56 protein-coding genes (1 of these 56 only partly in view) are annotated in these 55,674 nt (G+C 63.9%); 40 read left to right on the forward strand and 16 right to left on the reverse strand.

The features are described from left to right. The 5 genes from hpf to lptC form a co-directional block, all read right to left on the reverse strand. Positions 1-499 (reverse strand): ribosome hibernation-promoting factor, HPF/YfiA family (hpf, locus tag ACOZK4_RS12810; protein ID WP_421592202.1); only part of this gene is annotated, 499 nt, incomplete at its 3' end. A 250-nt stretch (positions 500-749) separates the two neighbouring features. Then, positions 750-2,309, reverse strand: a complete 1,560-nt coding sequence (gene rpoN, locus ACOZK4_RS12815; RefSeq protein WP_421592203.1) for an RNA polymerase factor sigma-54 — start codon at positions 2,307-2,309, stop codon at positions 750-752. 130 nt (positions 2,310-2,439) lie between these two features. Continuing rightward, entirely contained in the window at positions 2,440-3,225 is a 786-nt protein-coding gene (gene lptB, locus ACOZK4_RS12820) for an LPS export ABC transporter ATP-binding protein (RefSeq protein ID WP_409530390.1), read from the reverse strand. Positions 3,226-3,259: 34 nt separating this feature from the next. Beyond that, positions 3,260-3,820: an LptA/OstA family protein gene (locus ACOZK4_RS12825; RefSeq protein ID WP_313529824.1), complete on the reverse strand. Its 561-nt coding sequence runs from the start codon at positions 3,818-3,820 to the stop codon at positions 3,260-3,262. Between the two features lie 7 nt (positions 3,821-3,827). Continuing rightward, positions 3,828-4,496, reverse strand: a complete 669-nt coding sequence (gene lptC, locus ACOZK4_RS12830) for an LPS export ABC transporter periplasmic protein LptC (RefSeq protein WP_421592204.1) — start codon at positions 4,494-4,496, stop codon at positions 3,828-3,830. A gap of 221 nt (positions 4,497-4,717) precedes the next feature. Here lptC and sppA point away from each other — a divergent pair, with 221 nt between their 5' ends. From sppA to ACOZK4_RS12845, 3 genes are read left to right on the forward strand one after another with little or no spacing between them, the layout of a single operon-like run. After that, complete coding sequence (sppA, locus tag ACOZK4_RS12835; RefSeq protein WP_421592205.1) at positions 4,718-5,668, forward strand: signal peptide peptidase SppA; 951 nt, start codon at positions 4,718-4,720, stop codon at positions 5,666-5,668. A 27-nt stretch (positions 5,669-5,695) separates the two neighbouring features. Beyond that, positions 5,696-5,995 carry an integration host factor subunit beta gene (locus tag ACOZK4_RS12840; protein WP_023513227.1) on the forward strand — a complete coding sequence of 100 codons (300 nt, stop codon included), beginning with the start codon at positions 5,696-5,698 and terminating at the stop codon, positions 5,993-5,995. A 26-nt stretch (positions 5,996-6,021) separates the two neighbouring features. After that, the gene (locus tag ACOZK4_RS12845) at positions 6,022-6,360 is read left to right on the forward strand and encodes a DUF1049 domain-containing protein (protein WP_313529832.1); all 339 of its coding nucleotides are present in this window, start codon (positions 6,022-6,024) and stop codon (positions 6,358-6,360) included. 1 nt (position 6,361) lies between these two features. Here the strand turns inward: ACOZK4_RS12845 and ACOZK4_RS12850 are convergent, their stop codons facing one another. Further along, a complete protein-coding gene (locus ACOZK4_RS12850) occupies positions 6,362-6,808 on the reverse strand; it encodes an SRPBCC family protein (protein ID WP_117367689.1) in 447 nt (148 codons plus the stop codon). Positions 6,809-6,940: 132 nt separating this feature from the next. On the opposite strand from ACOZK4_RS12850, the gene ACOZK4_RS12855 reads away from it, so the two are divergent. The 5 genes from ACOZK4_RS12855 to ACOZK4_RS12875 all read left to right on the forward strand — a co-directional run bounded on the left by ACOZK4_RS12855 (position 6,941) and on the right by ACOZK4_RS12875 (position 12,673). Continuing rightward, the gene (locus ACOZK4_RS12855; protein WP_421592206.1) at positions 6,941-8,038 is read left to right on the forward strand and encodes a class I SAM-dependent methyltransferase; all 1,098 of its coding nucleotides are present in this window, start codon (positions 6,941-6,943) and stop codon (positions 8,036-8,038) included. Then, entirely contained in the window at positions 8,035-8,889 is an 855-nt protein-coding gene (locus ACOZK4_RS12860; protein WP_421592207.1) for a TrmH family RNA methyltransferase, read from the forward strand. The genes ACOZK4_RS12855 and ACOZK4_RS12860 overlap by 4 nt, the downstream gene beginning before the upstream one ends. Continuing rightward, positions 8,886-9,377: a signal peptidase II gene (gene lspA / locus ACOZK4_RS12865; protein ID WP_298100556.1), complete on the forward strand. Its 492-nt coding sequence runs from the start codon at positions 8,886-8,888 to the stop codon at positions 9,375-9,377. Before ACOZK4_RS12860 ends, lspA begins: the two co-directional genes overlap by 4 nt. 56 nt (positions 9,378-9,433) lie before the next feature. Continuing rightward, entirely contained in the window at positions 9,434-11,710 is a 2,277-nt protein-coding gene (locus ACOZK4_RS12870; protein WP_421592208.1) for an ATP-binding protein, read from the forward strand. A gap of 84 nt (positions 11,711-11,794) precedes the next feature. After that, positions 11,795-12,673, forward strand: coding sequence for a GNAT family N-acetyltransferase (locus tag ACOZK4_RS12875; protein WP_117367695.1), 879 nt, complete (start codon positions 11,795-11,797; stop codon positions 12,671-12,673). Between the two features lie 143 nt (positions 12,674-12,816). On the opposite strand, the gene ACOZK4_RS12880 is transcribed toward ACOZK4_RS12875, so the two are convergent. After that, entirely contained in the window at positions 12,817-15,102 is a 2,286-nt protein-coding gene (locus tag ACOZK4_RS12880; RefSeq protein ID WP_421592209.1) for an NADP-dependent malic enzyme, read from the reverse strand. A 137-nt stretch (positions 15,103-15,239) separates the two neighbouring features. Here ACOZK4_RS12880 and mutS point away from each other — a divergent pair, with 137 nt between their 5' ends. From mutS to trmB, 19 genes are all read left to right on the forward strand, one after another. Beyond that, positions 15,240-17,978: a DNA mismatch repair protein MutS gene (gene mutS, locus ACOZK4_RS12885; protein ID WP_421592210.1), complete on the forward strand. Its 2,739-nt coding sequence runs from the start codon at positions 15,240-15,242 to the stop codon at positions 17,976-17,978. An 87-nt stretch (positions 17,979-18,065) separates the two neighbouring features. Continuing rightward, on the forward strand, positions 18,066-20,909 hold the full coding sequence (locus ACOZK4_RS12890) for a [protein-PII] uridylyltransferase (protein WP_421592211.1): 2,844 nt from the start codon (positions 18,066-18,068) through the stop codon (positions 20,907-20,909). Beyond that, on the forward strand, positions 20,906-22,495 hold the full coding sequence (gene murJ / locus ACOZK4_RS12895) for a murein biosynthesis integral membrane protein MurJ (protein WP_421592212.1): 1,590 nt from the start codon (positions 20,906-20,908) through the stop codon (positions 22,493-22,495). The genes ACOZK4_RS12890 and murJ overlap by 4 nt, the downstream gene beginning before the upstream one ends. Further along, complete coding sequence (locus ACOZK4_RS12900; protein WP_421592213.1) at positions 22,492-22,884, forward strand: VOC family protein; 393 nt, start codon at positions 22,492-22,494, stop codon at positions 22,882-22,884. Before murJ ends, ACOZK4_RS12900 begins: the two co-directional genes overlap by 4 nt. Positions 22,885-22,974: 90 nt before the next feature. Further along, positions 22,975-24,042 carry a tryptophan--tRNA ligase gene (trpS, locus tag ACOZK4_RS12905; protein WP_298100541.1) on the forward strand — a complete coding sequence of 356 codons (1,068 nt, stop codon included), beginning with the start codon at positions 22,975-22,977 and terminating at the stop codon, positions 24,040-24,042. 36 nt (positions 24,043-24,078) lie between these two features. Further along, positions 24,079-24,570, forward strand: coding sequence for a universal stress protein (locus tag ACOZK4_RS12910; RefSeq protein ID WP_313529862.1), 492 nt, complete (start codon positions 24,079-24,081; stop codon positions 24,568-24,570). Positions 24,571-24,667: 97 nt separating this feature from the next. Further along, positions 24,668-25,237, forward strand: a complete 570-nt coding sequence (locus ACOZK4_RS12915; protein WP_421592214.1) for a NifU family protein — start codon at positions 24,668-24,670, stop codon at positions 25,235-25,237. 30 nt (positions 25,238-25,267) lie between these two features. After that, positions 25,268-25,909: a tRNA (adenosine(37)-N6)-threonylcarbamoyltransferase complex dimerization subunit type 1 TsaB gene (gene tsaB, locus ACOZK4_RS12920; RefSeq protein WP_421592215.1), complete on the forward strand. Its 642-nt coding sequence runs from the start codon at positions 25,268-25,270 to the stop codon at positions 25,907-25,909. A gap of 4 nt (positions 25,910-25,913) precedes the next feature. Continuing rightward, positions 25,914-26,408, forward strand: a complete 495-nt coding sequence (locus tag ACOZK4_RS12925) for a GNAT family N-acetyltransferase (protein WP_421592216.1) — start codon at positions 25,914-25,916, stop codon at positions 26,406-26,408. Between the two features lie 37 nt (positions 26,409-26,445). Beyond that, positions 26,446-26,871 carry a Fur family transcriptional regulator gene (locus tag ACOZK4_RS12930; protein ID WP_117367711.1) on the forward strand — a complete coding sequence of 142 codons (426 nt, stop codon included), beginning with the start codon at positions 26,446-26,448 and terminating at the stop codon, positions 26,869-26,871. 40 nt (positions 26,872-26,911) lie between these two features. Further along, positions 26,912-27,700, forward strand: coding sequence for a lysophospholipid acyltransferase family protein (locus ACOZK4_RS12935; RefSeq protein WP_421592217.1), 789 nt, complete (start codon positions 26,912-26,914; stop codon positions 27,698-27,700). 39 nt (positions 27,701-27,739) lie between these two features. Beyond that, the gene (gene miaB, locus ACOZK4_RS12940) at positions 27,740-29,131 is read left to right on the forward strand and encodes a tRNA (N6-isopentenyl adenosine(37)-C2)-methylthiotransferase MiaB (RefSeq protein WP_421592218.1); all 1,392 of its coding nucleotides are present in this window, start codon (positions 27,740-27,742) and stop codon (positions 29,129-29,131) included. Between the two features lie 27 nt (positions 29,132-29,158). Next, positions 29,159-30,211 carry a PhoH family protein gene (locus ACOZK4_RS12945; protein ID WP_313531225.1) on the forward strand — a complete coding sequence of 351 codons (1,053 nt, stop codon included), beginning with the start codon at positions 29,159-29,161 and terminating at the stop codon, positions 30,209-30,211. Positions 30,212-30,282: 71 nt separating this feature from the next. After that, a complete protein-coding gene (gene ybeY / locus ACOZK4_RS12950) occupies positions 30,283-30,789 on the forward strand; it encodes an rRNA maturation RNase YbeY (protein ID WP_421592219.1) in 507 nt (168 codons plus the stop codon). Positions 30,790-30,802: 13 nt separating this feature from the next. Continuing rightward, positions 30,803-31,954 (forward strand): hemolysin family protein, encoded by a 1,152-nt coding sequence (locus ACOZK4_RS12955; RefSeq protein WP_421592220.1) that lies wholly within the window; start codon positions 30,803-30,805, stop codon positions 31,952-31,954. A gap of 118 nt (positions 31,955-32,072) precedes the next feature. After that, complete coding sequence (gene lnt, locus ACOZK4_RS12960; RefSeq protein ID WP_421592221.1) at positions 32,073-33,659, forward strand: apolipoprotein N-acyltransferase; 1,587 nt, start codon at positions 32,073-32,075, stop codon at positions 33,657-33,659. 147 nt (positions 33,660-33,806) lie between these two features. Then, positions 33,807-34,226: a helix-turn-helix domain-containing protein gene (locus ACOZK4_RS12965; RefSeq protein ID WP_117367725.1), complete on the forward strand. Its 420-nt coding sequence runs from the start codon at positions 33,807-33,809 to the stop codon at positions 34,224-34,226. Between the two features lie 194 nt (positions 34,227-34,420). After that, positions 34,421-35,659 carry a methionine adenosyltransferase gene (gene metK, locus ACOZK4_RS12970; RefSeq protein ID WP_421592222.1) on the forward strand — a complete coding sequence of 413 codons (1,239 nt, stop codon included), beginning with the start codon at positions 34,421-34,423 and terminating at the stop codon, positions 35,657-35,659. An 8-nt stretch (positions 35,660-35,667) separates the two neighbouring features. After that, positions 35,668-36,369 carry a tRNA (guanosine(46)-N7)-methyltransferase TrmB gene (gene trmB / locus ACOZK4_RS12975; protein ID WP_421592223.1) on the forward strand — a complete coding sequence of 234 codons (702 nt, stop codon included), beginning with the start codon at positions 35,668-35,670 and terminating at the stop codon, positions 36,367-36,369. Between the two features lie 21 nt (positions 36,370-36,390). On the opposite strand, the gene ACOZK4_RS12980 is transcribed toward trmB, so the two are convergent. Together ACOZK4_RS12980 and ACOZK4_RS12985 are read right to left on the reverse strand one after the other, a co-directional pair. Further along, complete coding sequence (locus ACOZK4_RS12980) at positions 36,391-36,651, reverse strand: DUF1150 family protein (protein WP_314090372.1); 261 nt, start codon at positions 36,649-36,651, stop codon at positions 36,391-36,393. Positions 36,652-36,782: 131 nt separating this feature from the next. Then, positions 36,783-37,214 carry an Hsp20 family protein gene (locus ACOZK4_RS12985; RefSeq protein WP_117367731.1) on the reverse strand — a complete coding sequence of 144 codons (432 nt, stop codon included), beginning with the start codon at positions 37,212-37,214 and terminating at the stop codon, positions 36,783-36,785. A gap of 183 nt (positions 37,215-37,397) precedes the next feature. On the opposite strand from ACOZK4_RS12985, the gene ACOZK4_RS12990 reads away from it, so the two are divergent. Together ACOZK4_RS12990 and ACOZK4_RS12995 are read left to right on the forward strand one after the other, a co-directional pair. Next, positions 37,398-38,339 carry a nucleoside hydrolase gene (locus ACOZK4_RS12990; protein ID WP_421592224.1) on the forward strand — a complete coding sequence of 314 codons (942 nt, stop codon included), beginning with the start codon at positions 37,398-37,400 and terminating at the stop codon, positions 38,337-38,339. Further along, complete coding sequence (locus tag ACOZK4_RS12995; RefSeq protein ID WP_421592225.1) at positions 38,339-38,698, forward strand: hypothetical protein; 360 nt, start codon at positions 38,339-38,341, stop codon at positions 38,696-38,698. The genes ACOZK4_RS12990 and ACOZK4_RS12995 overlap by 1 nt, the downstream gene beginning before the upstream one ends. 17 nt (positions 38,699-38,715) lie before the next feature. On the opposite strand, the gene ACOZK4_RS13000 is transcribed toward ACOZK4_RS12995, so the two are convergent. After that, positions 38,716-39,603, reverse strand: coding sequence for an LOG family protein (locus ACOZK4_RS13000; RefSeq protein WP_421592226.1), 888 nt, complete (start codon positions 39,601-39,603; stop codon positions 38,716-38,718). A gap of 174 nt (positions 39,604-39,777) precedes the next feature. On the opposite strand from ACOZK4_RS13000, the gene dapD reads away from it, so the two are divergent. From dapD to ACOZK4_RS13020, 4 genes are all read left to right on the forward strand, one after another. Further along, positions 39,778-40,635: a 2,3,4,5-tetrahydropyridine-2,6-dicarboxylate N-succinyltransferase gene (gene dapD, locus ACOZK4_RS13005; protein WP_421592227.1), complete on the forward strand. Its 858-nt coding sequence runs from the start codon at positions 39,778-39,780 to the stop codon at positions 40,633-40,635. 3 nt (positions 40,636-40,638) lie between these two features. Then, entirely contained in the window at positions 40,639-41,025 is a 387-nt protein-coding gene (locus ACOZK4_RS13010) for a DUF805 domain-containing protein (RefSeq protein ID WP_421592228.1), read from the forward strand. A gap of 89 nt (positions 41,026-41,114) precedes the next feature. Beyond that, complete coding sequence (dapE, locus tag ACOZK4_RS13015; protein WP_421592229.1) at positions 41,115-42,308, forward strand: succinyl-diaminopimelate desuccinylase; 1,194 nt, start codon at positions 41,115-41,117, stop codon at positions 42,306-42,308. Further along, complete coding sequence (locus ACOZK4_RS13020) at positions 42,295-42,891, forward strand: hypothetical protein (protein ID WP_421592230.1); 597 nt, start codon at positions 42,295-42,297, stop codon at positions 42,889-42,891. The genes dapE and ACOZK4_RS13020 overlap by 14 nt, the downstream gene beginning before the upstream one ends. Here the strand turns inward: ACOZK4_RS13020 and truA are convergent. From truA to def, 3 genes are all read right to left on the reverse strand, one after another. Then, the gene (truA, locus tag ACOZK4_RS13025) at positions 42,888-43,631 is read right to left on the reverse strand and encodes a tRNA pseudouridine(38-40) synthase TruA (RefSeq protein WP_421592231.1); all 744 of its coding nucleotides are present in this window, start codon (positions 43,629-43,631) and stop codon (positions 42,888-42,890) included. The genes ACOZK4_RS13020 and truA overlap by 4 nt on opposite strands. Next, positions 43,631-44,575, reverse strand: a complete 945-nt coding sequence (fmt, locus tag ACOZK4_RS13030) for a methionyl-tRNA formyltransferase (RefSeq protein ID WP_421592232.1) — start codon at positions 44,573-44,575, stop codon at positions 43,631-43,633. Before fmt ends, truA begins: the two co-directional genes overlap by 1 nt. A 93-nt stretch (positions 44,576-44,668) precedes the next feature. Then, entirely contained in the window at positions 44,669-45,193 is a 525-nt protein-coding gene (gene def, locus ACOZK4_RS13035) for a peptide deformylase (RefSeq protein WP_421592233.1), read from the reverse strand. 123 nt (positions 45,194-45,316) lie between these two features. Between def and ACOZK4_RS13040 the strand changes: the two genes are divergently transcribed. The 3 genes from ACOZK4_RS13040 (at position 45,317) to ACOZK4_RS13050 (ending at position 50,079) form a co-directional block, all read left to right on the forward strand. Beyond that, positions 45,317-46,510 (forward strand): DNA recombination protein RmuC, encoded by a 1,194-nt coding sequence (locus tag ACOZK4_RS13040; protein WP_421592234.1) that lies wholly within the window; start codon positions 45,317-45,319, stop codon positions 46,508-46,510. Positions 46,511-46,553: 43 nt separating this feature from the next. Continuing rightward, positions 46,554-47,456: a ribokinase gene (locus ACOZK4_RS13045; RefSeq protein ID WP_421592235.1), complete on the forward strand. Its 903-nt coding sequence runs from the start codon at positions 46,554-46,556 to the stop codon at positions 47,454-47,456. 286 nt (positions 47,457-47,742) lie between these two features. Then, positions 47,743-50,079, forward strand: a complete 2,337-nt coding sequence (locus ACOZK4_RS13050; RefSeq protein WP_421592236.1) for a methyl-accepting chemotaxis protein — start codon at positions 47,743-47,745, stop codon at positions 50,077-50,079. A 128-nt stretch (positions 50,080-50,207) separates the two neighbouring features. Here the strand turns inward: ACOZK4_RS13050 and ACOZK4_RS13055 are convergent, their stop codons facing one another. Continuing rightward, a complete protein-coding gene (locus ACOZK4_RS13055; protein WP_421592237.1) occupies positions 50,208-51,176 on the reverse strand; it encodes an EF-hand domain-containing protein in 969 nt (322 codons plus the stop codon). A gap of 132 nt (positions 51,177-51,308) precedes the next feature. Continuing rightward, positions 51,309-52,004: a pyrimidine 5'-nucleotidase gene (locus ACOZK4_RS13060; protein ID WP_421592238.1), complete on the reverse strand. Its 696-nt coding sequence runs from the start codon at positions 52,002-52,004 to the stop codon at positions 51,309-51,311. Positions 52,005-52,106: 102 nt separating this feature from the next. On the opposite strand from ACOZK4_RS13060, the gene ACOZK4_RS13065 reads away from it, so the two are divergent. After that, positions 52,107-53,009 (forward strand): EamA family transporter, encoded by a 903-nt coding sequence (locus tag ACOZK4_RS13065; RefSeq protein WP_421592239.1) that lies wholly within the window; start codon positions 52,107-52,109, stop codon positions 53,007-53,009. Positions 53,010-53,043: 34 nt separating this feature from the next. Here the strand turns inward: ACOZK4_RS13065 and argB are convergent, their stop codons facing one another. Beyond that, positions 53,044-53,931 (reverse strand): acetylglutamate kinase, encoded by an 888-nt coding sequence (argB, locus tag ACOZK4_RS13070; RefSeq protein ID WP_421592240.1) that lies wholly within the window; start codon positions 53,929-53,931, stop codon positions 53,044-53,046. A gap of 121 nt (positions 53,932-54,052) precedes the next feature. On the opposite strand from argB, the gene ACOZK4_RS13075 reads away from it, so the two are divergent. From ACOZK4_RS13075 to ACOZK4_RS13085, 3 genes are all read left to right on the forward strand, one after another. After that, the gene (locus tag ACOZK4_RS13075) at positions 54,053-54,592 is read left to right on the forward strand and encodes a sigma-70 family RNA polymerase sigma factor (RefSeq protein ID WP_421592241.1); all 540 of its coding nucleotides are present in this window, start codon (positions 54,053-54,055) and stop codon (positions 54,590-54,592) included. Then, positions 54,589-55,323 (forward strand): anti-sigma factor, encoded by a 735-nt coding sequence (locus ACOZK4_RS13080; RefSeq protein WP_421592242.1) that lies wholly within the window; start codon positions 54,589-54,591, stop codon positions 55,321-55,323. The genes ACOZK4_RS13075 and ACOZK4_RS13080 overlap by 4 nt, the downstream gene beginning before the upstream one ends. Before the next feature lie 186 nt (positions 55,324-55,509). After that, a protein-coding gene (locus ACOZK4_RS13085; RefSeq protein ID WP_313526459.1) for a fasciclin domain-containing protein crosses the window boundary here: on the forward strand, positions 55,510-55,674 show its 5' portion. Its footprint extends 393 nt past the window's final position; only the first 165 of its 558 coding nucleotides appear in the window; the start codon lies at positions 55,510-55,512; its stop codon lies off the right edge, out of view.

Here is a 55,674-nt window from a genome sequence, read left to right on the forward strand (position 1 = left end):
ACCCGGCGCTGCGGAACAGAAGAACCGGATCGTCCGTCATGTCGAGCGCCATGACGGCGCCTGCGACGGACATGGTCCGCAGTTTCTTCGTGCTTTCCGCAACGATGGTCGGTGCATAGTCCTCGGGAAGCTCGTCGTCTTCGTCGGGGACCGAATCCATCACCGTGTAGGCCACTTCTGCAAAGGCGTCGTGACCGTTGCCATTGTGGTGGGCCTTGAGTTTGCGCTTGTACCGACGCAGGCGCTTCTCGATCCGTTCCGAGGCCGATTGGAAGGCCACGAGGGGATCATTTGCTTCGCCATTGGCTTGCAACGCCATCCCTGTATCGAGATGGACCTTGCAGTCGGCACTATACCGCGATCCCGCTTTTTCCACGGTGACCTGGCTCGAATATCCTCCGTCAAAATATTTGGTTACGGCCTCTTCCACCTGCTCTTCAATGCGTTGGCGGAAGCTGTCACCGATTTCCATATGTTTACCGGACACACGCACACTCATGGAGGCTACCTCTCTTTCATGATTTGCGCGCACCAGTCTATTCCAACCTCATCTGTGTTCCAAGCTTTTCACGCATGCGCTCTATGCTGCACCGCACGCTAGAGAAAACCGGGGATATGTTTGGAAGTCCGGTATTTCTTCCCTTCGGAATTGGGGCGCGCATTAGCCCTTCCCGTTTGCGAAGTCAATTGGCGGATTCAGCCATTGTTAACGTCCGTCAACCGGAAGTGCCGGTTTTCCAGCGTTTTCGTCAGGACGCGGCGGCCCTGGCAAGCGCCCGCTTTTCGCGCCGGCGCTGCACGGAGGAGGGAATGTTCATCGCCTCGCGATATTTTGCGACCGTGCGGCGGGCAAGCTCCACACCGCCCTTGCGGAGGATGTCGACGATGTCGTCGTCGGAGAGAACCGCGTCCGGCAATTCCTGCGTTATCATTGTGCGGATGCGGTGGCGTACGCTCTCGGCGGAATGGGAATCACCGCCCTCCGCCGAGCCGATCGAGACGGTGAAGAAATATTTGAGTTCGAACAGGCCGCGCGGCGTCAGCATGTATTTGTTCGAGGTGACGCGGCTCACCGTCGATTCATGCATCTTGATCGCCTCGGCGACCGTTTTCAGGTTCAGCGGCCGCAGGTGATCGACGCCATGCATCAGGAAAGCATCCTGCTGGCGCACGATCTCGCTCGCCACCTTCATGATGGTGCGGGCGCGCTGGTCGAGGCTGCGCGTCAGCCAGTTGGCTGTTTGCAGGCATTCGTTGAGGAATGTGTAATCCTGGCTGTTGCGGCCCGTGTGGCGCGAGACGCTGGCATGGTAGTCGCGATTGACCAGGACGCGTGGCAGCGTGTCGGGATTGAGCTCCACCTGCCAGCTGCCGTCGGGCGCCGCACGCACCACGATATCGGGCATCACAGCTTCCGAAGCGCTCGTCTCGTAGCGCGTGCCGGGCTTGGGGTCGAGCTTGCGGATTTCCGCGAGCATGTCGAGAAGATCCTCCTCGCCGACGCCGCAGAGCTTCTTCAGTGTGGCGAAATCGCGCCGGGCGAGCAGTTCGAGATTGTCGACGAGCATGGCCATGGCCGGGTCGAGCCGATCGCGCGCCTTCAGCTGGATGGCGAGGCATTCGCTGAGCGAGCGGGCAAAGACGCCGGGCGGGTCGAGTTCCTGCAGGCGGGCCAGCACGCGCTCGATCTCGGCCACGGGCTTGCCGAGCCTCAGCGCCGTCTCGGCGGTGCTGCCCTGGAGGTAGCCGGCCTCGTCGAGCTGGTCGACGAGATGCTGGGCGATCAGCCGGTCGATCGGGGCGGGGAGCACGAAGGGGATCTGCTCGTTGAGCACGTCGGCGAGCGTCTTGCGGCTCGCCACGAAGTCGTCGAGGTCGTAGGCCTCCCCATCCTCGCCGCCGCCGGGCATGGATTTCCACTGGCCGAGCAGTTCCGGCGCATCCGCACCGCGCGGGCCGGCATCGTCGGGGAAGACATTGTCGAGGCCACCGTCGAAGGCCTCCGGCGCGCTGTCGGCGCCTCCCGCCGTGGCGCTGTCATAGAGATCAGGCTGGAAGCCTTCGTCGCTGCCTAGGTTTTCGGCATGAGGATGCTCGTCGCTGCCGCCGGAATAATCGTCGGCGCCGCGCTCGCGCACGCCGTCCTCGCTTGAGGCGATCTCGAGCAGCGGGTTTTTCTCGAGTTCCTGCTCGATGAACTGGGTAAGCTCGACATGCGTCATCTGGAGCAGCTGAATCGACTGCATCAGCTGCGGTGTCATCACCAGCGACTGGCTTTGGCGCAGAAAAAGGCTTGCGGCGAGGGCCATGCGGACGCGCTACTCCTGGAAAAGTCCGCGCAAAACCATCACGGCCGGCGGCTGAAATCCAACTGGCCCAAAAATTGCTTTTTTGAGAGGTTTGGTCAAGCGCCGGCTGCGCGGATGGTGAAGATCGGCCTCAGAGGCTGAAATTGTCGCCGAGATAGAGGCGGCGCACATCGGCATTGCTGACGATGTCGTTCGCCCTGCCATGCGTCAGCACTTCGCCGGCATGGATGATATAGGCGCGGTCGATCAGGCCGAGCGTTTCGCGCACATTGTGGTCGGTGATCAGCACGCCGATGCCGCGCGAGGTGAGATGGCGCACCAACGCCTGGATATCGGCGACCGAGATCGGATCGACGCCGGCAAAGGGTTCGTCGAGCAGCATGAAGGTCGGGTCGGTCGCCAGCGCGCGGGCGATTTCGAGACGGCGGCGCTCGCCGCCCGAAAGCGCGATGGCTGCCGACTTGCGCAGATGCGAGATCGAGAATTCGGCCAGCAGGCTGTCGAGCTTCTGCTCGCGCCGCGCCTTGTCCTTGTCGTGCACTTCCAGCACGGCGCGGATGTTGTCCTCGACCGTCAGGCCGCGAAAGATCGAGGCTTCCTGCGGCAGGTAACCGACGCCGAGACGGGCGCGCCGATACATCGGCATCGTCGTCACGTCATTGCCGTTGATCTCGATCGAACCCTCGTCGACCGGCACAAGGCCGGTGATCATGTAGAAACAGGTCGTCTTGCCGGCACCGTTCGGGCCGAGCAGGCCGACGGCCTCGCCCCGGCGCACCACGAGCGACACGCCGTTGACGACGCGGCGGTCGCGATAGGTCTTGGTCAGGCCGCGCGCGATGAGCGTTCCCTCGTAGCGCGAGAGATCAGCGGTGTGGTGGGCGTCCTGCGCGGCCTTTTTCGGGCGGCGCGTCAGCCGGGAGAGGAGGGGCAAAGACACGGGATGGCTATCAGTTCGTCGTCTTGCGCGACTTCGGGTCGAGCTGGATCATGACGCGGCCGCCGCAGGCGTCGAGCTTGGCCTCGCCGGTGCGCATGGTCACGGCAAGCTGGCAGCCGACGAAGACGTTCTTGCCTTCCGACAGCACCACCTTGTCGCCCTTCAAGAGCAGCGTCTCGTTGACGAGGTTGAAGGTGCCGGTATCGGCGGTCGCTTCCTGCGTGCCGGACTTGAGGTAGACCTTGCCGGACACGTCGATCTTTTCGATGTCCGCATCGCCGCTGGCCACCGAGCCGCCGCCCGACTTGTAGAAGACGATCATCTTGCCGGCCTGCAGCGTCGTCGTGCCCTGCACGACCTTCACATTGCCGGTGAATTCCGCCTTGTTCTGCTGGTCCTGAATCTCGAGCTTGTCGCTCTGGATCTGGATCGGCTGATCGTTCGAAAGCTGCATGCCCTTCATGCGGCTCGTGGTCTGCTGCGCACCGGCAGGAACCGAGACGAGCGCGAGGCCGGCGGCAAGAACGAAAAGGCTGGCTGCCCGGACAGGGGCGGAGAGACTGGCGAACATGGCGCTCTTACTTTTCTCGGTTGCGGATGGCGGCGGGATCGACGTCGACGACGACCTTACCTTCAAAGACGACGGTCCGGCCTTTATCCGTCATTCGCAGCGACTGCGCAACAATGGATGCTTCCGGCGAACGAATGGAAACCGGCTCGGTCGTCTGCATGCTGCCGCCGTTGATATCGAGATGGGCGGAGCGGAAGGCGGCTTCGAGACCGGTGTTGAGATTGATGGTGAAGGGCGCGACCATGTCGAGCAGGTTTTTGCCGCGGTCGTAGATGCCTGTTGCGGCCACCACTTCGGCAACCGTCGTCTCGTTGACCGGCATTTTCGCCTTGATGTTTTCAAGCGTGATGACGTCGGGCTGCTTCATGTCCTGCAGCGCCCGTTCGGCCTTCATGGAATAGCTGATGCCCGCATCGTTGCGGCCCGAGATGGCCGGATTGAGCATGACGATCTTGCCGTCCTCGATGGAGGCGCTTTCGACTTGCAGGTCGGCGGGAATCCAGGTGCGCACGATCGAGACGGCGACGAAGATGGCACCGATGACAAGGGCTGCGACCGGCAGGGCCACCTTCAACAGGCGCACGCGCGAAGAATGCCGCTTGGCGAGACGATACGCCTCGGCGGAAACATTCATGCCCTGTGCACCTGTCGGTGCCTCTGCCACGCTGTTGAGCATTCTGCCTGCTTGGTTCGAGCCGTCCGGCCTTCACTCGCGGAAGCGACGGGCCCAATGCATAACGGGGCCCATATGGCGATTATTCCTGAACAAACAATGGATGTGCAAGAAACTTCAGCGACGAATTGCCATTTGCGCCGGGAATGCCATATCGATAGGGCTTTCGGCAAGCCACGTTTCGCGGCCCAGCTGACATCAAGCCAGCATATTGAGGACAGGGAATGGATCACGCCACCATCGCCGACCGCCGGCAATTGCGCCGCAAGCTGACCTTCTGGCGCATTGCGGCTGTTGTCATCGCGCTTGCCGGCATCTTTATTGCGGTAAGCTGGGGCCGCAAGGACACGGGCGCGGTCGATCACATCGCCCGCGTCAAGATTTCCGGCATCATCCAGGACGATGCCGAGCTTCTCGAACGGCTCGACGGCATCGCCAGGAACGACCGCGTGAAGGCGCTCGTCGTGACGATCTCCTCGCCCGGCGGCACGACCTATGGCGGCGAGGTCATCTACAAGGCGCTGCGCAAGGTGGCGGAAAAGAAGCCTGTCGTCTCCGATGTGCGCACGCTCGCCGCCTCCGCAGGCTACATGATCGCGACGGCCGGCGACACGATCATTGCCGGTGAAAGCTCGATCACCGGTTCGATCGGCGTGCTCTTCCAGTATCCGCAGATGAAGGACCTGATGGACAAGATCGGGGTATCCCTCGAAGAGATCAAATCCGCGCCGCTGAAGGCCGAGCCCTCGCCCTTCCACCCGGCAAGCGAGGACGCCAAGGCGATGATCCGCGCCATGGTGATGGACAGCTACGACTGGTTCGTCGATCTCGTCGCCGAACGCCGTAAGCTGCCGCGCGCCGAGGTGGTGCGGCTGGCCGACGGCAGTATCTTTACCGGCCGGCAGGCGCTGAAAAACAAGCTGGTCGACACGCTCGGCGGGCCGGAGGCGATCCGCGCCTATCTCGACGGACGCAAGGTGGCCGCCGACCTTCCCTTCGTCGACTACGACGCGCCGAGCCGGTCGGGCTTCCCCTTCCTGTCCGGCAGCATTCACGAATTTGCTCGCTCCATCCTCGGCCTGCCGCTCGACCTTCAACCGACGATCGAAAAGCTGACCGGCGAAAAGTTGTTTCTTGACGGTCTGGTCTCGGTTTGGCAGGTTGATCGTGATTGAAAAACAAGAATTTTTGAGGGGGATAAAGTGATCAAGTCGGAACTGGTTCAGATTGTCGCCGCGCGCAATCCCCACCTCTATCACCGCGATGTCGAGAACATCGTCAACGCGGTGCTCGACGAGATCACCGATGCGCTGGCGGGTGGAAACCGCGTCGAGCTGCGCGGCTTCGGCGCCTTCTCCGTCAAGAACCGCCCATCGCGCTCCGGCCGCAACCCGCGCACGGGCGATGCGGTCTTCGTCGAGGAGAAGTGGGTTCCCTTCTTCAAGACCGGTAAGGAACTGCGCGAGCGCCTCAATCCGGGTCAGGCCGACCAGGACGACTGAGGGCTTCGCGCCAGACAGGTGACGCCATGATCAAGAGAATAGTCAACGTCCTCGTGCTTCTGCCGATCGCCATCGTGCTGATCGTGCTGTCGGTGGCGAACCGCCAGGCCGTGACTCTGGCGCTCAATCCCTTCCGGCCGGAAGACAGCGTGCTGTCGGTGACCGCACCGTTCTTCGTCTATCTCTTCCTCGCCGTGATCTTCGGCCTTGTCGTCGGCTCGCTCGCCACCTGGTTCGCCCAGGGCAAGCACCGCAAGCGTGCCCGTGTCGAGGCGGTCGAAGCCATGAAGTGGCACACGGAGGCCGAAAAGCACCGCACCCGCGCCGAGGCGATCGCCTCGCAGGCCGTACTCCCGGCGAAATAGGTCAGGGCGCGCCGTTCAGCCGCGCGCCAAAATCGGCGAAAAACTGGGTGGCGAGTTTCTTCGACGAGGAATCGATGAGGCGCGAGCCGAGCTGGGCGAGCTTGCCGCCGATCTGCGCCTTCACGTCATAGGCGAGGATCGTGCCGTCACCATCTTCGGTGAGCCGCACATCCGCGCCGCCCTTGGCAAAACCGGCAATGCCGCCCTTGCCCTCGCCTGAAATCGTGTAGCTCTCGGGCGGGTTGAGGTTGGAAAGCGTCACTTCGCCGCTGAAGCTTGCCGAAACAGGGCCGATCTTGATCTTCACGGTCGCTTCCAGCTCCGTCGGCGATTTCATCGTCAGCGACTGACAGCCCGGAATACAGGCTTTCAGGATCTCCGGGTCGTTGAGTGCTGCCCATACGGCGTCGCGCGGTGCGGCAATACGTTCTTCGCCGGTCATGTCCATGATCGATCCTCCCTCAGAGGTTCAATTTATCGCAATCGGAAAGCGCTTTGCCAAGTGGGGGAGGGATGGTATGGGAGCCGCTTGTTTTCCGGCGCTGCCGGCACCCCATCCAACCGACGACGGACGACCATCGTGAAGGACAGACCCCGCCGGCCGAAGAGCGGCCCCGCCGCGCCCGTGAAAGCCCGTACGCCTGCCAATGCGCAGGCCTACAGACCGCCGGCCGCCAAAACGCCCGCCTCGAAGCCCGCTCCCAGCAAGGAGACACGCCCGGCCCCTGAGCTGCCAGCCCGTCCTTTGATGCGCCGCGAGGGCGCAAAGCCAGCCGAACGCCTGCCCGTCATCCTGGAGACCGCCGGCTCCGACCAGTATCGTCTGATCGACAGCGGTGCCGGCGAGAAGCTGGAGCAATACGGTCCCTATCGCATCGTGCGCCCCGAGGCCCAGGCGCTTTGGCAGCGCAGCCTGCCGGACAGCATCTGGGACAAGGCCGATGCACTCTTCACCGGCGACACGGACGAGGACGGCATGGGGCGCTGGAAGTTCCCGAGGGCCGCCCTTGGCGAGACCTGGCCGATGCAGCTGCTCGGCGTCGATTTCCACGGCCGCTTCACCGCCTTCCGCCATGTCGGCGTCTTCCCCGAACAGCTCGCCCACTGGAGCTGGATGAAGGAGAAGGTCGAGACGGCGGGGCGGCCGGTCAAGGTGCTGAACCTCTTCGGCTATACCGGCGTCGCCTCGCTCGTCGCCGCTTCCGCCGGTGCGGAAGTCACCCATGTCGATGCCTCGAAAAAGGCGATCGGCTGGGCCCGCGAAAACCAGACGCTGGGCCGCATGGACAAGCTGCCGATCCGCTGGATCTGCGAGGATGCGATGAAATTCATCCAGCGCGAGGAGCGCCGCGGCAGCAAATACGACATCATCCTCACCGACCCGCCGAAATTCGGCCGCGGACCGAACGGCGAGGTCTGGCATCTCTTTGATCACCTGCCGCTGATGCTCGACATCTGCCGCGAGATCCTGTCGCCCAAGGCGATCGGCCTCGTGCTGACGGCCTATTCGATCCGCGCGAGCTTCTATTCCATCCATGAATTGATGCGCGAGACGATGCGCGGCGCCGGCGGCACGGTGGAATCGGGCGAGCTCGTCATCCGCGAGAGCGGCACGGACGGCAAGGAAGCCGGCCGCGCGCTTTCCACCTCCCTCTTCAGCCGATGGATCAGCGCATGAGCCAGGAACACCACGGGAGCCGCCGCGTCGGTCAGGTGAAGGAGGTCACGAGCCTTTCGAACCCCATCGTCAAGGACATCAAGGCGCTCGCCAACAAGAAGGACCGCGACGAGACCAGGAGCTTCATGGCCGAAGGCCTGAAGCTCGTCATCGACGCACTGGAACTCGGCTTCGAGATCAAGACGCTGGTCTATGCCAAGAACGTCAAGGACAAGCCGCAGGTCGTGCAATGCGCGACGAAGACGGTGGCGCGCGGCGGTCTGGTGCTGGAGGTGAGCGAGAAGGTGCTCGCCTCGATCACAAGGCGCGACAATCCGCAGATGGTCGTCGGCATCTTTTCGCAGCGCTGGACGAGCCTGCGCGACCTCAAGCCTCAGAACGGCGAGACCTATGTGGCGCTCGACCGCGTGCGCGATCCCGGCAATCTCGGCACGATCATCCGCACGGCCGATGCGGCGGGCGCGAGCGGCGTCATCCTCGTCGGCGAAAGCACCGATCCCTTCTCGATGGAAACCGTGCGCGCCACCATGGGCTCGGTCTTCGCCGTGCCGCTGGTGAAGACCAGCGTGGCGGATTTCCTCTCATGGAAGAAGGGTGCAGGCGTCTCCGTCGTCGCGACGCATCTCGCCGGCGCCGTCGATTACCGCACTATCGACTACAGGAAGAAACCCGTCGTGCTCCTGATGGGCAACGAGCAGTCCGGCCTGCCGGAAGAGCTCGCCCGCGAGGCCGATGCGCTCGCCCGCATCCCGCAGGTGGGGCTGGCGGATTCGCTCAATCTCGCGATCGCCACGGGCGTCATGCTCTTCGAGGCGCGCCGCCATCTGCTAACGCTGGACGCGCGCGCATGAACGACCGCATTCCCCTGATGTCGCGGCCGCTGCCGGTCGTCGTCTTCATCCTGCTCGCGCTTCTTCTCGACCAGGCCGTGAAGTTTGCCGTCGAGATGTGGCTGCCCTTCCAGGAAGCGGTGCATGTCGTGCCGATGCTGGCGCTCTACCGCACCTACAATTACGGCGTCGCCTTTTCCATGCTGTCGGGCATGGAGGGCTGGTTCATCGTAACGCTCCGGCTCTTCGTCGTCGGCTTCGTCATCTGGCTCTGGCGCCAGACGCCGAAGCAGCGCGGCCTTGCGCATGCGGGCTATGCCTTCATCATCGCCGGTGCCTTCGGCAACCTGATCGACCGCGCGCTGTTCGGCTATGTCATCGACTATGTGCTGTTCTACACCGAGACCTGGTCGTTTGCCGTTTTCAATCTCGCCGACAGCTTCATCACCATCGGCGCCGGCCTCGTCATCCTCGACGAGCTGCTTCTGCTGCGCCGCCGGGATCGCTAAGATTTTAACGACTTGCTGAAGCCGATTTGAACGGTCCGCGTGATAAGCGGATCGTTATGAGCGAACCCGTCAAGCTACAGAACCGGCTCCAGGCCGAATTTGCCGAAGCGCCGCGCCGTTCCACCCGCGCCCGTTCCGCGGAGGACGCGCCCGTCTCCCTCGACGTCGAGGCCGATATCGTCGTGCCGCGTCCGGAGCCGGAAAGCCACGCGACGATCCGCAGCGTGATTGCCGGCGTCGGCCTGCTTTCGGCGGCCCTCGTTCTGGCGACCGGCATGGTGACGGGCTTCTATATCGCTGCCATCGCACTCGGCCTTTCCGGCATCGCGGGGGCCGTTTTCCTTTATCGCACCCGCCGCCCGGCCGCTGCCGAGACGGACCATGACCAGTCCTGGGAGCGCAGCGAGACCTCGCAAATCCTTTCGGCCATTCATGACGTGCTCGGCGACATCGTCGTGATGCGCGCGCTCGACGGCCGTATCCTTCGTGCCAATGCCGTGCTGTCCGACCTCACCGGCCTCACCGATATCGAAGGAAAGACCTGCGAGGCCATCGGTCTTTCCTTCCGCTCGCAGGCGATCGCCCATCGCTATGATGTCGATGTGAACGGCCCCGCCGGAAAGCGCATCTATTCCTGGCACGACGTCACCGTGCGCGATCCCGCCTCCGGCGATCTGGTCGTGCATTCCATCGCCCGCGATGTGACGGAAGAGCGCCGTGCGGAAGGCGAGCGCGAACGCGCCCGCCAGCGCGCCGAGGAGGCGAGTGCCGCCAAGTCGCGCCTGCTCGCCACCGTCAGCCACGAAATCCGTACGCCTCTGTCCGGCATTCTCGGCATGTCGCACCTGATCGGCCAGACCCGCCTGACGGCCGAGCAGAAGAACTATCTGGCCGGCATCCGCCAGTCCGGCCATGCGCTGGTGCAGCTCGTCGACGACCTGCTGGATTTCTCGACCATCGAGGCGGGCCGCTTCCAGCTGCGCCCGTCGGAAGAACCGGTGCGGCCGATGCTGGAAAGCGTCGTTGAAATGCTGTCGCACCGCGCCCATGACAAGGGCATCGAGATCGGCTCGTTCGTCTCGCCCGATGTGCCGGGCCTCCTGACCTATGATGCGGCCCGCCTGCGCCAAGTGCTCTACAATGTCGTCGGCAATGCCGTGAAATTCACCCATACCGGCGGCGTTTCGCTGGAAACCACGCTGGAGCACGGTGCGGTCGTCATCCGCGTCACCGATACCGGCCCCGGCATGAATGCCGAGGAACAGGCGCGTATTTTCGAGGAGTTCGAGCAGACCGGAAGTGCGGCCCAGCGCAGCGGCGGCACCGGTCTTGGCCTTGCCATCTCGGCCCGCATCCTCAACGAGGCCAGCGGTGCGCTGACGCTCGAAAGCACGCCCGGCAAGGGCTCCACCTTCACCATCCGCATGCCCGTCGATGCGAAGAAGATGCCCGGTGTCTCGCGCAAGGGCGTGCTGAAGGGCAGCCTCGTCTTCCTGTTCGCTCCCGCCGGCCCGGCATCCAAGGCATTGGTGCGCACCATCGATGCGCTCGGCGGCACCTGCCATCTCGCCAGTTCCATCGACGAAGCCTTCGATCTCTTGCAGGGTCTTGCCGGCCGCAATGCGGCGCTGACCGACATCATCGTCGACAACAGGCTTGCCGGCGCCTTCCGCCGCGAGCTCGCCGACCTCAACGTCATCAAAGACAGCCGCGCCCGCCGCATCTATCTCGTCAATCCGGAAGAGCGCACCGGCCGCGCCATCGGCAATGGCGAGGGCTACGATTCCTGGCTGATCCGGCCGTTGCGCGAGCGTTCGCTCGTCGAGGTACTGCGCGGCCGCATGAAGGGCATCGAGGTGCGCGACGCGATCAACGATAACAGGCCGATCCTCAAGGACCTGCCGCTTGAGGCCGATCCGACACCGGCGCCTATGACCGGCGCGCGCATCCTGCTTGCGGAAGACGATCCGGTGAATGCCATGCTGGTGCGCTCGGTGCTGGAGCGGGCGGGTCATCAGGTGCGCCACGTCCCGGATTATCCGGCCCTCGTCTCCGCCCTTGCCGGCGCCACCGATGCCGGGCCGTTCGCGGCCGATCTCATCGTCACCGATCTCGGCATGCCCGGCGGTGACGGCAAGGAGATGATCGCCCGCATCGTGCAGCGCGACTATGGCAATGCCCGCCTGCCGGTGATCGTGCTCACCGCCGACAGCCGCGCGGGGCTGGCCGAGGAACTGCTGGCCGTCGGCGCTGAAGCCGTGCTGGCAAAGCCCGCCGATCCGATGCGGCTGATTGCCGAAATCGCCCGTCTTAGCCGTTCTGTGACAGTCTGATCTTCTCAAGCCGGACTTGCGTCATTATCTTGTTGCAGAATCGTGGTTAAACCCCACGAAGTTCCTGACAACGGGTATACTGCCATGACGCTCGACCTTGCCCAGACCATCGCCCCGGTGGAGATCGCCCAGAAGACCGCCCCGGTCGCGGGACGTTCGGGAACGGACGTGCTCGGCCGCATCGGCAATCTGGAAACCCGCATCGCCCGCTCGGTCTCCGAGATCGACGCCGCCCAGGCCGTGCGCTACCGCGTGTTCGCCGAGGAAATGAATGCCCGCCTGTCCTCCGATGCCGTGCGCCGCAAGCGCGACATCGACGCCTGGGACATGGTCTGCGATCACCTGCTGGTGCTCGACACCTCCATCGAGGGCGACGCGGAAGAGCAGATCGTCGGCACCTACCGCCTGCTGCGCCAGGATGTTGCGGCGGTCTCCGGCGGCTTCTATTCCCAGTCGGAATTCGATGTCGACGCGCTGATCGCCCAGCATCCGGAAAAGCGCTTCATGGAGCTCGGCCGCTCCTGCGTGCTGCCGGCCTATCGCACGAAGCGCACGGTCGAGCTGCTCTGGCAGGGCAACTGGGCCTATGCGCTGAAGCACGGCATCGACGTGATGTTCGGCTGCGCCTCCTTCCACGGCATCGTGCCGGAAGAGCATGCGCTGGCGCTGTCCTTCCTGCATCACAATGTGCAGGCGAAGGACGAGTGGAGCGTTTCGGCTCGCCCGGAACTCTTCCGCACCATGGATCTGGTGCCGCCTGAAGGTATCGATGCCCGCAAGGCGCTCTCTGCCATGCCGCCGCTCATCAAGGGCTATCTGCGCCTCGGCGCGACCGTCGGCACCGGTGCGGTCGTCGATCACGGCTTCAACACGACGGATGTGCTGATCGTGCTGCCGATCGGCAAGATCTCCGGCCGCTACCTCAACTACTACGGGGCGGACGCGGGTCGTTTCGCCAGCTAATCCTTTTGCATCAAGGTCAGTATAGCTTGATTTGACCGCCCGTTCCCGGCCTCCGGGGCGGGCGGTTTTTTGCACGTATAAAAGCTTCAGGGCCCTGCCGCGGCTGCGACAAGGCCCTGAGGGAACGTGTACGACGTAGAGGGTCAGACGCCGGAATTGTAGGCGGCAAGCGTCGCCATGTTGACGATGTCGCTGTCCTTGGCGCCCATCGAGACGATCTGCACGGACTTGTCGAGGCCGACGAGCAGCGGGCCGATGACCATGGCGCCGCCGAGTTCCTGCAGCATCTTGGTCGCGATCGAGGCCGAGTGGAATGCCGGCATGACCAGCACGTTGCCGGGGCCGGAAAGGCGGCAGAACGGATACTGCTCCATGATGCGCGGATTGAGCGCAACATCGGCCGCCATTTCGCCGTCATATTCGAAATCGACGCGACGACGGTCGAGGATCTTGACCGCTTCGCGCACGCGTTCCGAACGCTCGCCCGAGGGATGGCCGAAGGTCGAGTAGGCGAGCATCGCGACGCGCGGCTCATAGCCGAGACGGCGGGCGAGGCCGGCGGCTTCCTCCGCGATGTCGGCCAGTTCTTCCGAGGACGGCATGTCATGCACGGCGGTATCGGCGACCAGAACGGCACGGCCGCGGCAGAGCGCCAGCGACGCGCCGATGACCCGGTGGCCCGGCTTGGCATCGATGCAGCGGCGCACGTCTTCGAGTGCGGTCGAATAGTTGCGCGTCAGGCCCGTCACCATGCCGTCGGCATCGCCGAGCGCCACCATGCAGGCCGCGAAGTGATTGCGGTCGTTGTGGATCAGACGCTGGGCATCGCGGTAGAGGAAACCCTTCCGCTGCAGGCGGGCATAGAGATAGTCGATATAGACATTGTTGCGCTTGGAAATGCGCGCGTTGACCAGCTCGATGCCGGGACGATCGAGGTCGATGCCGGCACGTTCGGCCGTCTCGCGCATATGCTCCTCGCGGCCGAGCAGGATGGCGGTGCCGAGTTGCTCGTTCACATAGGATATGGCGGCGCGCATCATCTGCTCTTCTTCGCCCTCGGCGAAGACCACGCGCTTGGGCTGGCGGCGCACGCGGGCATAAATCTGCTGCAGCGTCGAGGCGATCGGGTCGCGGCGGGCGCGCAGGTCGCGGGCATAGGCGTCGAGATCGGTAATGTCCTTGCGCGCGACGCCCGTCTCCATCGCCGCCTTGGCGACGGCGACCGGAATGGCCGAGATGAGACGCGGATCGAACGGCACGGGGATGATGTACTGCGCGCCGAAGCGTGGACGCACGCCCTGATAGGCGGCGGCGACATCGTCGGGCACGTCTTCCTTGGCGAGCTTGGCAAGGGCCTCGGCTGCGGCGATCTTCATCGCGTCGTTGATGGTCGAGGCGCGAACGTCGAGCGCGCCGCGGAAAATGTAGGGGAAGCCGAGCACGTTGTTGACCTGGTTCGGATAGTCCGAGCGGCCGGTCGCGACGATCGCGTCGTCACGGATGCGGGCGACCTCTTCCGGCGTGATTTCCGGATCCGGATTGGCCATGGCGAAGATGATCGGGCGCGGCGCCATGGAGCGGATCATCTCTTCGGAGAAGGCGCCCTTGGCGGAGAGGCCGAACACGACATCGGCGCCGACCATGGCTTCGGCGAGCGAGCGGCGGTCGGTCTTGACGGCGTGGGCGGATTTCCACTGGTTCATGCCGTCTTCACGGCCCTGGTAGATGACGCCCTTGGTGTCGCAGAGAATGACGTTGTCGGGTGCAAAGCCCATCGACTTGATGAGCTCGATGCAGGCGATGGCGGCAGCACCGGCGCCGTTGCAGACGAGCTTGGTCGTCTTGAAGTCACGGCCGGTCAGCGCCAGCGCGTTGATCAGGCCGGCGGCGGCGATGATGGCGGTGCCGTGCTGGTCGTCGTGGAAGACCGGGATGTCCATCAGTTCACGCAGGCGCTGCTCGATGATGAAACAGTCGGGCGCCTTGATGTCCTCGAGGTTGATGCCGCCGAAGGAGGGGCCGAGATAGCGCACGCAGTTGATGAACTCGTCGACATTTTCCGTGTCGACTTCCAGGTCGATGGAATCGACGTCGGCGAAGCGCTTGAAGAGCACCGACTTGCCTTCCATGACCGGCTTGGAGGCGAGCGCGCCGAGATTGCCGAGGCCGAGAATGGCGGTGCCGTTGGAGATGACGGCGACCATGTTGCCGCGCGTCGTGTAGTCATAGGCGGTTGCCGGGTCTTCGGCGATGGCCTTGACGGGCACGGCGACGCCGGGCGAATAGGCGAGCGACAGGTCGCGCTGCGTGGCCATCGGCTTGGTCGGCGTGATCTCGAGCTTGCCGGGACGGCCGGACGAATGGAAGTCCAGTGCTTCCTTGTCCGTAACGGTTGCCCTCTGGCGATCGGTTTTGTCAGTTCCCGGCATAGTCCCCCCTTCACACTCTTGTGGGCGATAAGCCCATAGCTGCGGACAGCTGTTGTTTTCTATATCGCCGCGTGGCTAGGGTGACACCTCTTTTTTGGGAAGAACAGACCCCTCGTTTTAGAAGAAACAGAATCTCCGTGAACGATCAGATCGTGCGCCCGAACGATATCCTCTCGACATCTGAGCTTGCCAGCGACGAAAGCCGCGCCTCGGCGACGCCGATGATGGAGCAGTATATCGAGATCAAGGCGGCCAATCCCGACAGCATGCTGTTCTACCGCATGGGGGATTTCTACGAGCTGTTCTTCCAAGACGCGGTGGATGCCTCGCGTGCGCTCGGCATCACGCTGACCAAGCGCGGCCAGCATATGGGTCTCGACATTCCCATGTGCGGCGTGCCGGTGCATGCGGCCGACGATTATCTCCAGCGGCTGATTTCCGTCGGTTTCCGCGTCGCCGTCTGCGAGCAGGTGGAAGACCCGGCCGAGGCGAAGAAGCGCGGCTCCAAGTCGGTGGTGCGCCGCGATGTCGTGCGCCTGGTCACGCCGGGCACGCTGACCGAGGAAAAGCTGCTGTCGCCGTCGGACGCCAACTATCTGATGGCCGTCTCACGCATCCGCGGCGGAGCCGAGCCGTCGATGGCGCTCGCCTGGATCGATATCTCCACCGGCATCTTCCGCCTGTCGGAGACCGCGCAAAGCCAGCTCCTCGCCGATATCCTGCGTATCGAGCCGCGTGAACTGATCGTGCCGGATACGCTGTTCTACGATCCGGAATTCCGCCCCGTGCTCGATGTGCTGGGACGTGTTGCCGTGCCTCAGCCGTCCGTGCTGTTCGACAGCGCGACGGCGGAAGGCCGCATCGCCCGCTATTTCGGCGTCTCGACGCTTGATGGTTTCGGCAGCTTTTCACGCGCCGAGTTCGCGGCGGCTTCCGCGGCTATCGCCTATGTCGAGAAAACCCAGATCGCCGAACGCCCGCCGCTCGGCCGGCCGGAGCGTGAAAGCTCGGCCTCGACGCTGTTCATCGATCCCGCGACCCGCGCCAATCTCGAACTGGTCCGCACGCAGTCGGGCGAGCGCAGCGGCACGCTGCTGAAGGCCATCGACCGCACCGTCACGAGCGGCGGCGCGCGGTTGCTCTCCGAGCGCCTGATGTCGCCGCTGACCGATCCGGAGGCGATCAACGCCCGCCTCGATTCGATTTCGACGCTGGCCGATCGCCCCTCCTTCAGCGAAGACCTGCGCCGGGCGCTGAAGCGCCTGCCCGATATGCCGCGTGCCTTGTCGCGCATCGCGCTCGGCCGCGGCGGTCCGCGCGATCTCGGTGCGATCCTGCAAGGTCTTTCAGCTTCTGCGGAGATCGCGGCGTTGATGGGCGGCGAAAATCTCGACGGCGAGCTTGCTGGCGCCCGTACGGCCATTGCCGCCCTGCCGATCGATCTCTCGCACCGCCTGTCCTTCATGCTGGCCGACGAGCTGCCGCTTTTGAAGCGCGACGGCGGCTTCATCCGCGCGGCGGCGGATGCGGAGCTGGACGAGGTTCGGGCGCTGCGCGACCAGTCCCGCCGAGTCATCGCTGGCCTCCAGCTGCAATATGCCGAGGAGACCGGCGTCAAGTCGCTGAAGATCAAGCACAATAACGTGCTCGGCTATTTCATCGAGGTCTCCGCCGGCAATGCCTCGGCGCTTACGGATGGCGATGAGGCGAAGGCCCGGTTCATCCACCGCCAGACCATGGCGGGCGCCATGCGCTTCACGACGACGGTGCTGTCGGAACTCGAAACCAAGATCGCCAACGCCGCCGACCGTGCGCTCGCAATCGAGCTTGCGGCCTTCGACGGCCTGGTCGAGGCCGTCGTTTCGGAGGCGGAAGCCATCAAGGCCGCCGCCCGCGCGCTCGGCGTCGTCGATGTCTCGGTCGGCCTGGCGGCGCTTGCCGAGGAACAGGCCTATTGCCGCCCGGTGGTCGACAATTCGACGATGTTTGCCATTGTCGGCGGCCGCCATCCGGTCGTCGAGCAGGCGCTGCGCCGCCAGAACGCCGCCGCCTTCGTCGCCAATTCCTGCGACCTGTCGCCGACGGATAGCAAAGGCCATGGCGCGATCTGGCTGCTCACCGGCCCGAACATGGGCGGTAAGTCGACCTTCCTGCGCCAGAACGCCCTCATCGCCATCCTGGCGCAGATGGGCTCCTATGTGCCGGCCGAAAGCGCCCATATCGGCATCGTCGACCGTCTCTTCTCACGCGTCGGCGCATCCGACGATCTGGCGCGCGGCCGATCGACCTTCATGGTGGAAATGGTCGAGACGGCGGCGATCCTCAACCAGGCGACCGAGCGCTCGCTCGTCATCCTCGACGAGATCGGCCGCGGCACCGCCACCTTCGACGGTCTCTCCATCGCCTGGGCCTCCGTCGAGCATCTGCATGAGGGCAATCGCTGCCGCGGCCTCTTCGCCACGCATTTCCACGAGCTGACGGTTTTGTCCGAAAAGCTCGGCCGCCTTTCCAATGCCACGATGCGCGTCAAGGAGTGGGATGGCGACGTGATCTTCCTGCACGAGGTCGGTCCCGGTGCGGCGGACCGGTCCTACGGTATTCAGGTCGCACGCCTTGCAGGCCTGCCGGCCTCGGTCGTGGCGCGGGCGAAGGATGTGCTCGCCAAGCTCGAGGATGCCGACCGCAAGAACCCGGCAAGCCAGCTCATCGACGATCTGCCGCTGTTCCAGGTTGCGGTGCGCCGCGAGGAGGCGAAGCGCGATGCCGGCCCGTCGAAGGTCGAGACGCTCGTGAAGGACCTCAACCCCGACGACATGACGCCGCGCGAGGCGTTGGACGCGCTCTATGCGCTGAAGAAAGAACTTGGCAATCGGTAGCGGCTAGAATCATTGTCCTCGCGTGCCGAAAGGGTCTATAGGCATGCGAACCGAACGGGCGATGGACGGGAAGCAGGCCGGCATCTGATGGAACACAAGCTCTTGGCACCGGCCGAGTCCGGCCTTCTCGACGTGCCGGCGCTGCGCGCCAAATGCGAATTCATCGCCAGCACCAATGCCGAGTATCGCGACCGCATGCGCGGTGCGCTTCTGGCGGAGTTCAAGAAGGTCAATGCAGCCGGTCGCGAACGCGCCCGCGAACTGCTCTTCGTGGATGGCAGCGGCCTGCAATGCGCCGCGCGCATTTCCTGGCTGCAGGACCAACTCATTTCCGTGCTGCATGATTTCGCGCTGAACCACGTCTTCAGCGCCGGCCAGGCGCCGCCTGCGACCCGCATCACGGTGACGGCCGTCGGCGGTTATGGCCGCGGCACGCTGGCGCCGGGTTCGGATATCGACCTGCTCTTCCTGCTGCCGGCCAAGCCCGCCGCCTGGAGCGAGCCGGCCATCGAGTTCATGCTCTACATTCTGTGGGATCTCGGCTTCAAGGTCGGCCACGCCACGCGCAATCTGGAAGAATGCATCACGCTCTCGAAGGGCGATATGACGATCCGCACGGCGATCCTCGAAGCGCGCTATATCGGCGGCTCCGCCTCGCTGTTCGAGGAGCTGGCGCTGCGCTTCGACCGCGAGATCGTGCGCGGCACCGGCCCGGAATTCATCGCGGCAAAACTTGCCGAGCGCGACGAGCGCCACCGCAAGGCAGGCGACACGCGTTACCTCGTCGAGCCGAACGTCAAGGAAGGCAAGGGCGGTCTACGCGACCTGCACACGCTGTTCTGGATCGCCAAATATTTCTACCACATCAAGGACCCGGCCGAGCTGGTGAAGCTCGGCGTGCTCTCGCGGCAGGAATACAAACTCTTCCAGAAGGCGGACGATTTCCTCTGGGCCGTGCGCTGCCACATGCATTTTCTGACGGGCAAGGCGGAAGAGCGGCTGTCCTTCGACATCCAGCGCGAGATTGCCGAATGCCTCGGCTACCAGCCGCATCCCGGCCTCTCGGCTGTCGAACGCTTCATGAAGCACTATTTCCTCGTGGCGAAGGATGTCGGCGACCTCACGCGCATCTTCTGCGCGACGCTGGAGGACCAGCAGGCCAAGGAAGCGCCCGGCATCACCGCCGTCATCAGCCGCTTCACCCGTCGCACGCGCAAGATTGCGGGAACGCTGGACTTTTTGGAGGATCGCGGCCGCATCACGATCGCCGATCCCGATGTCTTCAAGCGCGATCCGGTCAACATCATCAGGCTCTTCCATATCGCCGATCTCAACGGCCTGGAATTCCACCCGGATGCGCTGAAGCTGGTCACGCGCTCGCTCGGGCTGATCAACGGCGCGGTGCGGGAAAACGATGAGGCGAACCGCCTCTTCCTGTCGATCCTCACCTCGCCGCGCGATCCCGCCCTTCTCTTGCGCCGCATGAACGAGGCCGGGGTGCTCGGCAGGTTCATTCCGGAATTCGGCAAGATCGTCGCGATGATGCAGTTCAACATGTATCATCACTACACGGTCGACGAGCACCTGATCCGGTCCGTCGGCGTTCTCGCCAATATCGACCAGGGCCGTGAGAAAGAGGCGCATCCGCTGAGCTATCAGGTGATGCCCTCGATCGAGGACAAGATTCCGCTCTACGTCGCCGTGCTGCTGCACGATGTCGCCAAGGGCCGGCCGGAGGACCATTCTGAGGCCGGCGCCAGGGTCGCCCGCAAGCTTTGCCCGCGCTTCGGCCTGACCCCGAAGCAGACGGAGCTCGTCGTCTGGCTGATCGAGGAACATCTGACCATGTCGATGGTCGCGCAGACCCGCGACCTCAACGACCGCAAGACCATCGTCGATTTCGCCGAGAAGGTGCAGTCGATGGAGCGGCTGAAGATGCTCTTGGTGCTGACCGTCTGCGACATCCGCGCCGTCGGTCCCGGCGTGTGGAACGGCTGGAAGGGCCAGCTTCTGCGCACCCTCTATTATGAAACAGAACTCTTGATCTCCGGCGGCTTCTCCGAGCTGTCGCGCAAGGAGCGCGCTCAGGCGGCACGGCAGATCCTGTCGGACACACTGCCGGCCGACTGGAGCCAGAAGGACCGTAAGACCTATACGAAGCTGCACTACGATCCCTACCTGCTGACGGTGTCGCTGGAAGATCAGGTGCGCCATGCGGCCTTCATCCGCGAGACCGACAAGGCGGGGCACACGCTGGCGACCATGGTGCGCACGCATTCCTTCCACGCCATCACCGAAATCACCGTGCTGTCGCCCGACCATCCGCGCCTTCTGACGGTCATTGCCGGCGCCTGTGCGGCGGCCGGCGCCAATATCGTCGACGCGCAAATCTTCACGACCTCGGACGGAAGGGCGCTCGACACGATCCTCGTCAACCGCGAATTCCTCAACGACGCCGACGAGACGCGCCGCGGCGGCACGATCGGGCGGATGATCGAGGACGTGCTGTCGGGCCGCAAGCGCCTGCCGGAGGTGATCGCGACGCGCACCAAAAGCCGCAAGCGCAGCCGTACCTTCACCGTCTCGCCGGCGGTGACGATCTCCAACACGCTGTCGAACAAGTTCACCGTCATCGAGATCGAGTGCCTCGACCGTCCGGGCCTCTTGTCCGAGGTCACGGCCGTGCTCTCCGATCTCTCGCTCGACATCGCCTCGGCGCATATCACCACCTTCGGCGAGAAGGTCATCGATACCTTCTACGTCACCGACCTCGTCGGGCAGAAGGTCACCAACGACAACCGGCAGGCCAATATCGTCGCCCGGCTGAAGGCCGTGATGGCCGACGAGGCGGACGAGCTGCGCGACCGCATGCCGTCGGGCATGATCGCGCCGGTTCCCGCCACACCGAAAAGGGTCAAGGCACAACAATGAGTCTGGTGAAAAAATTCGCGACGGTGGGCGGCGCGACGCTTGGCAGCCGCGTGCTCGGTTTTGCGCGCGAGACCCTGATGGCGGCCGCCCTCGGCACCGGCCCGATGGCCGATGCCTTCTATGCGGCCTTCCGCTTCCCCAACCTCTTCCGCCGTCTCTTTGCCGAGGGCGCCTTCAACGCCGCCTTCGTGCCGCTCTTCGCCAAGGAGATCGAGGCGGGCGGTCTCGACGGGGCGAAACGCTTCTCCGAAGAGGTTTTTGGCGTCCTGTTCTCGGTTCTCCTGATGCTGACCATCGCGATGGAGCTGCTCATGCCGCTCATCGTCGCCTGGGTCATCGCGCCGGGCTTCGTGGACGATGCGGAAAAATTCGACGTGACGGTGAAACTCGCCGTCGTCATGTTCCCCTATCTCATGTGCATGTCGCTGACGGCGATGCTGTCGGGCATGTTGAACTCGCTGCACCACTATTTCGCCGCCGCCGTCGCGCCGGTCTTTCTCAATGTCGTGCTGATCGGCGCGCTGGGCTATGGCCTCTGGGAGGGCGCGTCGCCGCTTCAGGTGGCCTGGTATCTCTCCTGGGGCGTGCTCGCCGCCGGCCTGTTGCAGATGGCGGTGCTCTATGCCGGCGTGCGCCATGCCGGCATGAAGATCGGCTTTCGCCGCCCGCGCATGACGCCGAACGTCAAGCGCCTGCTCTGGCTCGCCTTCCCGGCGGCGATCACCGGCGGCATCACCCAGATCAACCAGCTGATCGGCCAGATGATCGCCTCCACCAAGGACGGCGCGATCTCCGCCCTGCAATATGCCGACCGCGTTTATCAGCTGCCGCTCGGCGTCGTCGGCATCGCCGTCGGGGTCGTGCTCCTGCCGGAGCTGGCGCGCGCGCTGAAGGGCGGCCACGAACGCGAGGCCGGCAACCTGCAGAACCGCTCGATGGAATTCGTGCTGTTCCTGACGCTGCCGGCCGCCGGCGCGCTCTGGGTCATCTCCGACGAAATCGTGCGCGTGCTTTACGAGCGTGGCGCGTTCAGCCCGGAAACCACCTCCGTCGTCGCCGGAACGCTTGCCATCTACGGTCTCGGCTTGCCCGGATTCGTGATGATCAAGGCGCTGAACCCCGGCTTCTTCGCCCGCGAGGACACCAAGACGCCGATGCGCATCACCATGCTGTCGGTGGTCATCAATTGCGTGCTCGCCGTCTCGCTCTTCCCGCTGTTTTACGAGCGCGGCATTGCGACCGCCGAAACCGTCTCAGGCTGGATCACCGCGCTGCTGCTCTTCGTGACATTGGTGCGCCGTGGTCACTGGCCGCTGGAAAAGGCGCTCGCCTGGCGTGTCGGGCGGCTCTTGATCGCCACGGTCGTCATGGCCGTCTCGCTCGAATATGCCTCCGGCTATCTCGCGCACCGTCTGGCGCCGACATCGACGCTCTTCGAGCAGCTGTCGGCACTCGGCATGCTGATCGGCTTTGCCATGGTGGTCTATTTCTCCGTCGCCTTCCTGATCGGCGGCGCCGATCTCGGCATGCTCAGGCGCAACCTGAAGCGCGGCCGCGGCAAGCTGCCGCCGGCGGAGGCCGAATGAGACAGCGCATCGCCCTCGTCTCGCTGCTGGTGCCCGACTACGATGCGGGCATCGCCTTCTATTGCGGAAAACTCGGCTTCGATCTCGTCGAGGATGTCACGCTGGACGCCGACAAGCGCTGGGTCGTGGTGCGTCCGAAAGGCGCCGGCGAAAGCGGCCTGCTGCTTGCTGTCGCCGACGATGAACGCCAGCAGCAGGCGATCGGCAACCAGATGGGCGGCCGCGTCGGCTTCTTCCTGCATACGGACGATTTCGACCGCGACCACGCAAGCTTTGCCGCCGCGGGCGTACACTTCCTCGAGGCGCCGCGTGCGGAACCCTATGGCAAGGTCGCAGTCTTCGAAGACGCTTTCGGCAATCGCTGGGACCTTCTGGAGCCGCGGGCCTGAGGCCCCTTGATCGCCGCCCCGGCGGCGTGCATAAGCGCGTCCTATCGTTTTAGGAAAGCAGGCCCTCCACCCGCCTGAAGGAACATCGTCATGAGCGCATTCAAGCCTCTCGTCTTCTCCGGCGTCCAGCCGACCGGCAATCTCCACCTCGGCAACTATCTCGGCGCGATCCGCAAGTTCGTGGCTTTGCAGGCCGACAACGACTGCATCTACTGCGTCGTCGATCTGCATGCGCTGACCGCGCAGCTGGTGCATGAGGACATGCGCAACCAGATCCGCTCGATCGCCGCGGCCTTCATCGCCTCGGGCATCGATCCGAAGAAGCACATCGTCTTCAACCAGTCCGCCGTGCCGCAGCATTCCGAGCTCGCCTGGATCTTCAACTGCGTGGCGCGCATCGGCTGGATGGAGCGCATGACCCAGTTCAAGGACAAGACCGGCGGCAAGAATGCCGAGCAGGTCTCGCTCGGCCTGCTCGCCTATCCGAGCCTGATGGCGGCGGACATTCTCGTCTATCGCGCGACGCATGTGCCCGTCGGCGACGACCAGAAGCAGCATCTGGAACTGACCCGCGACATCGCCCAGAAGTTCAATATCGATTTCGGCAATCATATCCGCAATGCCGGCACGGGCGTCGATATCGTCGTCGGCGAAGAGCCGGTTCATGCCTATTTCCCGATGGTCGAGCCGCTGATCGGCGGCCCGGCGCCGCGCGTCATGTCGCTGCGCGACGGCACGAAGAAGATGTCGAAGTCGGACGCGTCCGATCTCTCGCGCATCAACCTGCTCGACGATGCCGACACGATCTCCAAGAAGATCCGCAAGGCCAAGACTGACCCGGACGCGTTGCCGAGCGAAGTCGAAGGCCTGAAGGGCCGTCCGGAAGCCGAAAACCTCGTCGGCATCTATGCCGCGCTGTCGGACAAGACCAAGGCGGAGGTGCTCTCGGAATTCGGCGGCCAGCAGTTCTCGGCCTTCAAGCCGGCGCTGGTCGATCTCTCGGTCAACGTTCTCTCGCCGATCACCGACGAAATGCGCCGCCTGATGGACGACACGACCCATATCGACGCGATCCTCCGGGACGGCGGCGAACGGGCACGGGCGCGGGCTGAAAAAACCATGAAGGAAGTCCGCGACATCATCGGTTTTGTGCAGTAAGGTCGCCTCGAAACGTCTTTGAGAGAAGGGGGCCGTATGGTTTCTCGACGACTTTCCCGTATGGAAGGCCACCGCCGGAAATTTCTGGCTGTTATCGACGACACGCCGGAATGCCAGCGCGCCGTCCACTATGCGGGAATGCGGGCGAAGAATTCCAACGGCGCCGTCGTTCTGCTCTATGTGATCGCCAACGGCGATTTTCAGCAATGGCTGGGGGTCGAGGAGATCATGCGGGCTGAAGCGCGCGACGAAGCGGAAGCCGTGCTCGCCAAGGCGGGGCAGGCGCTGCGCGAAGCCATCGGCATCGAGCCGGAAACGGTGATCCGCGAGGGCGTCGCCTCGGAAGCGATCAACGGCCTGATCGAGGAGGACCGCGACATCGCGATCCTCGTTCTGGCCGCCGGCTCCGCCAAGGAAGGGCCGGGGCCGCTGGTCAGTTCGCTTGCCAGCCGAGCACAGGCTTTCCCGATCCCCGTCACGGTGATCCCGGACCAGCTGAGCGACGAGGAACTGGACGCGCTGAGCTGACCCTGCGGTCTTGAAGAGCGGCGGCAAAACGCCTATCTTCTTTTGAACCATTCTAAGATTTTGGCCGACGGAGACGCCTGGCCGGACGGAGACGACCATGTTCATCCAGACCGAATCGACGCCGAACCCGTCGACCCTGAAGTTCCTGCCCGGCAAGGTGGTGCTCGAAACCGGCACGGCCGAGTTCCGTGACGAGACGGAAGCGCGCGCCGCATCCCCGCTCGCGGCCCGCCTGTTTGGCGTTCCCGGCGTCACCGGCGTGTTCCTCGGCTATGATTTCATCACTGTCACCAAGGATAGCGCCGACTGGCAGCACATGAAGCCGGCGATCCTCGGCAACATTATGGAACACTTCATGTCTGGCCAGCCGATCCTCGCCAGCGGCGCGCTCGGTGGCAGCGACGAGGACGAGGGCGAGTTCTTCGAAGCCGGTGACGAGACCATCGTCGCCACCATCAAGGAACTGCTCGACACGCGCGTGCGCCCGGCCGTGGCGCAGGACGGCGGCGACATCACCTTCAAGGGGTTCCGCGACGGCGTCGTCTATCTCAACATGAAGGGTGCCTGCTCCGGCTGCCCGTCCTCGACGGCAACGCTGAAGCACGGCGTACAGAACCTTCTTCGCCATTTCGTACCGGAAGTGCAGGAAGTTGAAGCCGTCGCATAAGGCCCTTTCCACGCATCGCAGGTGCCCGGCATGATCGTCCTTGCGATCGATACGGCGAGTACCGGCTGTTCGGCTGCCCTCTATGATTCTGATCGGGATGTCGTGCTCGGCGCTGCCGGCGCGGATATCGGCCGCGGCCATGCCGAGCGGCTGATGGAATTCGTCGACGGCGCGCTCGCCGCCGCCTGCCTCGACCTTCCCACAATCGATCGCATCGCCGTCACCATCGGCCCCGGCTCCTTCACCGGCATCCGCGTCGGCGTCGCTGCCGCGCGCGGCCTGGCACTGGCGCTCGGCATCCCCGCCGTTGGCGTCAGCACGCTTGCGGCGCTGGCTGCGGATCGTCAGGGTCCGCTGCTGGTCGCCATCGATGCCAAGCGCGACGAGGTTTACTGGCAGGCGTTTGCGGCCGATGGCAGCGAAGCCACGCCGCCGGCCATCGCCAGTGTCGAAGAGGCGCGCGCCATTGCGCTGGCGCATGACGGGAATATTATCGGTTCGGCTTCGGCCCTGCTGCGCGAGGGCGCGATTGCGGAGACGGACGGCGTTTCCATTGCCACCGTCGCGCGCCTCGGCGCCCGCCTCGATCCACAAAACCATCTGCCGAAGCCGCTCTATCTGCGCGGTCCCGATGCCAAGCCGCAGGCGGGTTTCGCGATCCGCCGAGCCTGATGCCATGTCCCTGAGCGACTATTTCACCCGCAAGCCCATCTTCGAGATCTTTCCGCTGGAGACCGCCGATGCCGGTCTCGCGGCGACGTTGCATCAGTTGCGTTTTCCTCAGCCGTGGAACGACGGCGAATTCCATTCGCTGCTGTCGCAGGACCTGGTTTTCGGCTTTCTGGCGCTGAAGCAGGGCGGGCTCGGCCGGACCGCCGGCGGCTTCGTTCTGGCCCGCGCCACGGCGGGCGAGGCGGAAATCCTGACGATCAGCGTCGATCCGCGCTTCGGCCGCTCCGGCCTCGGCTGGCGGCTGATGCTGGCGGCACTGCGCGAGGCGAAGATGCGCGGCGCCGAAGACATTTTCCTCGAGGTCGACGAGGTCAACCACGCCGCGCGTGGTCTCTACGGCAAGCTCGGCTTCCTCAAGGCCGGCGAGCGCAAAGCCTATTATGCCGCCGCCGATGGCAGCCGCTCGGCGGCGCTTGTCATGCGGCGCGATCTTCGCTAGTCCCCTATCGGGGGGCGACAAGAGAAGGGCAGACGGGATGGCGGACGCGGAAAAATCGCTGGAAGAGCTTTGTGTCGAGCGCGGCATGCGCATGACCGAGCAGCGCCGGGTGATCGCGCGCGTGCTCGAATCCTCCGCCGATCATCCCGATGTCGAAGAACTCTATCGCCGTTCGTCGGCCGTCGATTCGCGCATTTCCATCTCCACCGTCTACCGCACCGTCAAACTCTTCGAGGATGCGGGCATCATCGAGCGCCACGATTTCCGCGATGGCCGCTCGCGTTACGAGACGGTGCCGGACGAACATCACGATCATCTGATCGACCTGAAACACGGGCAAGTCATCGAGTTCCATTCGCCTGAGATCGAGGCCCTGCAGGAGCGCATTGCGCGCGAGCACGGTTTCAAGCTCGTCGGCCATCGGCTGGAACTCTACGGCATTCCGCTCAAGGAGGGCGAGTGAGGTGGATTCTTTCGCCTTGTGAACGCCCGCCGGTGATGCCTTGATCACCTGGCTGCGCATTGCTTTCGGCGCCATCGTCCTTCTTGCGGTCACGCTCCTCCTGTTGCCGGTTCAGCTTATCGGCCTGCGCTTCGACCTGAAAATCCGCCGCCGCCTGCCGCGCCTCTGGCATCGTGTCGCCTGCTGGGTGCTGGGCCTGCGCGTGCGCGTGCATGGCACGCCGGAGCCGAAGCGCCCACTGCTCTTGGCGGCAAACCACGCCTCCTGGAAGGATATCCTGGTGCTCGGCTCAGTGGCCGACGTCGCCTATATCGCCAAGGCCGAGGTGCGCGGCTGGCCGGTCTTCGGCATGCTGGCCCGCCTGCAGGCGACGATCTTCGTCGAGCGCGAGCAGCGCCAGACGACGGGCGATCAGGTGAACGAGATCGCCGAGCGCCTGACGGCCGGCGAGATCATCGTTCTCTTCCCCGAGGGCACGACCTCCGACGGCAACCGGCTGATGGAGATCAAGACCTCGCTTTTTGGCGCCGCCGCCTCCGCCGTGCCGCATGCGCCCGATGGCGTCGTGTTCATCCAGCCGGTTTCCATCGCCTATACCGGCGTGCACGGCATGGCGATGGGCCGCTTTCACCGGCCGCTCGCCGCCTGGCCGGGGGATATCGAGCTCGGCCCCCACCTCATGGGGGTGATCCGCGAAGGGGCGGTCGATGTCGACGTCGATTTCGGCGAGCGGGTGGAGTATTCGCGGGCCAGCAACCGCAAGCAGGTGAGCCGCCAAGTCGAGACGCGCATCCGCGCCATGCTGGGCGCGCGGCTGCGCGGCAGATAGAGCTTCAAATTCCGGCATATTTCCACTATGGAAGCGGCCATGAGCGAACAGTCCCTTACATTGCCCGAGGCACCCGCGGCCACACCGAACACCCGCAAAGTCTTCGTGAAGACCTACGGCTGCCAGATGAACGTCTATGACAGCGAGCGCATGACGGATGCGCTGTCGAAGGACGGCTATGAGGCGACGGACGTACTGGAAGAGGCCGACCTCGTTCTCCTCAACACCTGTCATATCCGCGAGAAGGCGGCGGAAAAGGTCTATTCCGAGCTTGGCCGACTGCGCGACATGAAGAAGGCGCGCGCAAAGGACGGCCGCGATATGGTGATCGGCGTCACAGGCTGCGTCGCGCAGGCCGAGGGCAAGGAAATCCTGCGTCGGGCACCCGCCGTCGATCTCGTCATCGGCCCGCAGACCTATCATCGTCTGCCGGACGCGCTGCGCCGCGCCAAGGGCGGCGAGCGCGTCGTCGAGACGGATTACGCGATCGAAGACAAATTCGAGCATCTTCCCGCGCCGGAAAAGGCAAAGACCCGCGCCCGCGGCGTCACCGCCTTCCTCACCGTGCAGGAAGGCTGCGACAAGTTCTGCACCTTCTGCGTGGTGCCCTATACGCGTGGCTCGGAAGTTTCCCGCCCCGTTGCGCAGATCGTCACCGAGGCCGAACGCCTCGTCGAGGGCGGCGTGCGCGAAATCACGCTGCTCGGCCAGAACGTCAATGCCTGGCATGGTCTCGGCCCCGATGGCAGCGAATGGAGCCTCGGTGATCTCCTCTGTCGCCTCGCGGAAATCGAAGGCCTTGCGCGCCTGCGCTATACGACGAGCCATCCGCGCGACATGGACGACCGGCTGATCGCGGCACATCGCGACCTGCCCAAGCTGATGCCCTATCTGCACCTGCCGGTGCAGTCCGGCTCCGACCGCATCCTGAAGGCCATGAACCGGCGCCACACGGCGGCCGAATATATCGCGCTGATCGCGCGCATCCGCGCCGTCCAGCCGGACCTCGCCATTTCGGGCGATTTCATCGTCGGCTTTCCCGGCGAGACCGACCAGGACTTCGAAGACACGATGCGCCTCATCGAGGCGGTCGGTTATGCACAGGCATTTTCCTTCAAATATTCCATCCGCCCCGGCACGCCGGGCGCAGAGATGGAGGGTCATGTGGCGGAGAATATGAAGGCCGAACGCCTTGAAAGATTGCAGGCTTTGCTGTTTCGCCAGCAGCGCGAATTCGCTGCCGGCTGCATCGGCAAGGAGATCGACCTGCTTCTGGAAAAGCCCGGCCGCATGCCCGGCCAGCTCGTCGGCCGCTCGCCCTGGCTTCAGCCTGTGAATGTTGATGCAAAAGCGTCGGAAATCGGTGACATTATACGGGTACGAATCACCGATGCCGGGCCCAACAGCCTCTTCGCGGAAGCGATCGGGTGACGGGCGGATCGCAAGGAGCTTGACCGCTTGAACGGACACGAACTGATGACGTCCTCGCCGCGCCAGTCGAAGAACCAGACCGACGTAAATCAATTCGTGCTCACGTTCGAAAACAATCGATACGCAAGCGAGCTCTTCGGCCAGTTCGATCAGCATCTGAAGCTGCTCGAAGAGCGCCTCGGCATCGATGCGCGGGCACGCGGAAATTCCGTTTCCATCTCCGGCGACGTGGTGCCGACCAACCAGGCTCGCCGCGCGCTGGATTATCTCTATGACCGCCTCCAGAAGGGCGGCTCGATCGAGCTGTCGGACGTGGAGGGCGCGATCCGCATGGCGATTGCCGCCGACGATCAGCTTTCGCTGCCGACCATGGAGCGCAAGGCCAAGCTCTCCATGTCGCAGATTTCCACCCGCAAGAAGACCATCGCCGCCCGCACGCCGACGCAGGATACCTATATCCGCGCGCTGGAGCGTTCCGAGCTGGTCTTCGGCGTCGGCCCGGCCGGCACCGGCAAGACCTATCTCGCCGTCGCCTATGCCGCCCAGCTTTTGGAGCGCGGCGCGGTCGACCGCATCATCCTGTCGCGCCCGGCCGTCGAAGCCGGCGAGCGTCTGGGCTTCCTGCCCGGCGACATGAAGGAAAAGGTCGATCCCTATCTGCGCCCGCTCTATGACGCGCTCTACGACATGATGCCGGGCGACAAGGTCGAGCGCGCCATTGCCGCCAACGTCATCGAAATCGCCCCGCTTGCCTTCATGCGCGGCCGCACGCTCGCCAACGCCGCCGTCATCCTCGACGAGGCGCAGAACACGACGTCGATGCAGATGAAGATGTTTCTGACGCGTCTCGGCGAGAACGGCCGCATGATCGTCACCGGCGACCCGAGCCAGGTCGACCTGCCGCGCGGCGTGAAATCCGGCCTCGTCGAGGCGCTGCAGATCCTCAAGGGCGTCGAGGGCGTCTCGGTTGTGCGCTTCAAGGATGTCGATGTGGTGCGCCACCCGATGGTCGCCCGCATCGTCCGGGCCTATGAGGCGACGACCGCCGTGCAGGACGAAAGCGAGCAGACCGACCGCTGAGCGGTCGACAAGCAATTCCAGCAAAAGTGTGAAGCGGTTTTGCGTTCGGAATTGCGTAAAAAAGAAATCTCATGAGCGAACTCGATATCCAGATTTCCATAGAGGAGGGCCAATGGCCCTCCGAAGAACGTCTTGCCGACATGAGCGCGCGGGTACTCGGTGCCGCCGCCGACTATCTGCGCAAGACGGAAAAGCAGCCTTTCCCGAAGACCGGTGCGCCCGAGGTCTCTCTCGTCTTCACCAATGACGCTGACATCCGCGGCATCAATGCGGAATGGCGCAGCCAGGACAAGCCGACCAATGTTCTGTCTTTCCCCGCCTTTCCGCTAACGCCGGGAAAAATGCCGGGTCCGATGCTCGGCGACATCATCTTCGCTGAGGAGACGCTGACCCGCGAGGCGGGCGAACTCGGCAAGTCCTTCGACGACCATCTCACGCATCTGATGGTGCATGGATTTCTGCATCTCTTCGGCTATGATCACATGGACGACGAGGAAGCGGAAAAAATGGAGGGGCTCGAGACTCGCATTCTTGCCGGGCTTGGCCTATCTGACCCCTACGGGGATGACCCCGATTAACCAGTTTGGACCAATGAGCGACTTCAGAAATCAGTCGGCAACGACGGAAAAGCACGAGGCGGACGCCTCAAGTCAGGACGAGGCGGGCAGTAGTAGCAGCGCGCCGAAGCAGGAGAACGGCGGCCGGACATCCTTCTGGTCCCGCGCGACTCGGCTCTGGCGCATGACGGGTGCCTCCACGCTGCGCAAGGACCTCGCCGAGGCCCTGATGACGGAAGACACCGGCGGCGAGCCGGCCTTCCTGCCCGAAGAACGGGCCATGCTGCACAACATTCTCCGCTTCCGCGAAGTGCGGGTCGAGGACGTCATGGTGCCGCGCGCCGATATCGAGGCCGTCGATCAGGACATCACGATCGCCGAGCTGATGGTGATCTTCGAGGATTCCGGCCGCTCGCGCATGCCGGTCTACAATGAAAGCCTCGACGATCCGCGCGGCATGGTGCACATCCGCGATCTGCTTGCCTATGTTACCAAGCAGGCCCGCAACAAGCGCCGCAACGGCGCCAAGGCCGCGTCCGCCAATGGCGAGAAGCCGGCCCGTTCGCCAAAAGCCGAATTCGACCTCGGCCGCGTCGATCTGTCGAAAACCGTCGCCGAAGCCGGCATCATCCGTCAGGTTCTCTTCGTGCCGCCGTCCATGCTGGCTGCCGACCTGATGGCGCGCATGCAGGCCGACCGCACGCAGATGGCGCTTGTCATCGACGAATATGGCGGCACGGATGGTCTCGCCTCTCTGGAGGACATCGTCGAGATGGTTGTCGGCGATATCGAGGACGAGCATGACGACGAGGAGGCGATGATCCAGCGCGTCAGCGACGACGTCTTCATCGCCGACGCCCGTGTAGAACTGGAAGAGCTGGCCAAAGCCATCGGTCCGGATTTCGACATTCGTGAACAGCTCGAGGATGCCGATACGCTCGGCGGTCTGATCTTTGCGTCGCTCGGCCGCATTCCGGTGCGCGGCGAGGTCGTTCAGGCGGTGCCGGGCTTCGAATTCCACGTGCTTGATGCTGATCCGCGCCGTGTCAAGCGCGTGCGCGTCACCCGCAAACGCGCTGGCTCGGTACGCCGCCGCGAGCGCCGGCCGGAAGGCGAAGGCACGAATGCTGCCGCCGACCGTCAGCAGACACTTGAACAGCAGACCGGCAAGGCGAACGCCGACTGACGCCATCTGCCTGATCCCTAAAATGATCTGCGCCTTGTCCTGTGTTACGGCAGGACAAGGCGTTGGTTTTTTGGAAGACTGGCGCGGCTGATTCGGGGACATCAAAAAAGGGGACGGCATGGAGCGGCTCGCGGGCACGGTCATGCTCCTGTCTGGAACGAGACGGGCGCTGGTGGCATTTCTTGCGGGTCTGATCGGGGTGCTGGCACTGCCGCCCTTCGGCTTCTTCGCGGCGCTCTTCGTGTCCTTCACCCTGCTCGTCTGGCTGCTGGACGGCGCAAGTGCTGCGCCAGAAGCCGGTTTCATCAGGCGTCTCGCGCCCGCCTTCCGTATCGGCTGGTTCTTCGGCTTCGGCTATTTCGTCGGCGGGCTCTGGTGGCTCGGCAATGCGCTTCTGGTGGAGGCCGACGACTATGCCTGGGCGGTGCCACTCGCCGTTCTCGGCCTGCCGGCGTTCCTCGCGCTCTATTATGGCCTCGCCGCCGCCATCGCGCGTCTCCTCTGGTCGGATGGCATGGGGCGCATCGCCGCGCTTGCCTTCGCCTTCGGCGTGGGGGAATGGCTGCGCGGCACGCTCTTCACCGGCTTTCCCTGGAATGCGGTCGGCTACGGCGCCATGCCGGTGCCGCTCCTCATGCAGTCGTCGAGCGTTCTCGGCATCGCTTCCATTAATGCACTCGCCGTCTTCGTTTTCGCCACCCCGGCGTTGATCGGTACGCGGCGCGGCCGCATGCCGGGCTTGGTGCTCGCCACGCTGCTTTTTGCCGCCCATATCGGCTATGGCTACCACGTTCTTCATTTTGTCCCGCCGCCGCAGGGCGAGGCCACCGTCGTGCGCCTCATCCAGCCGGTCATCGACCAGGCGTTGAAGCTCGACGATTCCGCCCGCGCCGAAATCTTTGAAAAGCATTTGAAGCTGAGCGCCGAAAAACCCGCAGAGAGCGGCAAGCGGCCCGATATCGTCGTCTGGCCGGAGACCTCCATTCCCTTCATCCTCACGGACAATCCCGACGCGCTGGTGCGCATTGCTGATGTGCTCGAGGACGACCAGATATTGATTGCCGGCGCGGTGCGTACGGAAAGTGCGGGCTCCGGCAAGGCGCCGCGCTACTACAATTCCATCTATGTCATCGACGGCAAAGGCCAGATCATCGCCGCCGCCGACAAGGTGCATCTCGTGCCCTTCGGCGAATACATGCCCTTCGAGGAGGTTTTCGAAAGCCTCGGCGTCTCGGCCGTCGCGGCCATGCCCGGCGGCTTTTCCGCCGCCCGCGAACACCAGCTTCTGACCGCCGCCGGCAAGGGCTTCTACCCGCTGATCTGCTACGAGGCGATCTTCCCGTCCGAGATCAATGACGCGGCAGAACAGGCCGCGGCGCTGCTCAACATTACCAACGATGCGTGGTTCGGCAACACGCCTGGCCCCTACCAGCACTTCCTGCAGGCGCGCCTGCGCGCCGTCGAGCGCGGCCTGCCACTGATTCGCGCCGCCAATAATGGCATTTCGGCCGTGGTGGACAGTCGGGGGACTATCGTAACGGGTATATCATATGATACGCCCGGATATGTTGATGCAACTCTCCCGGGAAGAATTCAGGTTGCCGACAAGGTGAAACGGCAGGTTTGGTCGTTTCTAGCCGTGCTTGCTGTTCTATTTGCGGCCGCGGCGATTTCTCGTATTGGTTTTAGAAACAGGATGAATTGACCCAAAACCCCTAAAATAGCATAGTGCAACCCGCCGGCCGTTCTCCTGTATTGTGGTAGCCTTTAAGAGGTTGCGCATACAACGTGACGTTAAGTCTTCGTTAAGGCTGCCGGAAGGGTGGGGCCATTCCGCGTTAGGACGAAAGTGATGATGGAAAACAAAAAGAAGCCGAATCCGATAGATATTCATGTCGGAAGCCGGATCCGGCTTCGCAGGACCATGCTTGGCATGAGCCAGGAGAAGCTGGGCGAAAGCCTCGGCATCACCTTTCAGCAGATTCAGAAATACGAGAAGGGCACGAACCGCGTCGGCGCCAGCCGGCTGCAGAACATTTCGAGCATTCTCAACGTACCCGTCTCCTTCTTCTTCGAGGATGCGCCGGGCGATCAGTCGGATGCTCAGGCCGGCCTCGCCGAGGCGTCGAGCTCCAATTACGTGGTCGATTTCCTGTCTTCTTCCGAGGGCTTGCAGCTCAACCGCGCCTTCGTGAAGATCGGCGATCCCAAGGTGCGCCGCAAGCTTGTCGATCTCGTCAAGGCGCTGGCCGCCGAAGCCGAAGTCGAGTGATCCCATCCATTGTTGCATGAGATGAAGGGGCGGCGGGCAGGCCGCCCTTTTCCGTTGCTTATCCTGGTTTTCGACGGGGCGGATCGCCCGGAAATCCGGGACATAAAGACATTCTTATGTCCTTGTGTGCTTGTCTTTCCCCGATGAACTGAATAACAACGTCGAAGTCCATTTTCTTTGAGGGGAATTCCCGCATGCGCAGCAGCTATCTCTTCACCAGCGAGTCCGTCGCCGAAGGCCATCCGGACAAGGTTTGCGACCGTATCTCCGATGAGATCGTCGATCTGGTCTATCGCGAAGCCGTGAAGTCGAAGGTCGATCCGTGGTCGGTCCGTATTGCCTGCGAGACGCTTGCGACGACGAACCGCGTCGTGATTGCCGGCGAAGTGCGCCTGCCGCCGAGCCTCCTGAAGAAGGACAAGGACGGCAAGGACGTCATCAATCCCTCCAAGTTCAAGTCGGCCGCCCGCAAGGCGATCCGCGACATCGGCTACGAGCAGGACGGTTTCCACTGGAAGACGGCGAAGATCGACGTGCTCCTGCACTCGCAGTCCGCCGACATTGCCCAGGGCGTCGACAACGCCGCAGACAAGCAGGGTGACGAGGGTGCCGGCGACCAGGGCATCATGTTCGGTTACGCCTGCCGCGAAACGTCGGAACTCATGCCGGCGCCGCTTTATTATTCGCACCGTATTCTCCAGCTCCTCGCCGATGCCCGCAAGAAGGGCGAGGGCGATGCCGGCAAGCTCGGCCCCGATGCCAAGAGCCAGGTGACCGTGCGCTACGTCGACGGCAAGCCGGCCGACGTCGCCTCCATCGTGCTCTCCACCCAGCATCTCGATGACAGCTGGGATTCCAAGAAGGTGCGTCAGGTCGTCGAACCCTATATCCGCGAAGCCCTGCACGACATCAAGATCGCCGACGATTGCGTCTGGTACATCAACCCAACCGGCAAGTTCGTCATCGGCGGTCCCGATGGCGACGCCGGCCTCACCGGTCGCAAGATCATCGTCGACACCTACGGCGGTGCGGCTCCCCATGGCGGCGGCGCCTTCTCCGGCAAGGACACGACCAAGGTCGACCGTTCGGCCGCCTATGCCGCGCGCTATCTGGCCAAGAATGTCGTGGCTGCCGGTCTTGCCGACCGCTGCACGATCCAGCTGTCCTACGCCATCGGCGTCGCCCAGCCGCTCTCGGTCTATGTCGATCTGCACGGCACCGGCAAGGTCAGCGAAGACGCCGTCGAGGATGCGATCCGCAAGGTCATGGACCTCTCGCCGTCGGGCATCCGCCGCCATCTCGACCTCAATAAGCCGATCTATGCCAAGACGTCCGCCTACGGCCATTTCGGACGCAAGGCCGGCCGTGACGGCTCGTTCTCCTGGGAGCGCGTCGATCTCGCCAAGGCCCTCAAGGACGCCGTAAAGAACTGAGACCCGATATGAGCGATGCCGAGCACCCCACCCGCGCGAGCGAGGCCTTTTTCGGTCGCCGCAAGGGAAAACCCCTGCGCGAGCGGCAGGTGCAGCATCTCGAAACCCTGCTGCCGGAGCTGAAGGTCGACCTGTCGACCGAGGCTCCGGCGGACATCACCACGCTCTACGGCTTCAAGCCGGAGCGCATGCGCCTCGAAATCGGCTTCGGCGGCGGCGAGCATCTCATCCACCGCGCGCTGGAGACGCCTCAGACCGCCTTCATCGGCGTCGAGCCCTTCGTCAATTCCATGGCGAAGCTCATCGGCCGCATCGAGGAAACGGGCGCGAAGAACATCCGGCTTTACGATGACGATGCGACGGAGCTGCTCGACTGGCTGCCGGCCAATTCGATCGATCAGATCGACCTTCTCTATCCGGATCCATGGCCGAAGAAGAAGCACTGGAAGAGGCGGTTCGTCTCCAGGGTCAACCTAGACCGCTTTGCCCGGGTGCTGAAGCCGGGCGGGCTCTTCTGCTTCGCGTCCGACATCGACACCTATGTCAACTGGACGCTGATGCACTGCGGGGCTCATCCCGCTTTCTTGTGGACCGCGGAAAACGCGGCCGATTGGCTGACGCCCTATGCCGGCTGGCCGGGCACGCGCTACGAGGCCAAGGCCAAGCGCGAAGGCCGCAAGTCGGCCTATCTCACCTTCCGCCGTCTCTGACGGAAGGCCCGGTCTTCAAGCTTAGTGCAGGCTGACGGTGCGCAGCTCGTCCTCGGCAGCCTTGTAAAAGGTGCTGGAACGGTTGTCGGTCAGCAGGATCGGCGTGCCGTCGGCGCCGAACAGGGCCCACAGGTCCAGGCTCGGATCGATTTCCGGGGCTTCCGGGAAGACGCGCGACACTTCGTCGGCCTTTATCTTCCTGATATAACCGACTTCGCCGGCGCCGAGATGCGCAAGGTCTGCCTTCGAGACGGTGGTCGGGGTTGCGATTTTCAGTCCCATCTTTGCCTCCATGGCAATGCCGGCAAATGCCGGCCGCTGGGCGCCCGCGGCCACAATGGCGCTCGGTGCGTCAGCGATCAGGTTACGCTCGAGACGGTCCGGCGGTTGTTCCCGCAGGAACGGCTCATGATCTAGTCTGATACGGAAATGTTAATTTTCTTTACCATTCGAACCGGCTCGGGCCGGACGAGATCCACCGACAGAAGACCGTTCTTCAGCTCGGCGCCCTGAACGCGCATGCCGTCGGCAAGCACGAAGGTGCGCTGGAACTGGCGGGCGGCGATGCCGCGGTAAAGATAATCCCGTTCGCCATTGTCGACCTGGCGGCCGCGAATGACGAGCTGGTTTTCCTCCGTCGTCACGTCGAGTTCCTCTTCGGAGAAACCCGCGACGGCAAGCGTGATGCGCAGGCGCTCGGGCGCGCCGGTATCGCCGTTGGGACGCAGACGTTCGATATTGTAGGGGGGATAGCCATCATTGCCCTTGGCGATGCGCTCGAGGGTCTTTTCCATGGCGTCGAAGCCCAGCATCAGCGGGCTGGCAAAAGGGGTCATGCGTGTCATCGTCTAGTCCTTGGCTTTCAAGCGACTGTGGCGGGACCCGGCCTCGGCATCCCGATGGCTGCAATATGGTGATTGCGCGTCTGCGGCGCAAGACGCTTGCGAACGGCGATTTCGCAAATATAGTCGCCGCTTCGCCCGCGCGCGGCGCGCCACGAATCATAAGAAACACGGGATGGAAACGGCATGTCCGAGCCTCGGAAAATCATCATCGACACGGATCCGGGGCAGGACGATGCCGCCGCGATCATGCTGGCGCTCGGCAGCCCGGAACTCCAGATCCTCGGCATCACCACGGTGGCCGGCAACGTGCCGCTGTCGCGCACCTCGACCAATGCCCGCATCATCCTGGAATTCTGCGCGCGCACCGACGTCAAGGTTTTCGCCGGCGCCGACAAGCCGATCGCCCGTCCGCTGATCACCGCCGAGCACGTGCACGGCAAGACCGGTCTCGACGGTCCGGAGCTGCACGAGCCGCAGATGCCCTTGCAGGCGCAGCACGCCGTCGATTTCATCATCGAAACGCTGCGCAGCGAGCCGGAGGGGACTGTGACACTCTGCACGCTCGGCCCGCTCACCAATATCGCGACGGCCCTCCAGAAAGCGCCCGACATTGCCGGCCGCGTGCGCGAACTCGTCATGATGGGCGGCGGCTTCTTCGAGGGCGGCAACATCACGCCTTCAGCCGAATTCAACATCTATGTCGATCCGGAAGCCGCCGCCGTCGTCTTCCAGTCCGGCATCCCCATCGTCATGATGCCGCTCGACGTCACCCACAAGGTGCTGACGCTGAAAAGCCGTGTGGCGAAGCTGCGCGAAATCGGCAATCGCCCGGCCACCGCGCTGGTCGAGATGCTCGAATTCTTCGAGCGCTTCGACGTGGAGAAATACGGTTCCGACGGCGGCCCGCTGCATGACCCGACGGTCATCGCCTATCTCCTGAAGCCGGAACTCTTCGCCGGCCGCGATTGCAATGTCGAGGTCGAGACGGCCTCGCCGCTGACATCAGGCATGACGGTCGTCGACTGGTGGCAGGTCACCGGCCGCAGGCACAATGCGCGCGTCATGAAGGATGTCGACGCCGACGGCTTCTTCGCGCTGCTCACCGAGCGCGTCGGCCGCTTGTGATGCGCGGCCCGCGCAGCGTCGGCCCCGCCGCGGAGGCCCGGTTCCACAAGGAAATGATGGGCCTCTACGACCGCTTCGCCGAACTCGGCTTCCGCCCGGTGCTGCTGCGTCGCTTCGTGCTTTTGAACGGCGGCGTGGCCGCCGCGAAAGACCTCGTCTTCAAGCCCGGCACGACCGGGCTGGAGCGCCTGCTCGACGCGGACAAGGCCGAGCTGTCCATGGAAGCGCTGATGCTGCGGCCGGAATTCCAGCCACTGTTTACCGAACTGGAGCTGAAGGAGGCGACACAGCGCCTCGCCAGCGCGACACGCTCAAGGTCGCGCGGCCGGCTGCAAGCGCAGCCGACCGAACGCAAGTAGGAGAGGGCGGGACCGCTTCAGCCCTGTGCGGCCTGCTCGGCTTCCATCTTCTCGTAGAATTTGACGATGATGTCCCAGGCCTCGTCGGCGGTCTCGACGAACTGCATCAGCTCGACATCGCCGGGTGCGATCGTGCCGAAGGCGGCAAGCGCGTCGAAGTCGATGATCTTGTGCCAGAAGTCCTTGCCGAACAGGATGAGCGGCACCAGCGCCATGCGGCCGGTCTGCATCAGCGTCACCGTCTCGAACAGTTCGTCCAACGTGCCGAAGCCACCCGGAAATACCGTGACCGCCTTGGCGCGCAGCAGGAAATGCATCTTGCGGATCGCGAAATAGTGGAAGTTGAAGCTCAGCTCCGGCGTCACATAGGGGTTCGGCGCCTGCTCGTGCGGTAGCACGATGTTGAGGCCGATCGAGGGCGCGCCGACATCGGCCGCCCCGCGGTTGCCCGCCTCCATCACGCCCGGTCCGCCGCCGGTCACGACGACATATTCCTTGTAGCCGAGCTCCGCCGACTTTTCCGAGCAGAGCCGCGCGAATTTCTGCGCTTCCGTATAATAGACCGAGGCCGCCTCGAGATTGGCGCGCTGCGTCTCGTTGCGTGCGGCCCAGGCTTCCTGGCCGGGCGCGGGGATGCGCGCGCCGCCGAACATCACGACGGTCGATTTGATGCCCCGCTCGGCGAGCATCATCTCGACCTTCAGCAGTTCAAGCTGCAGGCGTACCGGGCGCAGCTCCTCGCGGCACAGAAAATCGTCGTCGACATAAGCAAGCCGGTAGGCGGGATGGGCCGATTGCGGTGTCTGCGGCACCACGGCGGCGCGGTGCTTGTCCTGCGCGCTGTCGGCCAACGGATCCCACACGCCGTCCTTGCGGCGCAGGCTCTTCTTCTTCAGTCTTGCCATGTCATGTCCTGCTTTCTTCGCCCACGGGATTACCATTTCGCCCGTGCGACAGTATCTGCCGGAAAGGGGCTTCATCTTTCCCGGCACTTGCTCTAGAGCATCTTGCAGATTGATGAAATCGACCTTCCGGTATCCCGACAATCAAAAATAAGTGTCGAAGTTTAAGGAATTCCGATGAGCACGTCCAACCTGTCCGCATTGTCCGCAACCATCGACCGCGCCTTCGAGGAACGGGACGGCATCAACACCGGAACGCGCGGCGAAGTCCGCGACGCGGTGGAGACGGCGCTGAACCTGCTGGACACCGGCAAGGTGCGCGTCGCCGAACGCGGCGAGGACGGCAACTGGACGGTCAACCAGTGGCTCAAGAAGGCCGTGCTGCTCTCCTTCCGCCTCAACCCGATGGAAATCGTCAAGGGCGGCCCGGGCGAATCCTCCTGGTGGGACAAGGTGCCCTCCAAGTTCGACGGCTGGAGCGTCAACGAATTCGAGAAGGCCGGCTTCCGCGCCGTGCCGAACTGCATCGTGCGCCGCTCGGCCTATATCGCGCCGAACGCCATCCTGATGCCCTCCTTCGTCAATCTCGGCGCCTATGTCGGCGAGGGCACGATGGTCGATACCTGGGCCACCGTCGGCTCCTGCGCTCAGATCGGCAAGCACGTGCATCTCTCGGGTGGTGTGGGCATCGGCGGTGTGCTGGAGCCCATGCAGGCCGGCCCGACCATCATCGAAGACAATTGCTTCATCGGCGCCCGTTCGGAAGTCGTCGAAGGCTGCATCGTGCGTGAGGGCTCCGTGCTCGGCATGGGCGTCTTCATCGGCAAGTCGACCAAGATCGTCGACCGCGCCACCGGCGAAGTGACCTATGGCGAAGTGCCGCCCTATTCGGTCGTCGTCGCCGGCTCCATGCCGTCGGACAAGACCATGCCGAACGGCCTGCCGGCGCCCGGCCTCTACTGCGCCGTCATCGTCAAGCGCGTCGACGCCCAGACCCGCTCGAAGACCGGCATCAACGAACTGTTGCGGGACTAAGCCATGGCTGCCGTCGAAGAGCAGGGGCCGAGCCTCACCTGGCTCTTCTTCGGCTGGTCCGGCCGCCTCAGCCGTGCGCCCTTCGCGCTCGGCTGGGCCTTCTGGCTGATGCTGCTTTCCGCCGCCTTGACGCAGATCGTCATGGTGCCCAAGGAAGACCCGACCTTCCTGTTCTGGTCCTTCGTCTTCGTCGGCGTTGGCCTCGTCTCGACGGTCTCCTCCATCCTTCTGACGATCAAGCGGCTGCACGACATGAACCTGCCGGTGCCGCTGATCATCTGCCTGTTCATTCCCGCCATCTCCATCTTCGCGCTCATCGCCTTCCTCGTCTGGCCCGGCACCAATGGACCGAACGATTACGGGCGCGTGGCCAATCGTCCCAAAGACTGACGGTCGCGGCGCTCGCCCGCGCGTGACAAATCCCCGGCCGATCGCTACATCTCGATTCTCCCTGTTCTCATGCCGTGACCGCGTGCCTCATGACCTCTGCCGATCCGATTCAGAACCTTGCAACGCTTATCCGCTGCCCCTCCGTGACGCCGGCCGAAGGCGGCGCGCTGACGGCACTTACCGCCATGCTGGAGCCGCTCGGCTTCACGGTGGAGCGCATGGTCGCGACCGAGCCCGGTATGCCCGATATCGAGAACCTCTATGCCCGCATTGGCACCGAGGGGCCGCACCTGATGTTCGCCGGCCATACGGATGTCGTGCCCGTCGGCGATGCGGCCGCCTGGACGCATGACCCGTTCGGTGCAGAGATCGCCAATGGCGAGATGTTCGGCCGTGGCGCCGTCGACATGAAGGGCGGCATTGCCTGCTTCGTCGCCGCCGTCGCCCGCCATATCGAGAAACACGGCCCGCCGAAGGGCTCGGTCTCCTTCCTCATCACCGGCGACGAGGAAGGCCCGGCCGTCAACGGCACGATCAAGCTTCTCCAGTGGGCCGCCGAGCGCGGCGAACGCTGGGATGCCTGCCTCGTCGGCGAACCAACCAACCCGGACCAGCTCGGCGACATGATCAAGATCGGCCGGCGCGGCTCCGTCTCCGGCACGGTCACGGTGCAGGGCGTGCAGGGCCACGCCGCATATCCGCATCTCGCCGACAATGCCGTGCGCGGCGTCGTCGCGCTGACCGATGCCCTGATGCATCCGCCCTTCGACGCCGGCACGGAGAGTTTTCAGCCGTCCAACCTCGAAGTGACGACCATCGATGTCGGCAACCGCGCGACCAATGTCGTGCCCGGCAAGGCGACGGCGAGCTTCAACATACGCTTCAACGACACCTGGACGGCCGAGACCGTGATGGGCGAGATCGTGCGCCGGCTCGATGCCGCGGCCGCCGACGAGAAGCTGCGCCCCGGCCGCGCGCCGCTCAGCTATGACATCATCTGGGCCGAGCGACCGAGCCATGTCTTCCTGACGCGCAACAACAGCCTGATCGCCTCGATGTCGGGCGCCGTCGAAGCCGTCACCGGCCGCGCGCCGAAACTGTCGACGACGGGCGGCACCTCGGATGCGCGCTTCATCAAGGATTATTGCCCTGTCTTGGAGTTCGGTCTCGTCGGCCAGACCATGCATATGGTGGACGAGCGCGTGGCGGTCGCCGATCTGGAAACGCTGACCGTGATCTACGAAACCTTCATCCAACGCTGGTTCGGCGATGCCCGGGCTTGATGAGGTCCTGTATTATCTGACCGGCGTCTATCTGCTCCTGAAACAGAAGCAGGAAGGGTTCAGCTGGCTGGATTTGACGATGCGCGGGCTGACGCGGTCCTTCTGGGCTGTGCTCTGGTGCCTGCCCGCCTTCGCCGTCATCTGGGCGTCGTGGCGGCTCTACTATCTCGCCGGCATGCCGGCGGAGACATATGCCGGTGTCACCTTCTTCGTGAAGCTCGCCTTCATCGACCTTGTCGGCTGGCTGCTGCCGCTGGCGTTGCTGGCCGTGCTCGCCCGCCCCCTTGGTTACGGCAAGTACCTCGCGACCGTCGTGACGGCAAGCAACTGGATCGCCGTGCCCTTCGCCTATGCCGCGGCCATTCCCTTCGCGCTCACTCTGGTCCTGCCCGCCAGCGCTCCCTTTGCCGGCCTGCTTCTCTACGCGATCTTCGGCGCAAGCGTCGTGCTCCAGTTCCGGCTGGTCTGGATGTGCGTCGGCAAGCAGACGCTGCTCGCCGCGGCCATCACGGCGATTTTCGTGCTGCCGCCGATGATCGCCGGGCAGGAATTGCAGGGCCTGCTCGGCACGCTGCCGGCTTAATAATCGACCGCCATGAAGTACAAGCCATCCGGCGGGGCCACCGGCCCGCAGGCCTTGCGGTCCTGGGCTTCCAGCGCCTTGCGCACATCGTCCGCCGTCCACTTGCCTTCGCCCGCAAGCTTCAGCGTGCCGGCAAACGAGCGGATCTGGTTGTGCAGGAAACTCTGCGCGGAGACGCACATCTCGATGAGATCGCCGTTGCGCGTCACCTCCAGCCGGTCGATGGTGCGGATCGGGCTGTTCGCCTGGCACTGGGCGGCGCGAAACGTCGTGAAATCATGCCGGCCGACCAGCATCTGCCCGGCTTCATGCATGGCCTCATGATCGAGGTCATTCGCGACGAACCAGGCGCGCTTCGCTTCCAGCGCCAGCGGCGCCTTGCGCGAAATGATGCGGTAGAGATAGTGCCGCTTCTTCGCGGAAAACCGCGCATCGAAATCATCAGGCACTTCGGTGGCGTCGAGAATAGCGACACGCTCACGCGCCATGCCGAGATGAGCGTTGAGCGCGTTGCGCAGCGTGTGTTCCTTCCAGGGCCGCGAAAGATCAGCATGGGCAATCTGCCCCATGGCATGCACGCCGGAATCCGTGCGCCCCGCGCCGCGAATGGAAACGGTCTCGCCCGTCAGCGACAGGATCGCCGCCTCGATGGCGCCCTGCACGGAGGGGCCGTTGTCCTGCCGCTGCCAGCCGACATAGGGTGTGCCGTCATATTCGATGCGCAGACGATAGCGCGGCATCAGGCGAGCCTCGTACCGCTGGGCAGCGGTGTGCCGCGCAGGAAATCGCCGGCATCGAGCGGCTTGCCGCCGGCCTTCTGCAAGCGCACGAGCCTCATCGTTCCGCCATCGCCGCAGGCAATGGTCAGATGGTCGTCGATCACCGTGCCGGCTGGGCTGGCGGTTGTTTCGGCAGCAAGCGCACTTGCCAGAACCTTCACGCGCTCCGGCTTGCCGGCAATCGGCAATTCGAACCATGCGCCGGGGAAGGGCGAGAGGCCGCGGATATGGTTGTGCACGTCCCGAGCGGGCCGGGAAAAGTCGATGCGCGTCTCTGCCTTGTCGATCTTGGCAGCATAGAGCACCCCGTCGTCGGCCTGCGGCGTCAGCGGCAGGTCGCCGGCCTCGAGCTTCGCCATGGCCTCCACCATCAGTTTGCCGCCCGCCTGCATCAGCTTGTCGTGCAACTCGCCGGCTGTCATCGTATCCGTGATCGCAATACGGGTGGTCATCGCGACGGGGCCGGTGTCGAGCCCCTTGTCCATCTTCATGACCATCATACCGGTCTCGGCATCGCCGGCCATGATCGCCCGCTGGATGGGAGCGGCTCCGCGCCAGCGCGGCAAGAGCGAGGCATGGCCGTTATAGCAGCCGAGACGCGTGCCCGACAGGATCGCCTCCGGCAACAGTAGCCCATAGGCGACGACGACGGCCACGTCCGCATCCAGCGCGCGAAACGCCTCGCGATCGGCCTCTTCACGGAAATTGACGGGCGTGTGGGCAGGAATGCCGAGCAGTTCGGCGGCCTGATGCACCGGCGATTTCACCAGTTCCAGGCCGCGCCGGCCCGCGGGGCGGGGCGGCTGCGAATAGACGGCGACGATCTCGTGGCCGGCTTGCTTGAGGGCCGCCAGCGTGGGAACGGAGAAATCCGGCGTGCCCATGAAAATGATGCGAAGGGCCATCGGTCAGTCTCCGTGAAAGCAATTCCAGCAAAGGTGCAAAGCGGTTTTGCATCCGGAATTGCGTGAAAACAAAAGCCGCTGCTGCAAGTGGGCTCAGAGCGCCTTGCTGCCGCGCATCTTCGCGGCCTTGGTGAACTTGCGGATCACCATTTCGCGTTTCAGCTTGGAAATATGGTCGATGAACAGCACGCCGTTCAGGTGGTCGATCTCGTGTTGCAGGCAGGTCGCGAGCAGGCCGTCGGCCTCCGTCAGCTGTTGCTTGCCGTCGCGGTCGAGATGCTTGACGGTAATGCCGGCCGGGCGTTCGACCTCGGCATAATAATCCGGGATCGACAGGCAGCCTTCCTCATAGACCGAACGCGCATCCGTGGAGGCGACGATCTCGGGGTTGATGAAGACGAGCGGCTGCTTGTCCTCGCCGTCCTTCGACACGTCGAGCACGAGCATGCGGCGCGCAATACCGATCTGGATGGCGGCAAGGCCGATGCCGGGCGCATCGTACATGGTTTCGAGCATGTCGTCGGCGAGCTTCGTCACTTCGCTGTCGATGGTCTCGATTGTGCTCGAAACCTGGCGAAGGATCGGATCGGGAAGGATAATCAGCGGCTTGATGGTCATGCGCCTCCTTAGCGCGGTTTTTTTGCGCTTTCAATCGGCTTTGGCCTCGTCCTCGTGGCTGGATCGGTGAATTTGTTCACGTTATGATCTGGTTTTCGTGTCAATCCATGGTATGGTCACGGCATGATTGATCCTTCCTTCGACAGCCTCATTTCCTCTCTGCTCGCGCGGCTCGGTGGTCCCGGTCCGGTGCTGGTATTGCTTGCGGCTGTGTTTCTCGGCGTCTTCGGCCTGATATCGGCACGCCGCAGCCAGACGCGCCAGCGCGAAGAGGCCGCGATCGCGGAACTGCGGTTCACCGAGCTTCTGAAGGCGCAGACGGAAATGCAGGGGCGTGTCGCCGCCATGGCCGAGGTGTTCGGCGCCAAGCAGTCGGAGACCAACCAGGCGATCAACACGCGGCTCGACGGACTGACCCAGCGGCTCGGCCAGTCGATTTCCGAACAGACCCGTTCGACGCATGAGAACCTGCGCCGCCTGCAGGAGCGTCTTGCCGTCATCGACACCGCCCAGACCAACATCCAGTCGCTGGCGAAGGACGTCGTGGGCCTGCAGGCCATTCTCTCCAACAAACAGACGCGCGGCGCCTTCGGCCAGTCGCGCATGGAGACGATCATCGCCGACGCGCTGCCGTCGGGCGCCTACCAGTTCCAGGCGCAACTTTCCAACGGCGTGCGCCCGGACTGCACTATTCGCATGCCGAACGGCCAGCCGCCCCTCGTCGTCGATGCGAAGTTTCCGCTGGAGGCCTGGAACGCCATGTCGGACGGGCGTTCGCCGGAGGCGGCCAAGGTTGCCGCCCAGCAGTTTCGCCGTGACATGGAGACCCATATCCGGGACATCTCGGAAAAATACCTGATTGCCGGCGAGACGCAGGACACAGCCTTCCTCTTCGTGCCCTCGGAATCGATCTTCGCCAGCATCCACGAGACGTTCGAGGCCGTCGTGCAGAAGGCGCACCGCGCCCGCATCGTCATCGTCTCGCCATCGCTTTTGATGCTCTCCGTGCAGGTGCTCCAGGCGCTCCTGAAAGACCAGCGCATGCGCGAGCAGGCCCATGTCATCCAGGGCGAGGTCGTCAGGCTGATGGACGATTTGACGCGGCTCGACGACCGGGTGCGCAAGCTGCACGGCCATTTCACCTCGGCGCAGAAGGATGTCGACCTGATTCTCACATCGACGGAAAAGCTTGCGCGCCGCGGCGCGCGCATCGGCGAGCTGGAATTCGAGACGATTTCGGCACCTTCTTCACAGGCCGAGGCAACAGTTGAAAGCCGGTCGGGCCAGTTGCGCTTGAGGATAGTTGACGAGGACTGACCGCCTCAGGCAGTGTCCGGCGGAAACAACAGGGGCAGCTCTCATGATCACCGTCTTCGGCTCCATCAACATGGACCTCATCGCCACGCCAGAACGCCTGCCGAAGCCCGGCGAAACCGTCATGGGCACCAGCTTCACCACCGCTGCCGGCGGCAAGGGCGCTAATCAGGCGCTCGCCGCCCGCCGCGCCGGCTCTATGGTGCGCATGGCCGGCGCCGTCGGCGACGACCGCCTCGGCAGCCAGGCGCTCGCGCTGCTCGCCGATGCCGCCGTCGATCTCAACGGCGTGCGGTATGCCGCCGAGGCCACGGGCACCGCCCATATCCTGGTTGCCGACGATGACGGCGAAAACGTCATCGTCGTCGTACCGGGTGCCAACGCCACCGTCACCGATGAGGATGCCCGGCGGACCGTCGGCGCGATGACGCGCGGCGACTACCTCATGCTGCAATTCGAGATCCTCAACGGCTCCATCGAGGCGGCCCTTGTCGCCGCCAAGCAGAAGGGCGTCACCTCGATCGTCAACATCGCTCCCTTCGGCGCCGACGCCCGCCGCCTTGGCGCCATGGCCGATATTCTCGTCGCCAACGAGACGGAATTCGATCTCTATGTCGGCAAGGGTGAATTGTCGGACGAGGCGCGCGAGGCGACCCTGCGGGCGCTGCATGCCGAAAGCAGCCAGACGATCATCGTGACGCTCGGCGCCGATGGTGTCATCGCGATCCGCAAGGGTGAAATCTTCCGCGCTGCGGGCCTTGCCATCGAGCCGGTCGATACGGTGGGGGCGGGCGATACCTTCTGCGGCTATCTCGCAGCCTCGCTCGATGCCGGTCTCGCGTTCAAGGATGCGCTGCGCCGCGCCTCCGTTGCGGGCTCGCTTGCCTGCCTCAAGCCGGGTGCCCAGCCGTCCATTCCCTTTGCCGCAACCGTCGATGCGAAGATCTAGGCGCGCTACACAACTGTTACGTCAGTCGAAATTCGCAAATGGAAAACCAGGCGTCGTATTGCTTGCGGCGCCTGAGAATTCAATCGGTTGAGCCGTTTCGTAGCATCGACGCTTGGTTATTTATTAATATTTTATCGGTTACTGAAGTCCGCAGACACTGCGCCTTGAAGGCCGCGGACCGTCTCTGGCGCTGGTCCTGCGCCCCGCCCTCCATGATGGAGACCACCCTGCCGAATGTGCTTCTTCGCGGCCGTCCGCCGCGGACGTCTATCATCGTGAGGATTTCATGTTCAAGTTCAAGGCCAAGTCGCTCGCGACGAAGCTCATAGCGGTCACCGGCGGCACGATCGCCCTGGTACTGCTTGCGTCCAACACCGTTCTTATTCACCAGACCCAGAGCCGCGTTTCCGACCTCGTCTATACGCAGGCCGATACCGAAGCGAAGGCGATCGCCTCCGACATCGCAGCCGATATCGGCGCGCTTGCGGGCGCCGCGCGCGCCATGGGCGGTGTCATCGAGCAGGGCCATGCGGCCGGCTTCCTGGACCGCAAGGACGTCGTCGCCATCCTCAAGGCGAATACCGAGAAGAACAGCTTCGCGCTCGGCAGCTGGTTTGCCGAAGAGCCGAACGCCTTCGACGGAAAGTCGCGCGAGACGGCGGAACAGCTGGAGACCGGCACGTTCAAGGACGGTTCGTTCAACCCTTACTGGACGAAGCGTAAGGACGGCTCGATCACGCTGTCGACTTTCGAATCCGACTACAAGGCAGATTGGTATGGGCTCGCGGCAAAGAGCGGCAAGGGCGCGATGAGCCAGCCCTACCAGGAAACCTCCACCGGCGACGGCCTGACGATGGCCTCCATCGCCTATCCGGTCAATGTCAACGGCAAGATGATCGGCGTCACCGGCGTCGACGTGTCGCTGAAGACACTCTATGAAAAGCTCAGCCAGCTGAAGCCCTTCGGCGAAGGCCGCGTCATGCTGGTCTCCCAGGGTGGCAAGTGGATCGTCGCCCCGAACGTCGACCTTCTCATGAAGGAATACGACTCGACCGGCGTCGAGGTTGTCAAAGAGGCACTCGCGTCGGGCAAGGTCGGCCATATTCCGAACCTTACCTTCGATGAACTCGCCTCCTTCGACCGAGTCGTCTATCCGTTCGCGCTGCCCGACATCAACACGACCTGGGCCGTCATCGTCGATGTGCCGCGTGCCGCGATCAACGCGCCGGTGCAGGACCAGACCTACATGATGATCCTCGGCGGCCTGATCGTGCTCGGCGCGGTGCTCGCCGGCCTCTATTTCGCCGTGCGCACCTTCGTGCAGAAGCCGCTCGCCGGTCTCGTTGCCGACGTCGCAACGCTCGGCCAGGGCGTCTATACCCAACCGATCGCCGGCCAGGACCGTTCGGATGAGACGGGCGCCGTCGCCAAGGCGCTGGAAGGTTTCCGCCACCAGCTCGCCGACACCAAGCGCCTGGAAGCCGAAGCCAACAGCCAGCGCCAGCTGACGGAAGCCGAACGCGGCCGCTCGGAAGCCGAGCGCGCAGAGTCGAGCGCTCTCCAGCGCGATATCGTCGCCCGCCTCGGCGACGGCCTCTCGCAGCTCTCCTCCGGCAACCTGACCTTCCGTCTGACGGGCGATTTCCCCGGCGAATACGGCAAGCTCAAGACCGACTTCAACTCGGCCATCGCCAGCCTCGAAGAGACGATCCAGACGGTCAACGCCTCGGTCGGCAATATCGGCGGCGGCACCGGCGAGATCTCCAAGGGCGCGGCCGACCTGTCGCACCGCACCGAACAGCAGGCCGCAAGCCTGGAAGAGACCGCCGCCGCCCTCGACGAGCTGACCTCGCAGGTCAATTCGAGCGCCGACAATGCCCGCGTTGCCGCGAAATCCGTGGAAACGGCCAGCAGCGACGCCAGCAAGTCCGGCGAAGTCGTGCAGAAGGCGATCGCCGCCATGCATGGCATCGAGCATTCCTCGGGCGAAATCTCCAACATCATCGGCGTGATCGACGAGATCGCCTTCCAGACCAACCTCTTGGCGCTCAATGCCGGTGTCGAAGCCGCACGTGCTGGTGAAGCCGGCAAGGGCTTTGCGGTCGTCGCGCAGGAAGTGCGTGAACTCGCCCAGCGTTCGGCCAAGGCCGCAAAGGAGATCAAGGCGCTGATCAACACCTCGGAAGTGCAGGTGCGTGAGGGTGTCGATCTCGTCGGCAAGGCCGGCGAGGCGCTGGAAAACATCGCTGACCAGGTCATCCAGATCAATGGCCTGATCCGTCAGATCTCGCAGTCCGCCTCAGAACAGGCGGTCGGCCTCAAGGAGATCAACTCGGCCGTCAACCAGATGGACCAGGTGACGCAGCAGAACGCCGCGATGGTGGAGGAAACCACCGCCGCCTCGATGGCGCTGAACGACGAAGCGCAGACGCTGAAGTCGCTGGTCGCCCGCTTCCGCGCCGGTGCGGCCGCCATGGCCACCGCCCAGCCGGTCCAGCAGGCCACCCGCCGCGACGTCCAGCCGCCGCGCAGCAGCTACCAGGCACCGCGCACGACCGCCCGCGCCATCCCGCAGGTCTCCGGCAACACCGCACTTGCCCAGGACAACTGGGAAGAGTTCTGAGCCGAGCGGCATAGACGAGCTGAAAGGCCGGCGGAAACGCCGGCCTTTTTCGTTTGCGATGTCGGCGCAAAAAGACGCCCCGGTTTTGAGGCCGGGGCGTTGCAGTCGGACGTGCTGTCGGGGAGGGTTTACCGCTTGTGATGCTTGCCGATTTCGTCCTGCGTCAGGAAGCCGTCGCCGTTACGGTCGCGCTGCTTGAATAGCGCGGCGACGGCGGTTTCCATCTCGGCCTTGGTCAGCGTGCCGTTCTTGTCGGCATCGGCGCGCTCGAACATGCGAGCGCCCATGCGGTCCATACGGGCTTCGCCAAGGGCTTCACGGGCTGCCTTGCGGGCTTCATCGTCGCTCGACTTCACCTCGCGAAAAGCCTTGCGGGCATCGCGGAACGCCTCCCGCCTGGCATCCACCTCCGCCTTGGAGACTTCGCCGTTCTTGTCGGCATCGAAGCGTTCGAAGGTTTTCGTGGCCTGGGCCAGCATCTCGGTCTGCGAGACCTTGCCGTCGCCATCCGTATCGAGGCGCTTCAGCATGCGCTCGGCGCGCTCCTCGCCACCCTTTCCGTGGTGGCCCTTACCGTGATGCCCCTTGCCCTTCATCGAGCCGGCATCCGCCGTATCCAGAGCGCCGTCCTTGTTGCCGTCACGGCGCGCGAAGATCGTGTCCGCCGCGGCGAGCACTTCGGCTTGCGAAAGCGAGCCGTTCTTGTCCGTATCGGCCCTGTCGAACATTTTTCCAGCGCCCGGCAGCATGAAGGGGCCGGCAGCGTGAAGCGCCTGGCGGGCCTTGTCCTTGTCTGTATCCGCGGCATCGTGAACGGCCTTGCGGGCCGCCTTAAAGGCCGCGTGGCGCGCCTTGATCTCGTCCTTCGTCACCTGGCCATTGCCGTCGGCATCGAAGGTCTTGAAGGCGGCGGTGGCATTGGCCTTGAACTCGTCGCTGGAGACCTTGCCGTCCTTGTTCGTGTCGAGGCGTTCGATCATCGCGGCATGGCGCTGGTGATGTTTGCCCTCGCCCTTGGCGGCGAAAGCCGGTGCCGCGGCACCCGAGAGAAGAAGGCCGGCGGCGACGGCGCCGAGAAGAAGTTCCTTTTTAGCCATGGTCGTTCCTTTCATCATCAGTCCCTTGCGAGACAGGATAGAGGGAACGCCGGCTGAGGCCAGTTACAAATTGGTAATTCAACCCTTTGGCCGAAAAGGGTTTTTTCCATGTCCGGAATATGTCGGGCTTAATTAGAGAAGCGCGTTGAGGAAGGCCGTGAGGTTCGACGTCGCATAGTCGATATGCTGGTCGTCCTCGCTGCGTTTTTCCCACGCATCGACGAATTCGTGGTTATCGTCCTGCGGCACGAGCAGCACGGTCTTCATGCCGAGCGCCTTGGGCACGACGAGGTTGCGCGGCAGATCCTCGAACATCACGGCATGCGGCGTATCCACGCGGTGCAGCGCCATGAACTTGTCATAGGTGGCACCCGCCGGCTTCGGCACATATTCGGCCGCCACGATATCGAAGACGTCGTCGAAATGATGGAAGATGCCGAGCGCCTTGGCCGCCATCTCCGCGTGTTTCACGCTGCCGTTGGTGAAGATGAACTTGCGGCCCGGCAGCGCTTGGATCGCCTCGCCGAGCGAAAGATCGGGCGACAGCACGTCGTAATTGATGGCGTGCGCCTTTTCCAGGAAGTCGGCCGGATCGATCTTGTGGTGGATCATCAGCCCGTTCAGCGTGGTGCCGTGATCGTAATAATATTGCTTCTGAAGGGCACGCGCGTCTTCGCGCGTCAGACCCAGCAGGGCCGAAACATAGGCCGTCATGTTCTGGTCGATCTGGGCGAAGAGATCGATGTGATGCGGGTACAGCGTGTTGTCGAGGTCGAAGACCCAGTCACGCACGGTGGAAAAATCGGCTTTGTTCGGAAGATCGCTCATAGGGCGTCTTATGGCACGGGGGACCGTCGAGGAAAACGGAATTTTCGCGGACGGACTTTGCAGATGATGGATTTGCGGCAACCCGCATGCTAGCGGCAGGGCATGGAACTCTGGATCCCCATCACCATCGCCGCCGCCTTTTTGCAGAACCTGCGTTCGGCCCTGCAAAAGCACCTTCAGGGCAAGCTCGGTACGCGCGGCGCGAGTTTCGTGCGGTTCGGCTACGGCTTTCCGCTGGCGATCCTCTATGCCGTGGTGCTGCATTGGGGCGTCGGGCTTGCCTTCCCTGATCTGAACGTGCGCTTTGCCTTCTGGGCGGTGATCGGCGGGCTGGCGCAGATCTTTGCCACCATGCTGCTGGTCTATCTGTTTTCGCTGCGGAATTTCGCGGTTGGCACGGCCTATTCCAAGACCGAGCCGGTGCAGGCGGCAATCTTCGGCTTCGTGCTGCTCGGCGAGCGCATCACGCCGGGCGCCATCGTCGCTATCGTCGTCGGCGTGATCGGGGTAATGCTGATCTCGATTGCCCGCGCGCCGCTCTCCTGGCGCAACACTTTCGCGGCGCTGACCAGCCGCACCGCGCTGATCGGCATCGCCTCGGGCGCGGTCTTCGGCGTCTCGGCGGTCGCCTATCGCAGCGCGTCCCTGTCGCTGAACGGTCCCGGCCCGATCATGAACGCGGCGGTGACGCTCGCCTGCGTCACCACCTTCCAGACGGCCTTCATGCTGGCCTGGATGCTGTGGAAGGATAAAAACGAAATCGTGCAGGTGCTGAGAAGTTGGCGCTCCTCGGCGCTGGTGGGCGTTGCCGGGGTGCTGGGCTCGGCCTGCTGGTTTACGGCAATGAGCCTGCAGCAAGTCGCCTATGTGCGTGCGCTCGGCCAGATCGAGCTCGTCTTCACCTTCATGGCCTCCTACTTCCTGTTCCACGAGCGGGTGAACCGCACGGAAGTGGTGGGATGCCTGCTGATCGTCTGCGGCATCCTCGGCCTGCTCTTCTGGTAGGATACCGGCGGCGCGGGGCCGCCGGCAGATCGTATCAGGGCACGATCAGCGTGCCGGCGCCATGCTCGGTGAAGATTTCGAGCAGGACGGCGTGGGCGGTCTTGCCGTTCAGGATGACGACGCCCTGCACGCCGGCCTTGATGGCGTCGATGCAGGTCTCGACCTTCGGGATCATACCGCCGGAAATCGTGCCGTCCTTCATGAGTTTGCGCGCCTGGGCGACGGAAAGCTCCTTGATGAGCTGACCGCTCTTGTCGAGCACGCCGGGCACGTCTGTCAGGAACAGCAAACGCGTGGCGTTCAGCGCACCGGCAATGGCGCCGGCGAAGGTGTCGGCGTTGATGTTATAGGTGTGGCCGTCGCGGCCGGGCGCAACCGGGGCGATGACCGGGATCATCTCGGACTTCGCGAGCAGGTCGATCAGCGTGCGGTCGACTTCGACAACCTCGCCGACGAAGCCGAGATCGAGGATGCGCTCGATATTGCTGTCGGGATCGACGACGGTCTTCTTCGCCTTTTCGGCGAAGACCATGTTGCCGTCCTTGCCGCACAGGCCGATCGCCCATTCGCCTGTCTGGTTGATGAGGGCGACGATTTCCTTGTTGATCGAACCGGCCAGCACCATCTCGACGATCTCGACCGTCTTCTGGTCGGTGACGCGGAGCCCCCCTTCGAATTTCGATTCGATGCCCATCTTGGTCAGCATCGCGCCGATCTGCGGGCCGCCGCCATGCACGACGATCGGGTTGACGCCCGATTGCTTGAGAAGCGCGATGTCGCTGGCGAAAGCCTTGCCGAGTTCAGGATTGCCCATTGCGTGGCCGCCATATTTCACCACAATGGTCTTGTTCTCGTAGCGCTGCATATAGGGCAGGGCCTGGGCGAGAAGGCGGGCTTGGGTTTCGCTTTCGGATAGGGACATGGCGGCCTCGTGGAATTGGACGGCGCCTGTTTAACGCATGTTTTGTGACGATGGAATGATCCGCCGTCCACATTGCTGCGTAGGGCCAGAAAAAGACTTCGCTGACGAACGGGAGCCATGCGTGACCGGAAATGACATTTCCTACCTCATCGGCCGTGTGTCGCTGAAGGACCGTAAGGCCTTCTCCGCGCTCTATGAAAAAAGTGCGTCGAAACTTTTCGGCATCTGCGTCCGTATTTTGAAGGACAGAGGTGAAGCTGAAGAGGCCTTGCAGGATGTTTACGTCAAGATCTGGCAGCGTGCCGACCGCTATGTCGAAAGCGAGACGAGCCCGATGGCCTGGCTCGCAGCCATTGCCCGCAACCAGTCGATCGATCGTATCCGGGCGCGAAGACCAGTGGCAACGGACATCGATGCGGCCTATGATATCGCCGATCCGCTCGCCAACCCGGAAGAGGATGCCGTGTTGCGGTCGGAGGGCCGGCGGATCGACAACTGCATGGATGAACTTGAGGCGGAACGGGCATCCGCCGTCCGGCGTGCCTATATAGAGGGCCTGAGCTACGAGGAGCTCGCCGAAATCCACGGCGTGCCGCTGAACACGATGCGAACCTGGCTTCGCCGAAGCCTGCTGAAACTGAGAGAGTGCATGAGCCGATGACGGCGTCCGACAAAGAGATGAGAGACCCCCGCCGCGACGAAGTGATAGCCGGCGAATATGTGCTCGGGGTGCTTTCGGCCGAAGACCGCCGCAAGGTGGAGGCGCGGCTTGCCCAGGATCGCCAGTTCGCCGCCATGGTGAACCGCTGGGAGGAAAATCTCTCGACCTTCAACGACGATTACGAGGCGCTGCAACCGCCGCCGCGTGCCTATTCCGCCATAGAGCAGCGCATCCTGGGCGCCGCGCCGCCGGATGCGGCCTTTTCCGGCAAGGTGGCAGGCGGGTTCTGGAATTCGCTGGCGCTGTGGCGCTCGCTCGCGCTTGCCTCGCTGGTGACATCCATCGGGCTGGCGCTTTCCATGAGCACATTGATGGCGCCGCGACCGATGAGCGGCGGCCGGCTGGTGGCGGATCTTGCGGGCGAGAACGCGGCGATCAATCTCGTTGCCCGTTACGACGAGGCCAATGGCGCACTGCGGATCACGCCCGTCGCCGCCGGCAAGGAGAAGGAAAAATCGCTCGAACTGTGGCTCGTCGAGGAGGGCAAGTCGCCGGTCTCGCTTGGCGTGCTGCCGCAGACGGGCGAGGGAGAGATGGCCGTTCCCGCCGTCATGCGCTCGCGCCTGGTTCAGGGCGCGGTGCTGGCCGTCAGCGTCGAGCCTTTCGGTGGATCGCCGACAGGCAGCGCCACCGGCCCCGTCATCGCCTCGGGTGCCGCCCGGTTTGAATGATCCCACGGATTGTCTCTGTACAAGCCGCGCTTTGCGCGGCTTTTTTGTTTTGAAATCAGGTTTCTATAAAAAAGATCGTCCAGCCTGAAACTCTTTTTCGAAAGGTCCCGTTGCTCGCAATGATCGCCCAATGGGCATCGCAACCGGGAGGCCCCGCATGTCGCGGGCCAAAAGAAGGACAATCCCATGACCCGTTTCACGCTTCGCGCCGCCGCCCTCGCCACGGTCTTCACGCTCGGCGCCTTTGCCGCCCACGCTGAGAACCCGATGGTTGGCGGTGCGCCGATGTTCGCCGAGAAGAACATCGTCGAAAATGCCGTCAATTCGAAGGATCACACGACGCTGGTCGCC

The organism is Shinella sp. M27 (assembly GCF_049199905.1).
Classification (GTDB): Bacteria; Pseudomonadota; Alphaproteobacteria; order Rhizobiales; family Rhizobiaceae; genus Shinella.

What these genes read in the sequence shown, in the direction of transcription:
- ACOZK4_RS12990 (WP_421592224.1), top strand. Translation starts at nt 37,398, where the DNA reads ATGTCCGAGCCTCGGAAAATCATCATCGACACGGATCCGGGGCAGGAC.
- ACOZK4_RS13020 (WP_421592230.1), top strand. Translation starts at nt 42,295, where the DNA reads ATGCCCGGGCTTGATGAGGTCCTGTATTATCTGACCGGCGTCTATCTG.
- ACOZK4_RS12955 (WP_421592220.1), top strand. Translation starts at nt 30,803, where the DNA reads ATGAGCGACTTCAGAAATCAGTCGGCAACGACGGAAAAGCACGAGGCG.
- ACOZK4_RS12825 (WP_313529824.1), bottom strand. Translation starts at nt 3,820, where the DNA reads ATGTTCGCCAGTCTCTCCGCCCCTGTCCGGGCAGCCAGCCTTTTCGTT.
- fmt (WP_421592232.1), bottom strand. Translation starts at nt 44,575, where the DNA reads ATGGCCCTTCGCATCATTTTCATGGGCACGCCGGATTTCTCCGTTCCC.
- ACOZK4_RS13065 (WP_421592239.1), top strand. Translation starts at nt 52,107, where the DNA reads ATGGAACTCTGGATCCCCATCACCATCGCCGCCGCCTTTTTGCAGAAC.
- metK (WP_421592222.1), top strand. Translation starts at nt 34,421, where the DNA reads ATGCGCAGCAGCTATCTCTTCACCAGCGAGTCCGTCGCCGAAGGCCAT.
- ACOZK4_RS13080 (WP_421592242.1), top strand. Translation starts at nt 54,589, where the DNA reads ATGACGGCGTCCGACAAAGAGATGAGAGACCCCCGCCGCGACGAAGTG.
- ACOZK4_RS12965 (WP_117367725.1), top strand. Translation starts at nt 33,807, where the DNA reads ATGATGGAAAACAAAAAGAAGCCGAATCCGATAGATATTCATGTCGGA.
- dapD (WP_421592227.1), top strand. Translation starts at nt 39,778, where the DNA reads ATGAGCACGTCCAACCTGTCCGCATTGTCCGCAACCATCGACCGCGCC.
- ACOZK4_RS13000 (WP_421592226.1), bottom strand. Translation starts at nt 39,603, where the DNA reads ATGGCAAGACTGAAGAAGAAGAGCCTGCGCCGCAAGGACGGCGTGTGG.
- ybeY (WP_421592219.1), top strand. Translation starts at nt 30,283, where the DNA reads ATGAGCGAACTCGATATCCAGATTTCCATAGAGGAGGGCCAATGGCCC.
- ACOZK4_RS12890 (WP_421592211.1), top strand. Translation starts at nt 18,066, where the DNA reads ATGGAACACAAGCTCTTGGCACCGGCCGAGTCCGGCCTTCTCGACGTG.
- lspA (WP_298100556.1), top strand. Translation starts at nt 8,886, where the DNA reads ATGAACGACCGCATTCCCCTGATGTCGCGGCCGCTGCCGGTCGTCGTC.
- miaB (WP_421592218.1), top strand. Translation starts at nt 27,740, where the DNA reads ATGAGCGAACAGTCCCTTACATTGCCCGAGGCACCCGCGGCCACACCG.
- ACOZK4_RS13055 (WP_421592237.1), bottom strand. Translation starts at nt 51,176, where the DNA reads ATGGCTAAAAAGGAACTTCTTCTCGGCGCCGTCGCCGCCGGCCTTCTT.
- ACOZK4_RS12915 (WP_421592214.1), top strand. Translation starts at nt 24,668, where the DNA reads ATGTTCATCCAGACCGAATCGACGCCGAACCCGTCGACCCTGAAGTTC.
- ACOZK4_RS13060 (WP_421592238.1), bottom strand. Translation starts at nt 52,004, where the DNA reads ATGAGCGATCTTCCGAACAAAGCCGATTTTTCCACCGTGCGTGACTGG.
- trmB (WP_421592223.1), top strand. Translation starts at nt 35,668, where the DNA reads ATGAGCGATGCCGAGCACCCCACCCGCGCGAGCGAGGCCTTTTTCGGT.
- ACOZK4_RS12930 (WP_117367711.1), top strand. Translation starts at nt 26,446, where the DNA reads ATGGCGGACGCGGAAAAATCGCTGGAAGAGCTTTGTGTCGAGCGCGGC.
- truA (WP_421592231.1), bottom strand. Translation starts at nt 43,631, where the DNA reads ATGCCGCGCTATCGTCTGCGCATCGAATATGACGGCACACCCTATGTC.
- ACOZK4_RS12875 (WP_117367695.1), top strand. Translation starts at nt 11,795, where the DNA reads ATGACGCTCGACCTTGCCCAGACCATCGCCCCGGTGGAGATCGCCCAG.
- argB (WP_421592240.1), bottom strand. Translation starts at nt 53,931, where the DNA reads ATGTCCCTATCCGAAAGCGAAACCCAAGCCCGCCTTCTCGCCCAGGCC.
- trpS (WP_298100541.1), top strand. Translation starts at nt 22,975, where the DNA reads ATGAGCGCATTCAAGCCTCTCGTCTTCTCCGGCGTCCAGCCGACCGGC.
- sppA (WP_421592205.1), top strand. Translation starts at nt 4,718, where the DNA reads ATGGATCACGCCACCATCGCCGACCGCCGGCAATTGCGCCGCAAGCTG.
- ACOZK4_RS12870 (WP_421592208.1), top strand. Translation starts at nt 9,434, where the DNA reads ATGAGCGAACCCGTCAAGCTACAGAACCGGCTCCAGGCCGAATTTGCC.
- tsaB (WP_421592215.1), top strand. Translation starts at nt 25,268, where the DNA reads ATGATCGTCCTTGCGATCGATACGGCGAGTACCGGCTGTTCGGCTGCC.
- murJ (WP_421592212.1), top strand. Translation starts at nt 20,906, where the DNA reads ATGAGTCTGGTGAAAAAATTCGCGACGGTGGGCGGCGCGACGCTTGGC.
- ACOZK4_RS12925 (WP_421592216.1), top strand. Translation starts at nt 25,914, where the DNA reads ATGTCCCTGAGCGACTATTTCACCCGCAAGCCCATCTTCGAGATCTTT.
- ACOZK4_RS13010 (WP_421592228.1), top strand. Translation starts at nt 40,639, where the DNA reads ATGGCTGCCGTCGAAGAGCAGGGGCCGAGCCTCACCTGGCTCTTCTTC.
- lnt (WP_421592221.1), top strand. Translation starts at nt 32,073, where the DNA reads ATGGAGCGGCTCGCGGGCACGGTCATGCTCCTGTCTGGAACGAGACGG.
- def (WP_421592233.1), bottom strand. Translation starts at nt 45,193, where the DNA reads ATGACCATCAAGCCGCTGATTATCCTTCCCGATCCGATCCTTCGCCAG.
- ACOZK4_RS12850 (WP_117367689.1), bottom strand. Translation starts at nt 6,808, where the DNA reads ATGGACATGACCGGCGAAGAACGTATTGCCGCACCGCGCGACGCCGTA.
- ACOZK4_RS13050 (WP_421592236.1), top strand. Translation starts at nt 47,743, where the DNA reads ATGTTCAAGTTCAAGGCCAAGTCGCTCGCGACGAAGCTCATAGCGGTC.
- ACOZK4_RS12860 (WP_421592207.1), top strand. Translation starts at nt 8,035, where the DNA reads ATGAGCCAGGAACACCACGGGAGCCGCCGCGTCGGTCAGGTGAAGGAG.
- lptC (WP_421592204.1), bottom strand. Translation starts at nt 4,496, where the DNA reads ATGCTCAACAGCGTGGCAGAGGCACCGACAGGTGCACAGGGCATGAAT.
- ACOZK4_RS13040 (WP_421592234.1), top strand. Translation starts at nt 45,317, where the DNA reads ATGATTGATCCTTCCTTCGACAGCCTCATTTCCTCTCTGCTCGCGCGG.
- rpoN (WP_421592203.1), bottom strand. Translation starts at nt 2,309, where the DNA reads ATGGCCCTCGCCGCAAGCCTTTTTCTGCGCCAAAGCCAGTCGCTGGTG.
- ACOZK4_RS12845 (WP_313529832.1), top strand. Translation starts at nt 6,022, where the DNA reads ATGATCAAGAGAATAGTCAACGTCCTCGTGCTTCTGCCGATCGCCATC.
- ACOZK4_RS12985 (WP_117367731.1), bottom strand. Translation starts at nt 37,214, where the DNA reads ATGACACGCATGACCCCTTTTGCCAGCCCGCTGATGCTGGGCTTCGAC.
- ACOZK4_RS12910 (WP_313529862.1), top strand. Translation starts at nt 24,079, where the DNA reads ATGGTTTCTCGACGACTTTCCCGTATGGAAGGCCACCGCCGGAAATTT.
- ACOZK4_RS13045 (WP_421592235.1), top strand. Translation starts at nt 46,554, where the DNA reads ATGATCACCGTCTTCGGCTCCATCAACATGGACCTCATCGCCACGCCA.
- ACOZK4_RS12980 (WP_314090372.1), bottom strand. Translation starts at nt 36,651, where the DNA reads ATGGGACTGAAAATCGCAACCCCGACCACCGTCTCGAAGGCAGACCTT.
- ACOZK4_RS12900 (WP_421592213.1), top strand. Translation starts at nt 22,492, where the DNA reads ATGAGACAGCGCATCGCCCTCGTCTCGCTGCTGGTGCCCGACTACGAT.
- ACOZK4_RS12995 (WP_421592225.1), top strand. Translation starts at nt 38,339, where the DNA reads ATGCGCGGCCCGCGCAGCGTCGGCCCCGCCGCGGAGGCCCGGTTCCAC.
- ACOZK4_RS12880 (WP_421592209.1), bottom strand. Translation starts at nt 15,102, where the DNA reads ATGCCGGGAACTGACAAAACCGATCGCCAGAGGGCAACCGTTACGGAC.
- dapE (WP_421592229.1), top strand. Translation starts at nt 41,115, where the DNA reads ATGACCTCTGCCGATCCGATTCAGAACCTTGCAACGCTTATCCGCTGC.